Here is a 57,671-nt window from a genome sequence, read left to right as displayed (position 1 = left end):
TCCGCTTGGCCGTGCTGACGAACGCTTCGGCGTGGACGTACCGGTCGGCGTGGTCCAGGTAACCGCCGCGGCGGAAGTTCGCGCCGGTCCAGGCGTTGTCCGTGGTGACCACGTTCCAGGCCGCACGGCCACCGGAGAGCAGGTCCAGGCTGGACAGGCGGTGCGCCAGATCAGCGGGGTCGTTGTACGTGGTGTTCTGCGTGGCCACCAGGCCGATGCGGGTGGTGACGGAAGCCAATGCGGCCAGCATGGTCTGCGCGTCCGGCCGGCCGACGACGTCCAGTGCGTGCGGGCGGCCGAGGTGCTCGCGGAGGCGCAGCCCCTCACCGAGGAAGAACGCGGCGAACAGGCCCCGTTCCGCGGTCTGGGCTATGCGGCGGAAGGACTCGAAGTCCGTCTGCGAACCGGATTCCGGCGACTTCCAGACCGTGCCCGAGTTCACGCCCTGGAAGAAGATGCCCAGCTGCAGCTGGCCGGAGGGCACGAAGCCGTTGCCGATGTTTGTGTCTGTCATGGGTCTCTCCCTAGTGATCGGCCGCGGAAGGCGCGGGTACGGCGGCATACCGGCTGGACGGGCGCTGCAGGCCCAGCAGGTCCCGGAAGGTGCAACCCGGCTGCTGCGGTGCCAGCACGCCACGGCGCCGGAGGGCCGGAAGCACCAGCTGGGCCAGCTCCTCCAGGTCCACGTCCAGGACGGCGGGGTGGAGGCGTACGCCGTCGGCAGTCTCCAGAATGGAGGCCAGCAGTTCGGTGAGCTCCGCTGCGGTGCCGGCGAAACGGGCCCGGCCGCTCTGCCACGGCGTGTGTGCATCCAGTTCGGCGAGGCGCCCGGCGGCGCTTTGCCCACGGGCGTCAAGGACGACGTCGAGCTCGGCGATAACGGCAGCCGCGGGAGCGGCGGCGCGGGCCTCGGCGATCTCGCCGGCCAGCAGCTCAGGCGTGGGGGCAGAGACGAGTATGGCGTCCGCCGCCCCGGCGGACAGCTGGTCCGCGTCCAGCAGCCCGGCCGGTGCGAGGACCGGCAGCTGGCCCTGCAGCGGACGGGGAATGATGGAGGGCCCCTTGATGGAGTATCCGCTCCCGCCTTCAGAATCGGCGCTGCTTTCAAAATCGATGTAGTGCAGCTTGTCGACGTCGATGTACCGGCCGGTGGCGACGTCGCGGATCACGGCGTCGTCCTCCCAGGAGTCCCAGAGCCGGCGGCCGACCTCGATCGAATCGGCGGCTTCCCGGCCCAGATCGTCAGCCGGGACAACGGATCGTCCGACGGCGGCGGCATCCGCCACCCGGTTCGACGCCGCCACCAGCCACCCGGCGCGGCCGCCGGATACGTAGTCCAGGCTGGCCAGCTGCGTGGAGATGTGGAACGGCTCGGTGTAGACGGTGTCCACCTCGGGGACGAGCACGATGGAGCCCGTGACGGGCCCGGCAAAGGCTGCGCGCTGCAGGGCGTTCAGCCGGCCCGGGACATCGCGGCCGTCCGCCGAGTCGGCCGCAGGGGTGAGGGCGCCGTCCGCGAACGTGGCCACGTGGAACCCGGCCGATTCGGCGGCCAGCACCGTGGCGCGGACGCGGGTGCCGTCGAGCAGCTCGGCGGGAGTGTGCCGGGCCTTGCGCCACGCGGCGGGGTGCGCTCCGTCACCGTCCAGTTCGAGGGCGAGAAAACCTTTGGCTGCAGTGCTCACTGTCCGGCCTGCCTTTCGTGGGGGTTCTGTTCGCCCGCTTCGATGGCGACGGCCAGTCGGTTTTCGGCCGGGGGCAGCGGGCAGGTGGCGAGGTCGGTGTAGGCGCACGGCAGGTTCACGGCGCGGTTGAAGTCCAGCGTCACGCGGCCGTCCGCGTCCGGTGCGGCCACTGTCAGCGAGCGGTTCGCCGCGTAGGTGGTCTTGCCGGACGTAGCGTCGGTGAACAGCACGGACAGGGTGCCCGGCGCGTGGCCATTGAAGGCGGTGAGCGTGAGGTCCTGGCCGTCCAGCGCGAACCGGATCTCGCCGGGCGCTTCGTACACGTGCACGATGCCCTCCACCGCGGCCCCCACGGTAGTGGCCCGGGGCGAATCGAACGCCACGTACACGCCCTCGACGGCGAAGCGCGGGTCCGGCGCGTAGGCCGGCGTTCCGCGGTACCCGTTGAGCAGCGGGTTCTCCGGGTGCCGGGGGCGCACGATGTATTCCCCGCCGCGCTTGGCGAGTTCGACGACGGCGGGACCCGCTGTGAGGTTGATACCCTCACGCTCTGCGATGGGATCGAAGACGACGGCGGCGTCAGTACCAGAGTTCAGCTCCCGGCCGCCCTGCTGCAGGCTTTCGCCGGCCTCCAGAACGACAGTGACGGCGTCGTCCTGCACGCTCCAGGTCCCCGGAACGCCGTCGAGCCGGGAAGGTTCCGCACCCAGCCAGTGCAGGTGGGTGACGGCGAGGAAGCCGTGGGAATCGGCGCGGCGGCGCTCATGCGCGTCGTGCCACTGCTCCCATTCGGCGGCGAAGGCGGCGCTAGTCTCAGTGCGCGTAGACGTGGGCATGATCGCTCCTGTGGTTGTCGTGGTCGGTGCTGACGGCGGAGGCGGCGTCCGGTTCGGTGGCGCCGGCAAAACCGGGACGGCTGCCAAAGGGATCCGCGGACTCCCAGAGCGTGGTGGGGGCTGACGCGCGCACGGCCGGGATGACCTCGAGCGCGAACCTCTCCAGAATCTCCAGCTGCTGCTCGAAGGGGAGGGTGGTGGGCAGGGAGATGGACTGCAGATCGTGCCCGTACAGCCCGTGGTAGCTGAGGATCTTGTCGATCACCTGTTCCGGGCTGCCGACGAGCGCGGGACCCTCCGCCACCGCGTGGTCGATGTCCCGGAACGGCGAGTTGTTGCCCGGGACGTTGCGCGCAGCCGTGAGGCCCTCGTACACCGGGCCGTACTGGCGCTTGGCCTCCTGCGTGGTGTCCGCAATGAACACGCCGCCGGCGCCGCTGCCCGAGCCCAGGTAGCGGTGCCGCGGATCGTGGCCGTGCCGCTCGTACTCCGCCACGTAGTGGTCGATGAGCACCTTGTAGTTTTCCCGGGGCTGGATGGCGTTCGCGGTGAACAGCGGGTCGCCCCAGCGCGCAGCAAGCGCCGCCGACGTCAGGGTTGTAGCAGACCCGTGCCAAATCCGTGGCGGGCCTGCGTAGGGACGCGGAGTGGTGGTGGTCGGCTCAGTGAGCGCCGGGCGGAAGCGGCCGGACCACGTCAGCTCCTCCTCGCGCCAGAGCCGGCGCAGCAGGGCGTACTTCTCCCCGAGAAGGTCCCACTGGTCCGCCAGGTCCAGCCCGAAGAGCGGGTACTGCAGCACCTCGTTGCCCTTGCCGATCACGAGCTCCAGGCGCCCGCGGCTGAGCTGGTCGATCGTGGCGTAGTCCTCGGCCACGCGCACCGGGTCCAGCACGGACAGGACGGTGACACCGCTCTGCAGCCGGATCCGGGAGGTGACCGCCGTGATGGCGGCGAGCACGGTGGTGGGGGAGGAGGAGATGAACTCGCCGGCGTGCCGCTCACCCACGGAGAAGCTGTCGTAGCCGAGCTCCTCGGCGCGCCGGGCGGTCTGCACCACCTGGTTGAGCCGGTCGGCCGTGGAGACGATTTCCCCGGTGACCGGGTTTTTAAGGTGCGGAATGATGTCGAGGACCTGGAACTTCATTTTGAGGCCCCCGTCTGCTTCGAATCAGTCTGGGTGGATGCGAAGTTGGCCTCGGTCACGGTCTTGGACTCCGGCAGGGCTTCCTCGGACAGTCCCCAGCGGTCCAGGACCTTGGTGTACGAGCCGTCCTTGATGGCGGAGTTCAGCGCCTCCGTGATCACCGGAGCCAGGCCGTTGCCCTTGAGCGTGGTGGCGGCCACCAGGGTCTCCGACGGCCAGCCTGCGTTGACCTTGCCGACGATCTTGAGGTCGTCGCGGGTGTTTTCCCGGTAGACCGTTGAGGGGTAGGGAGCGATGTTCAGGTCGGTCCGGCCGGAGGACAGCGCCAGGATGGTGTCGGCGTCGGAGGAGTAGTACTGGAGGCTGGCGGGTTCCTTGCCCTTGGCCTCGAGCTCCTTGTTCCAGGCCAGCAGGATCTTCTCCTGGTTGGTGCCCGAGCCCACGGAGATCGTCAGGCCGGAGATGTCGTCCGCACCTTTGATGCTGTAGGACGAGGACTTTTTCGACTCGAAGCCCATGAAGGCGGCGCGGTAGCTGGCGAAGTCGAACAGCTTCACCCGGTCCTTGTTGATGCCCACGTTGGAGAACACGGCCTCGAAGTCGCCGGACTGGGTTTTCAGGGGCCAGTTCTCCCAGGAGGTGACCTGGATGTCGAGCTCCAGGCCCAGCTTGTCCGCCACCAGCTGGGCGATATCAAGCTCGGACCCGATGGGCGTCTTGTCGTCTGTGGCGTGGAAGGACAGCGGGATGGAGCCGGCCGTGGTGGCCACCGTCAGCTTGCCGTCCTTGCCGATCAGCGCCGGCACCTTGGCGGCCAGCGCGGCGTCCTTTTCGGCGCGGATCCGCTGCTGGTCCGGTGAGGTGTTGTAGACGACGCCGTTGCGGGCCGCCGTTGTCGCCGCACCTGATGCGGCGCCGGCTGAACCGCCGGAGGCGGCGGCGCCGGGATCGGAGCAGGCGGACAGGGCCGCGGAGCTGAGCAGCGTACCGAGAAGAACGACGGCGGGCAGCTGCCGCCGGGAGAAGCGAGACATGCGGTTTTCCTTAGATATTGAAGGCGGGCTCGATCACCTTGGAGAAGAAACTCCGGGTGCGTTCTTCCTGCGGGTTGGTGAAAATGTCCTGGGGTTTGCCTTGTTCGACGATCTGGCCCTGGTCCATGAACACCACGGTGTCCGCCACGTCGCGGGCGAAGCCCATCTCGTGGGTGACGATGATCAGGGTGGTGCCGGACTTGGCCAGTTCGCGGATGACGTCCAGTACCTCGTTGACCAGTTCGGGGTCAAGGGCCGAGGTGGGCTCGTCGAAGAGCAGGATCTTCGGGTCCAGTGCCAACGCCCGGGCGATGGCGACGCGCTGCTGCTGGCCGCCGGAGAGCTGGCGGGGGTAGGCGCCGGCGCGGTCGCGCAGGCCCACCCGGTCCAGTAGTTCCAGGGCGCGAGCGCGGGCCTCCGCCGGTGACTTTCCCTGCGCGACGACGGGCGCCTCGGTCACGTTCTCCAGCGCCGTGAGGTGCGGGAACAGGTTGAAGTTCTGGAACACCATGCCGATTTCGGTGCGCTGCTTCAGGATGTCCTTCTCCGGCAGTTCGTGCAGCTTGTTGCCCTTGACCCGGTAGCCCACCAGCTGGCCGTCGATGGCGATGAAACCGGCATCCACTTTTTCCAGGTGGTTGATGGTTCGCAGCAGGGTGGACTTCCCGGAACCCGACGGGCCGACGATGACGGCCACGCCGCCGGGCTCCACCGTCAGGGAAACGCCCTTCAGGACTTCAGTGGGTCCAAAGGACTTCCGGACCTTGGTGATTTCCACCAGCCCGCGGGTGGCGGCGGGCGCCTCAAGAGTTGTGTTCATCGGAATCATTTCCTTCCGGCGGTGTTGACCGGGGCGTGGGTGGCGAAGAACTTCCGCGCCTTCTGCAGCGGTGTGAGGGGCAGGGTGCGCACGGCTCCCTTGGAGTAGTGGCGTTCGATGTAGTACTGGAACACGCTGAGCACGGAGGTGATCACCACGTACCAGAGCGTGGCCACGAGCAGCAGCGGCAGGACCTGCTGGGTGCGGTTGTAGATGACCTGGACGGTGTAGAAGAGCTCCGAGTAGGCCAGGACGTAGACGATTGAGGTGCCCTTGACCAGGCCGATGATCTCGTTGAAGGCCGTGGGCAGGATGGCGCGCATGGCCTGGGGCAGCACGATCCGGGTGGACCTGCGCCAGGCGGGAATGCCCAGGGCGGCCGCTGCCTCGAGCTGGCCCTGGTCCACGGACAGGATGCCGCCGCGGATGATCTCGGCGGAGTAGGCGGCCTGGTTCAGCGTCAGGCCCAGCACGGCGGCCGCGAACTGGCTGATCAGGGTGGTGGTCTGCGCCTCGAAGAAGCGGATGTCCGTGAACGGGAGCCCTAAGCTGATCTTTTCGTAGAGGTAGCCCAGGTTGTACCAGAGGAGCATCTGCACCAGCAGCGGCGTGGACCGGAAGATCCACGAGAACGTCCAGGACACGGAGACCAGCAGCGGTGAGGCGGACAGGCGCATGAGGGCGAGGACGAAGCCCAGGATGAAGCCGAGCGCCCCGGAGATGGCGGTGAGCTTGAGAGTCTCCACCAGGCCGTTCACCACGGATTTGGCGGTGAACCACTGGGCCACCACGCCCCATTCCCAGCGCGGGTTCGTGGCCAGGGACCACACGATGGCGGCCACGCCGAGTGCCACCAGCACGGTGCCCACCCAGCGCCACGGGCGGCGGGCGGGAACCAGGCGGTAGTCGGCGTAGTCGACGGCGGCACGCAGCTCGGCCGGGCCGGCTGGCACTGCCGCGGTCTGAATGTCAGCGGCAGCCGGGTTCTCCGGGGCGGCCTGCGTTTCCGGGGCCGGGTTCTCGGCCGGTGCCTCAGTGGGGGACTGGGACGTCCTGGTAGCTGCTGAACTCATGCGCCATCTCGCTTCTTCCGGTTGGTATTTCGGGGTAGTTGGCTGCAAATCTAGGTGCGCCCGGAAGGTCCGGCAAAGCCGTCTGTTGCATTCGTTCACACGGCTTAGCGGGGCGTCACAAGACGATTTCTTGCTCTCATTTACGCTCCGTTACGCGGGGTGAACGGCCGTGACAGGGCCCTCGACCGGCGGTTTGTCCAGACCCTAGATTGAGGGCTCCAAGCCCTTTTCAACCCGCCCTTTCTAGCCAGGAGTATCCGATGCCAGCGCAGCACCCATCCGTGGTCTTCATCGGCGGTGGCCCGCGCACGGCCGGAATCCTCGAACGGCTCGCTGCCAACAGGCCCGGTCTCGCGGACGGCCCGGTGCACATCCACATCGTGGAGCCGTACGAACCCGGCTCCGGCAGGATCTGGCGCTTTGACCAGGAGCCGGGCCTCATGATGAATTCCACCGCGGCGGATGTCACGATGTTCACCGACGCCTCGGTGCTGTGCGAGGGGCCTCCCATCGACGGGCCGGGACTTGCCGCGTGGGCTGCCGGAGTCCGGGATGGTTCCATCACCGACGTGCCCGCCATCCCGCCGCACCTGCAGGAGCAGCTGCGCTCGCTGACGGGCAGTTCCTTTGCTACGCGGCAGCTCCAGAGCAAGTACCTCGAGTGGTTCTTTCGCCGCGCCGTCCGCGCCCTGGGCAGCGACGTCCGCGTCACCGTCCACCGCGACACCGCGGTCAGCGTCGAACCGCTCAGCGGCGAACCCCTAAGCGGCGAACAACAGGGCGACGACGGCGGGTACAGCGTGCGGCTGGCCGGCGGCGGCACGCTGCAGGCCGACGTCGTGATTACCGCCCTGGGGCACACTGACGCGGAGCCGGAGGCCCGCTCTGCCGCATGGACCGGGTTCGCGGCGCGGTACGGCGGGTTCCACGCGGCACCCAGCTATACCACCGACGTCGACTATTCCTCCCTTGCCCCGGGCCAGGACGTCATTGTCTCCGGCATGGGCCTGGCCTTCGTTGACCTGCTGGTGCTGCTCACCGAAGGCCGCGGCGGCCGTTTTGAAGAGACGGCCGACGGCGGGCTGCGCTACCTCCCGTCCGGGGCCGAGCCCAGGCTCTGGGCCGGGTCACGCCGCGGCGTGCCGTTCCACTCCAAGATCTCCGTGGCCCTGCGCGGTGAGCCGGCGGGGGCGCCCCGGTTCTTCACCGCGGATGCGGTGGGCGCCCTCCTGGCGGCGCACGCCGAACTCGATTTCCGCAGCCACCTCTGGCCCCTGATCGCCAAGGACGCCGGCTTCGGCTACTACCGGGAGCTGTTCACCGGCAGCCCGGAGCGGGTGGCGCTGGGCTGGGACGAGTTTGCAGGAAAGTTTGCCGCCCTGGACTGGTACAGCAGCGCCCGCCGCGAGCTCGTCGCCGCGGCCGTTCCGGATTCCGGGCTCCACCTGGACCTCGAACAGCTCGACAAGCCGTTCGGCGGCCAACTCTTTGAGGGTCATGCTGACGTCCAGGAAGCAGTGGCCGGCTACATCGAGCATGACCTCGAACTGCGGACGGGACCGGACCACCCGGAAACGCTGGCCCTGTTCATGGCCCTGCTGAAGGTGTACATGGAGCTGGGCAGGATCGTCCCGCCCGAACGCCTGAACGCGCGCTCGCAGGAGGAAGTGCACGGCTGGTGGCACGGGTTCTTCAGCTTCGTGGATTCCGGCCCGCCGCCGCGCCGGCTGCGCGAAATGCTGGCCGTCCACCGCGCCGGGCTGCTCAACTTCCTGGGACCGGGACTTGCGGTTGCGGCCGACGACGCCACCGGCGAGTTCGTGGCGACGTCCGCGCATTCACCGGTGAGCCTGCGGACGAAGGCCTTGATCGAGGCCCGGCTCCCCGGCCCCGCCGTGGCCCGTTCCGCCAACCCGCTGCTCCGCTCGCTGCACGGCACGGGCCTGGGCGCTGAGCAGCACCTGCTGACGTCCGACGGCGGCCACTCCACCGGCCGGCTCCTGATCACCTCGGGCCACCGGATCGTGGGCCGCAGTGGCGGCACCCGGAGTCGCCTGTTCGGCATCGGCCCCGGGACCTCGGGCTGGGGAGCGGGCGCGTTTGCCCGGCCCGGAACCAACGCGGCGCCGTTCCGGGAGAACGACGCCCTGGCCCGGAAAATACTTGAAGCTGTGTCCGGCGCCGGCCGGCCCCGCACCGCTGCCGCCGTCGGAAAGGCCTGAAAGATGCAACTCGAAGCAACCCCCTCCACCCTCACCGTCCTCGAACTGCCCATGCACGACCCCCGGGTCCGGCCGCTCCTGGACGAGCTCGCCGTCGAGTACGACACCCGCTACGGCGACCTGTTCGGCCGGGGCGCGGCCGCGGAGGAACTGAACAGGTACCCGGCCGAGGAATTCGAGGCGCCGGGCGGCGCCCTGCTGATCATCCAGGAGAACGGCGAGTCCGTGGCCGGCGGAGCCTACCGCCGCTACGACACGGAAACCGCCGAGTTCAAGCGGATTTGGACGCACTCGACGCACCGGCGGCGGGGGTTGGCCCGGCGGGTACTAGAGGAATTGGAGCGGCTGGCCGCGGAGCGCGGGTACCGCAGCGTCTACCTCACCACGGGCCCCCGCCAGCCGGAGGCCAAGTACCTGTACCTGAACACCGGCTACACGGCTCAGTTCGATCTCGCCGCCGACCCCGAGACCATCGGGCCTCTGGCGTTCACGAAGGACCTGGCCGTCCTGGCAGGGGACCCGGCCTAGGACCTGGGTGCGGCGCCCAGGTTTACGGGGTCCTCGTCGGTCAGGTACGCGAACTCGGAGTGCGCGGCGATGTCGATGCCGCGCAGTTCGTCCTCCTCGTGGATGCGCAGGCCCATGGCCATGTCCACCACCTTGGCGATCACCCAGGTCAGGCCGAAGGAATAGGCCAGCACGGCCACGGTCGCGATGGACTGGATACCCAGTTGACGCAGACCGCCGCCGTACAGCAGGCCGCTGACGCCGTTGGGCGCGCTGCTCGTGGCGAAGATGCCGATCAGGAGGGTGCCGATGATGCCGCCCACCAGGTGCACGCCCACCACGTCCAGGGAGTCGTCGAAGCCGAGGCGGAACTTCCATTCGATCGCCAGCGAGCAGACCGCACCGGCGATGGCGCCGATGGCCACGGCGCCCAGCGGGCTGACCGCACCGCAGGCGGGCGTGATGGCTACGAGCGCGGAGACCAGCCCCGAAGCCGCGCCCATGCTGGTGGTGGCCCCGTGCCGGATCCGTTCAACGACGGCCCACGCGAGCAGGCCGGCGGCTGCCGCCACGGCCGTGTTGAGGAACACCACCGACGCCGCGTGGCCGGCGGCCAGCGCGGATCCCGCGTTGAACCCGAACCAGCCCACCCACAAGAGGCCCGCGCCCACCAGCACCAGGGGGCGGCTGTGGGGCTTGGAGTGTTCCATCTTCGGCCAGCCGGAGCTGCGGCCCAGGACCAGCGCCAGGGCGAGGGCGGCGGCGCCGGCGTTCATGTGCACGGCTGTGCCGCCGGCGAAGTCGATGGCCTTGATGCCGTTGGCGATCCAGCCGCCCGTCACCGAGCCGTCCGCGGAGTTGAACGCGAAGACCCAGTGCGCGATGGGGAAGTAGACCAGCGTGGCCCACACGCCGGCGAACACCATCCAGGCGCCGAACTTCATCCGCCCGGCGGCCGCACCGGCAACCAGGGCGGTGGTGACGCAGGCGAAGAACAGCTGGAAGGACACGAACAGCGCCGCCGGGAGGGCGGCATCGGGATTATCCTTCAGCATCGGTTCGAGCCCTGCGTACTGTGTGACGTCCCCGATCAGGCCCAAGCCGTTCACGGAATTGCCAAAGGCCATCGAGTATCCAAACAGTGCCCACAGCACGGCCACGAGGCTGGCCCCGCCGAAGCACATCATCATCATGTTCAGGATCCGCCGCGATCCCACCATGCCCCCGTAGAAGAGGGCCAGGGCGGGAATCATCATGCACACCAGTGCGGAACTTGCGAGGATCCAGGCAACATCTCCAGCGTTCATTTCGAACTCCACTCAAGAAATCGGTGGTGGCATTTTGAGACCCGGAAGAATGCCGTTTGTCCCCACAACATAGGACTCCGGAAACCGCCGTAGGTTTCGGGAATGTAAATTGCTTGTTACCGCAATTTCTCGTCACAACGGCGACGGCGGACCCCGTCAGGGGCCCGCCGTCGCCGGGTTTGCAGTGAGCCGGAAAGCTCTCCTAATGCGTGGTGCCGTGGGTGGTGTTCCCTGAGGTATCCATGTCGCCGAGCAAGCCGGGCACGGCTCCGGCCACGCCGAGGGATCCGATGGCGATCGCCCCCACCACGGCCAGCGCACGGAGGTGGGCAGACGCCGTCGTCCGCCCTTCCGGTTCGCCGTCAGCCTTGCGCCGGGCGCGGAGCAGGACGACGGCGATTACCAGGGTGCCGAGCTCGAGGAGGGACGCGGCCACATCGGCCAGGCCAAAGGGCTCGGGCACGCCGGAGTTGGGGCCGAAGGGCAGCCCCGCCGTCCGGGACCACAGCCACAGGCCCAGCGGAACCACGGAGGCCGCGGCCACGGCAACCAGGACGCTCTGGCCGGGCCGTCCCAGCAGCAGGACGCCGCCGGCCACCTCCGCCATGGCCAGGGCGAGGAAGAACGCGCTGGCCACCACCCAATGGTTGAGGTGGTCCGGTATGACTGCGAGGTGGATGGCGGCGCAGCCAAACAGTGCCACCGCCGCCAGCGTCAGCCTGAGGTCCGTGGCGCCGGCCAGGGAACGGCCGGACCGCGCACGGCGGGCAATGCGCCCGGGCGGCGCCTCCTTCGGCCGGCGGCTGACGTCCAGCCGCCCGCCCCGGATCGCCACCGTCCAGCCGGTCACCACGAGGTTCGTGATCAGCAGCAGGCCGGTGCCATAGCCAAAAGCGGCCAGCTGGAGTCCCAGCGAGGACTGGTCGAGCTGTTCCGCCGACTGTGCGGAGTTCGCATGGTGCAGCGCGCCCATCAGGTTGTGCTGGAGGGCGTAGTCCCAGGCTTCACTGGCGGCCAGCGTGAGGGCTCCGGCCAGGGTGCCGGCCGCGGCAACCAGCAGGGCCGTGGTGAAGAATGCCTTCCTGCCGGCCAGCACGGGCCCGAACCACCGCATCGACAGCGTCACGGCCGCGATGACAGCCAGCATGAACAGCGGAAGCAGCACGGTTGACTCCCGGAGCCAGCTTACAAACGGCTCCTGCGTGCGTTCGATGGCTCCCACGGCGCCCCTGAGCGACACCACCCAGAAGCCGTCGGCGTAGGCCATCATCGCCGCAAACGGGATGACCGTCAGCCAGGGGACCGCGGGGCGGGCCGGCGCCTGGGCGCCGGTCCCGCTGACCATTCCGGCCGGCACCGCTGTCATGGCGTGATTTCCCAGCCGAACATCATGGCGTGGTCCTCATGCGCCAGGTTGTGGCAGTGGGCCACGTACGGTCCCACGAAGTCACGGAAGCCGCGGTAGATGATGGTCGACTCGCCGGGATCCAGGGCCACCAGGTCCTCGCGGGACACATCATCGGGATGGCCCTTGTCGCCGCCGCGGGTGACGTCCCTGCCGTTGCGCATGACCACCCGGTGTTCCTCCATGTGCAGGTGGAACGGATGGACCCAGCCGCCGCCGCCGTTGCGGATTTCCCACAGGTTGTAGCTGCCCTTCTTCTGCTGGGCGAGCGGCGAGCGGCCTGCGCGGTTCTTGAGGCTGGTGGCAACGGTGTTCGGGGTGAACGGCTTGCCGTTGATGAGCCACTCCGTTTCGCCGCCGCCTGAGCCACGCTCCACCTCGAAGATCAGCCGGTTGTCCAGCATGGTCTGCCAGTTGCTCGGCAGCGGCGGGAGCTCCCGCATCATCCCGGTCGGGATGACGCTGTCATCGGGAGCGTCATCGCCGATCACGAACTTGAGCAGGGGAACTTTGTAGGCGGGGTCGGGCGAGAACCGGGACGAATTGCTCCACATCCGGCCGTTGGGCATCTTCATCACGTCGGTGAGGTAGATGACGTCGCCCTTGGTGGTGGGGGTGCCGTCCTGGTACCTGGTGAAGTCGATCACCACTTCGCGTCGCTTGGCCGGCCACAGCTCGAAGGAATCGCGCTTGATCGGCATCGGCAGCAGGCCGCCGTCGGACGCGATCTGGGTGAACTGCATGCACTGCTGGCCATCCGGGATGCGGTACTGCCCCTCGAGTTCGTCGCCCTGGTAGCCGAGCGAGACCGAGGTTTTCGGCCCCTTCGTGGAGCTCATCAGCTTGAACTCGTAGATCCGGGCGATGGACGCATCCAGGAACCGGAAGCGGTACTTGCGGCGCTTTACCTCCATGACCGGGTAGGCGGTGCCGTTCACGGTGAAGATATCGCCTACGAAACCGTGGTTGGGGAAGTGCTTGTAGAAGGTCTTGCCCCACCACTCGGGGTGCTTGGCCGGGTTCTTGGCGGCCGGGAACTCCTTCTGGACGTCGTGGATGTCCTTGTGCATGGTCACGCCGTCGTCGAGCCGGGTGTCGTAGAAGGCCAGCGGGACGTCGTAGTCCACGTCGAAGGATCCGTCCGGGTTGTCCTTGCGGACACCGGGCAGCCGCAGTCCCTGGCGCTCGTCGCCCATGTCCATGCCGTTCTTCGGGTCATAGATCGGGTACAGGCCCACCATGCCCTTGTAGACGTTGGAGCCGGTGTGGTCCATCCGGTGGTCGTGGAACCAGAAGAAGCTCTGCTTCTCCCGGTCGTCGCCGCCGGCGGGCCAGTTCAGGTACAGGTTGTCGCAGAAGGTCTTTGGCAGGTACCCCTCGTACTTGGGCCCGCTGGTCATGGAGTAGTGCGGGTTGCCGTCGCTCTCCGGCGCCGTGTGGCCGTTGTGCAGGTGGGTCAGAAAGGACCAGTCCGGGGAGCCGAAGTCCTGGCGGTCCAGGTTCAGCGGGTTCTCATCCAGATGGTTCTCGAACCGCACCAGCGCCGGCTTGCCGTATTCGGCGTTGATCATCGGGCCGGGGAAGGTCCCGTTGAAACCGTAGATGGTGCTCATGGGGAGGGTCCGCTTGGTTCCGGCCGGGTAGGTCTTGCGGTTCGCATCGAAGGAAACCGTTGGGCGGCCCTTCGCGTCGATCGGCAGAACCTGCGAGGTGGTGAACGCGTGTTGCCGCAGCAGGATGTCGATCTTGTAGACGAGCGGGTCCGGATAGCCCAGCTTGGAGGGCCAGATCTGGTGCTGCTCATTCTTGAAGGAACTCTGCTGGCCCTGCCCGGGTCCGGGCGGGTCGCTCCACTCGGTGTAGCCCTTCGTGAACGCGTCCCCCACGGCAGGCGTGGGTGCCAGGGCCTTGGGAATGGTCAATTGGTCCGTGAACGGCGACAGGATCAGCGGGCTGGTGGGAAATGCCTCGATGTAAAACAACAGATCACCGAGGGCGGTGGACGAAGCGGCGAACGCGCCGTCGGGCGAAAGCAGCCCCTTCTGCGCGAGCAGCGGACCTGCCCAGCCCTGGGCGGCGACGACGGCGGCGCCTGCACCTCCGGCCGCGCTGAGCCGCAGGAGATTGCGGCGGGACACACCGTTCGTCGACACTGTGCTTGTCGACTCTGTGCCTGCCGACACTGTGCTCGTCGACTCTGTGCTTGTCGACACAGTGTTCGTCAACACTTCGTTTGTGGTTGCGGTTTCTTCTGACATGGTTATGCGCCTCCTTCGGGGCAAGAAAGAATGGCCTGTTGGCCCCGGTATTCGAGCTTTATCAGGGTCTTTCCCCGGCGGTTTCTGCACCGGGAAATCCTGGCCTTGCGGAAGCCGGCTGCGCTTGTCGTTGCCCCGCGCAACTACAGTGAAGGCAGGGGGTTGGGAAAACATTGGACGAACGCCGTGCATACCCCCTCAACGGGATGGGTATAGGGGGGTGGCCTTTCCAAGGCCGGTGCCAGGCGAAGAAGCCGTGCTGGTTAAACGATCGACCCAGAAGATCGTGCTAGAACAGCGGGCCCAGACCGTTCCAGCCGGCGCTGATGCGCACCCGGGAGCCGAATTGCCCCGTCCCGAGCCCGGGATAGAGCCACAGGACGCCGGCGGCGTCCCGTGCCAGCAGGTCAGGGTTGCGGTCGCCGGTGAAATCACCGGGACTTACGACGGCGGTCATGGCGTTCCAGCCGGCGCCCACCCGGACGCGGGGAAGCCAGCCGCCCGCGCCGCTGCCGCGGTACAGCCACAGGACGCCGGTGGCCGATTCCCGCGCCAGGACGTCGGCGGCGCCGTCACCGTTCATGTCGCCCGGACCCACCAGGGCGTTGAAGGCGTTCCAGCCCGAGCCCACGCGGATCCGGGGCAGGAACGCGCCGGTGCCGTTGCCGCGGTACAGCCAGAGGAAACCGGTGGCACTCTCACGGGCCAGGATGTCCACGCGCTGGTCGCCGCTGAAGTCCCCGGGGCCGATGATCGCGCTGAAGCTGTTCCAGCCGGTGCCGAGCCGGATCCGGGGGAGGAACCCGCCGGTGCCGTTGCCGCGGTACATCCACAGGTATCCCGTGGCGGCCTCCCTGGCAAAGACGTCCTGCGGGCCGTCGCCGTTGAAGTCGCCGGGCGTTTCAAGGGCGCTGAACCCGTTCCAGCCGGTGCCGACGCGCACGCCGGGCAGCCGGCCCCCGCGGCCGTTCCCCGGGTACAGCCGCAGCTCGGCCGTGGCCGTCACCCGGGCCAGGATGTCGGTGTTCCAGTCACCGTTGAAGTCGGCGGTCGAGCGGGACAGGGCGGACGCCGGGACAGGGAGGGGAGTGAAGGCGTAGGGGTCGCAGGTCAGGTCGTAGTCCCGGACGTCGTCGTACCACTGGGAAAGGTATACCCGGCCGCCGGAGAAGCTGGCGGTTCGGCAGAGGTTCTGGGCTTCGCCGGGGAAGTCCAGCCGGCCGGCGGTGGCCCACACCGGAACGCCGGACAGCCGCCAGGAACCGGTGATGCCGGCCCAGCCCGAGGCGAACGAGTACAGGCCATAGGAGTAGCCGGCGTCGCGCAGGCCGCGCATGAGGCCTTCGACGATGTACCGGTTTTCGCGCTGCTGCGCTGCGCTCGCCGTGGGCCACGGCTGGGCGGGGCGGGGTTCGACGTCGATCCACACCACGCGCGGGGCAAACCGGACCCGCGCCAGGCTGGCAACCGCGAAACGTGCTTCCGCGTAGCCGACGTTGGAGAGCTGCCCCGCCCGGGTAGCTGCGGACCACGGTCCCTGGGTGCGGTAGGTGGCGAGTTGGGCGGCCGTGGGGAAGGCGGACATCGTATAGGCCTGGGCCGGCTTGCGGTTGCCGGCTGCCCAGGTGACCTGGCTGGCCAGGCACGGGTTTTCCGTGAAGGGCAGTCCCTTCGTCAGGCCAATCACCACGAACTGGGACGACGCCGGCGGCAACGGGAGGCCAAAGCCGCCCACCGCCGTCGGGCATTGGGGCCAGGAGATGTCGTGGCCGTTGAGCGATACGGCGCGCGCGGGGGTGGCGCCGGGCAGGTAACTGAAGAGCAGGGCGAGCAGGATCAGGAGGCCCGTCAGCATGTGCCGTGCGGAAAATCCGCCCCCCGAATGATGAACTTTGCCGTCCATCGCCAGCGCTCCTTTGCTCCCATCATTTTACGTCCGGCCGCGTCTATCCGTGTTGCGCCCTATTCGTGTTCCGGGCTGTGCGTCGCGCACAATTACCCCATGGCAAAAAGCAATGCCCGGCTGCCCCGGCTTGAGGATGTGGCGGAGCGCGCGGGAGTCTCGCACCAGACTGTGTCCCGGGTGATCAACAACCATCCCAACGTCAGCAAGGCCACGCGCGAGCGGGTCGAGGCCGCCATTGCCGAGCTGGGCTACCGGCGCAACACGGCTGCCCGGAGCCTGGTCACGCGGAAGTCGCAGACCATTGGCGTGCTGGGCAGCGAGCTGTCGCAGTACGGTCCCGCCAACACGCTGCTGGGGGTTGAGCAGGCCGCGCGCGATGCCGGCTATTTCGTGAGCATTGCCGCCCTCCGCTCGGTGAGCCGGGAGGCGATCTTCGACGCCATCCGGCACTTCCTGGACCAGTCGGTGGACGGCATTGTGGTGATCGTGCCGCATTCCGAGACTCTCCTGGCCCTGGCCGAGTTGAACCCCGGCGTGCCGGTGGTGGCCGTCGGGTCCCTGGGCAGTGAGGCGGTGAGCGGCGCCATGGTGGACCAGAAGCGCGGGGCCGAGCTCGCCGTCGGGCATCTGATTGAGCAGGGCCACCGCCGGATCGGCCACATAGCCGGCCCGCAGGACTGGATCGACGCGGTGGCGCGTGCGGAGGGCTGGAGCGCCGCGCTGCGCGAGGCAGGGCTGGACGACAGCCTGGTGGTCGAGGGGGACTGGAGCGCCGGCAGCGGCTACGAGATCGGCCGGAAGCTGGCCGCCGAACGGACCGCCACCGCGCTGTTCGTGGGCAACGACCAGATGTCCCTGGGCCTGCTCCGTGCCTTCAACGAGGCCGGCGTCCGGGTCCCCGAGGACGTTTCCGTGGTGGGCTTCGACGACCAGCCGGAGTCCGGCTACTTCACGCCGCCGCTCACCACGGTCCGCCAGGACTTCGAGGAGCTGGGCCGGCGCTGCATGGATCTGATGTTGAGCGCCATTGAGAACGGCGACACGGTGAGCACCACGGTGGTGGAACCGGAGCTGGTGGTCCGCCGGAGCACGTCCGCCCCGGCCTAAGGCCACACAGCAGCTGGCCGCGGGCACCTTCCGGTGTCCGCGGCCAGCTGGTCCTTCATCGCCCGGCGATTACCGCCGGACCGTTGTTGGCGTGCCTGCGACAAACCTGGCCAGAACCACTGTGTCAATGTTCGGCGCGTAGGCGGTCGCGTTGCCCAGCACCAACGCACCGTCGCCGGTGGCAAGGCTCAGCGGGATGGTCTTGTCCCAGTAGCTGTTCCACGCATAGTTGTGCCGCATGGCACCGCGGACTGTCGATCCGCCGTCTTCGGTGACGTCAACGAAGCGGCTGATCACCTGCGGGTTGTAGTTGATCGCGGCCGACTTGTCCGCGTTCGCGGCTGCGAGCACCATTTGGTACTCGCCGGCCCCGAAGCCCGCCGGGCGGGGAACAGTCAGGGTGTTGCCTGCCCCGTTTCCGATATATCCGACGTCCCGGACCACGCCGGACCCGTCAGCGGAACCGTTGGAGCCGGCTCCCGCCGTCTGCACGGCTGCGGCACCGGCACGCGGCAGGGCCTCCGCCTCGGAGCGGAAGACGTTGGCTGCATCTGAATCGGCGTTCTTCTGATCGGCGCCGCGCAGGGTGCTGACGCTGCCGACGAGTGCCCCGGATGGCGCGCTGACGGTGAGTTCGTTGATCCCCTGCGGCAGGAAGGCCCTGACTGTCGAGTCCCAGGTGCCTGAGCGGGCGGCCGCAGGAAGCGCAACCGGGCGGCCGTTGACGGCCAGCTTCAGGGCAGAAGCACCGCTGGTTGTGAAGTGCGCAGTGACGTCGTAGTAGCCGGTCTCGGCCGTGGAGGCGAAGAACGTGGCGGAGGCCTGGCCTGAAAGGTCGGCAGAGCCGGAGGTTCCGGGCTTGGCGTACGAGAGCTGGGCCCCGCCGGCCAGCCGGGCGTCCGTGGCCGGGTAGGCGGCCTTCTCGCCGTCGGTGATGTCGCGGAGGTCGAAGCGGTCCAGGGTGATATCGGCACCGGGCAGGATCGTCCCGCCGTCCTTGCTCGCCCGCAGAGACAGCGTGTGCGTGCCGGCGGTCAGGGAAACCGTCGCATCAGTCGTGCCGCGGTAGGTCCAGGACAGGCCGGCCGAATACTTGATCAGCTGGTTGAAGGTCCCGTCGACCAGCAGGGCGTGCTGGCCGGGCCGCTGGTTGGCGCCCGCGAGGATGGAGAGCCGGTACGTCCCCGTGCGGGGAACGGTCACCTCCCAGGCGGCAGCAGAGCTGGCCTTGTTAAACGAGCCCACGTCCCGGCCCGCAGAGGCCATGAAGGACCATTCGCGGGAGGGGTCCTGGTTGTACACGGTAGCGTCGGTCAGGTTGGTGTTTTCCGCTTCGGTGCTGTTGACCAGGTCGCCGGCGACCGGCTGTGGGTCGGCGAGGGCAGGGGTGATTTCGAGCTGGTAGGCGGAATAGCGGTCGCTGTTGGGGACCGTGACGGAGACCTTGCCGTCTTTGACTTTCGCGTGGGCGGAGACAACCACCGGGGGCTGAAGCGAGGCGCCTTCCGCGCCGTTGAGCCGGTTGGCTCTGACCTGAACGTCCACGGAATTGCCAAAGACGGCCTTGTCGATGCCGCCTACGGACACATTGACGTCGCTGGAGCCGCCACCCAGGAGAACTGTGGCCTTCTTCTTTGCCGGGTCGACGGCGGCGATCCCCTGGAGCGTGTCCGGTACGTTCAGCTGGGGCGGGGTGACCTTTGCGGTCTTCGAGCCGGCGAGGTCGCCGTACCACTTGAACATCCACCAGCCGCCGTTGCCGCCGTTGTTGCGTGACGAATTATCAGAGAGGTTTCCCGCGTAGTTCCAGTAAGCGGTCTGTGCGTCCACCTTCTGGTCCTCGAACATGGACATCCACTGGACCAGCTGCCCGGGAACGCCCATGTCGCGGAGCATGCCGTATTCGGTGATGTTCACCGGGATGTCCGGGATGCCCTGATCGCGGAGGATCTGCTTGTACTCGGCAAAGTGGCCGCGGAAGGTGCCGAGGTTGTTGGTGCCCAGCTCGTGCCAGATGAAGACATCGGGCAGTTCGTTCCTGCCCTTTGCATAGGCCAGGAAATCGGCGCTGCGGTCCTGGTGCCACCAGGCGTCCCCAGGGCCGCCGATCTTCGGCTTCGGCAGGCCGTGGGCGGCGTAGACGTCCCCGATGGCTTGGTAGGCGGCGCTCCAGTCGCCGAGGAACTGATCCTTCTGCGCCTGCCAGTTGGGGTACCAGTTGCCGGCATCGGGTTCGTTGAATGGGATGAAAATGTAATTCCCGGGGTGTTCGGACTGCGTCGCGATCTTTTCTGCAACCGAGCGGACGATTGGCAGGTAATCCCATTCGCCGTCGTTGTTGGCGTCCCCGGGACGTTTCCCGCCGTTGTAGGCCCAGTCCGGGTATTCGTCCTGGATGTACACATAGAGGTCCTTTCCGCCTGCCGCGAAGAAGGAGCGTTCAACGTCCAGCGCATCCCCGTTGGGATGCTGCGCGCCCTGGGGCGGCTTCTGGGAGGTGTTGGTGATGCGGACGCCGTTCAGGACCGCCTGGCTTGGCACGCCGTCGTCGCCCAGTCCGTAAAGGGTGCCGGTGGCACCGCCGCGGAAGTCGCCCGTGGACTGCGCCAGGTCAACGGACAGCGTTTCGGCGGGCGCCGCTGCCACTGGCTGGGCGGCGAGGCCGCAGACTGTGAGGGAGAGGGCGGCCGCCGTCGCCGCTGCCGGGCCGGCCAACGGGAACCGCCGCCGTCTTGGATTGCTGCTCAATTCGTACTCCTTCGTACCGGGCTTCAGCCGGTCTCAGTTCATAGAACATTGCCTGGAAGGCGCGTGGCCAAAGCATCCCGCGGATAAGGAATCGCATCCCGCAGAGAGGGCTGTTAGCGCCAACAACTAGGAGCCTACTGTGGTTGACATCACTTTTGAAGACGTTATCATGAAAACGTCTTCAAAAATCTAGCTACCCTTTCTGCGGGTGAGGAGAACATTTTGTCCAGCCCTGTTCTGTCCTTCGGGCACGATGCCCTGACGGTTGAAATCTGTCAGGACCCAGCCGGCGCACCCTATCTTGCGGCGATGGCATTCGACGGCAACAAACTTCAGATGCAGCCCGGCCAGCCGCTGGTGGAGATTCTCACGGTTGAGGAGGGCCGCTACCATCCGTCGGAGCGCCTTGGCCTGACGACGGTGGGCCGGCGCCTGCGGCATGTGGCGCATGAGGTGCAGCAAACGGCAGGCGGCGTGGCTGCGCGCCTGGAGATGGCGGACGCCGAATCCGGTGTGGAAGTTGAGCTGCGGCTGTCATCCCCAGCCGGCTCCGCGGCCCTGAACGCCGTGGCAACGGTCACCAACGCCGGTGTCCGGCGGCAGACACTGCTGGCCGTCACCACTTTGAGCACCAGGATCGGCAACGCCGCGGCGGAGAGCTTCGATGTGGCGTCCGGTGCCAATGACTGGCTTGGTGAGAACAGGTGGCGCATCGAGCCGCTGCGTGCCGCCGCGCCTGATTTGGCATTGGCGGTTCACGGCGGACAGGAGTCCCGCAGCGGCCTTGTGGCCCGTTCCAAAGGAACCTGGTCCACCGGCCGCGACCTGCCCTTTGGTGTACTGGCCAATGATGAGGACGGCTTTGCGGTCGCCTGGCAGGTGGAACACAACGGCGGCTGGAGGTGGGAGGTGACCGAGGGGCCCGGGGGCGTGGCCCTCGGGCTGAGCGGACCCACCGACACGGACCACCAGTGGCAGCAGATTCTGAACCCCGGCGAAACGTTCACCACGGTTCCGGTCACCATCGCACTGGGGCCGGACCTTCAGGGCGCGGTGGCAAACATGACCCGCTACCGCCGCTCCGCCCGCCGTCCGCATCCTGACAACCTGAAACTCCACGTTGTCTATAACGACTACATGAACACGCTCATGGGGGATCCGACGACGGACCGGCTGCTGCCGCTGATCGACGGCGCTGCCGAGGCCGGTGCGGAGGTGTTCTGCATCGACGCCGGCTGGTACGACGACGGGGGCGACTGGTGGGACAGCGTGGGGGAGTGGTCGCCGTCCGCCCGGCGGTTCCCCGGCGGTCTCGGCGCGGTCATTGACCGCATCCGGGAACGCGGCATGATCCCCGGCCTGTGGCTGGAACCCGAGGTGATCGGCGTCCGCAGCCCCATGGCGGCCATGCTGCCGGATGCGGCGTATCTCAGCCGGGACGGCGTCCGGGTCCGGGAAGCGGGACGCTACCACCTCGACCTCAGCCACCCGGCCGCCATAAGGCACGTCAATGCCGTGGTGGACCGCCTGGTCGAGGAGTTCGGCATCGGATTCTTCAAGATCGACTACAACATCAACCCCGGCCCCGGCACGGACCGGGACGCCCACAGCGCAGGGGAAGGGCTGCTCCGCCACAACCGCGCCCACCTTGGCTGGCTCGAGTCCGTCCTGGACCGCCATCCGGACCTGATCATTGAGAACTGCGGCTCCGGTGCGATGAGGATGGACTTCGCGCTCCTCTCACGCCTGCAGCTGCAGTCCACATCCGACCAGCAGGACCCCCTCAAGTATCCGCCCATCGCTGCCGCGGCGCCGATGCTGGTTCTGCCGGAACAGGCCGGGAACTGGGCCTATCCCAACGAGGCCATGGACGAGGAATCGATCGCCTTCAACATGGCCACCGGAATCCTGGGCCGGCTCTATCTTTCCGGCCACCTGAACCGGCTGTCCGAGGCCCAGCGCTACGTTGTGCACGAAGCCATGGATGTCCACAAGGGACTGCGCGCCGTGATTGCCGGAAGCACGCCGTCCTGGCCCCTGGGGCTGCCCCACTGGGAAGACCCGGCCGTGGCGTTGGCGCTGGACTCCGGCAACGAAAGCTACGTCACCGTGTGGCGGCGCCCCGGGGCACCCGAACTGCTGGACCTGCGCTTTCCCGCCCTGGCAGGCAAGGCCGTCTCGGTCCAGACCGTCTTCCCGACGGGCCTGACCGAATGGAAGACGGAGTGGAATCCGGCAGCCGGGCTTCTGCACGTGCACTCCGCATCCCCTGCCCCCTCTGCCCGGACATTCAGGCTCACCGTGGAACGGTAGCGGTCCGGGCCGCGATTTCTTATCCATCCCCCAATAACCCACACTTTCAAGTAAGTAAGGAGCAGTTCAATGAAGAATTTCCTCAAGGCCACGGCGCTGCTGGCCGCCGGGCTCATCGCCCTGAGCGGCTGCAGTGATCCGGGCAGCGCCTCCACCAACACGGCACCGGCCGCGTGGCCCGACGTGAGCACCAAGCTCGACGGCGTCAACCTCACCATCTGGGCAGCACAGAATTCCAACAGTGTGCCCAAGAGCGTCGTCAGTGCCTTCGAAGCCAAGACCGGGGCCAAGGTCAACGTGGTCACCATCCCGGACCCCTACGAACAGGGCGTCCAGACCAAAATCGCCACCGGGGACAAACCCGACCTGGCTTTCTGGCAGCCCACAGCATCGATGCTGACCGCGATCAATGCCAAGACCAACCTGCAGTCCATCGACGGGGCCCCGTGGCTGGAGAAGCTCAAGCCCGCAGTCAAGGACATCACCGGAATCCTCGACAACACCAGGTACGCCTCGCTGATCACGAGCCCCGCCGTTGAGGGCGTCTATTACAACAAGGACGTCTTCGCCAAGGCCGGCATCACCACGGCACCCAAGAACTGGGACGACTTCCTCGCGGCCGCGCGGACCATCAAGAAAGCCGGCACCGTGCCGTTCTTTGAAATGGGCGGCGACAAGTGGGCCACCCAGTGGTGGGTCCAGGTCCAGCTCGCCGACGCGGCCAAGGCCGGCCTGTGGGACAAAGTGAACCAGAACCAGGAAAAGTTCACCGACCCGACCATCCTGACCGCGGTGCAGAATTACAAGGGCCTGATCGATGAGGGCCTGTTCAACCCGAACATCAAGACCGCCACCTTCGCCGACCAGGCCGATGCGCTCCTCTCCGGCAAGGCCGCCATGGCAGTGCAGGTCAACTCCTTCTTCGGCCAGCTTCAGGCCAAGGCGGACACGGCTGAACTGAACAAGAAGATCGGGTTCTTCCCCATCTCTCCCGCCGGCAACGTCGCAACGGTGATCCCGGACCAGTCCAACGCGCTGATCGCCTTCAAGACCGGCGACGCCACGCGGGAAGCCGCCGCGCGCCAGCTGCTGGGCTTCTGGATGGGGGAGGGCTACCAGGACTTCGTCTCCGCCCAGAAGACCGTTTCCCTTGAAACGGACGCCAAGGACTCCACCGACGTGCCGCAGGCGCTCCTTGACGCAGCCGCATCACTGTCCGACTCCGTCGGATCCATGCAGTCCCTGGCAGTGGCCAACCCTGACCTCTACCTGAACCTCGCCGACATGATCCAGGGCACCAAGACCCCCCAGCAGGTCACCCAGGAAACCCAGACCCAATTCGCCCAGCTCGCCAAGGCGCAGGGCGCCGCGGGCTTCTGACCGTCCAGACTCCTGGCGGGCGCCGGGCTAACCCGGCGCCCGCCTGAAAGGCTCCATGATGGCGCTCCATACCACCGCCCGGCCCGCCGGCAAGCGACAGGCACCGCCGGCAGTTCCGGCCCCGGCCGGCCGGGGACACCGCGAAAAATCCGCCCACCCGTTGTGGTTTCTCCTGCCCGCGTTCGCAGTGCTCTTCGTCTTCTTCTTTCTTCCGACGCTCTTCAACTTCATCTATGCCTTCACCGACTGGTCCAGTTTCAAATCAGCGATCAACTTCGCCGGCGTCAGCAACTTCGTCGATCTGCTGGGCAGCGGCACCCTGGTCAATTCGCTGTGGATCACGCTCTTGTATGCGGCCATGGTGGCCGTGTTCCAGAACGTGTTCGGGCTGGGGCTGGCCGTGCTGCTGGAGCGGGACACCAGGATCAACCGCTTCTCCCGGGTGATGTTCTTCATTCCCGTGATCATGTCCGCGCTGGCTGTCGGCTACATCTTCCGCGCCCTGCTCAAGCCCGAAGGTGCCCTCAACGGGATCCTTTCAGCCGTGTTCCAGCAGGACGTCAGCATCGCCTGGCTGGGCTCCACGAGCTGGACGATCGTGGTCGTCGCCCTGATCCACGCGTGGAAATGGATGGGGCTGTCCATGCTGATCTACCTCGCAGGGCTCAAGACCATCAGCGGCGACGTACTGGAAGCGGCGCGCCTGGACGGCTCCACCCCGTGGCAGACCTTCTGGCGAATCAGGTTCCCGCTCATTGCCCCTGCGGTCACCTTCAACGTAGCCACTGCCTTGCTGGGCTCGATGAACGGCTTTGACATCGTCCAGGCAACCACCGAGGGCGGCCCGGCCAAAAGTACCGAGCTGCTCAACATCTTCATCTTCCGGACCTTCGGGCAGGGCCTCTTCGCCCAGTCCACGGCGATGAGCCTGGTGCTCTTCGTGACCGTGGCCGTCCTTGCCTTTCCGGTGGTCCGGATGCTCCGCAAACGTGAGGAAGTCCTGTGAGCGCTCCTACTGTTCTTCGTCCGGCCAACCGCGGCGGCCGCATCAGGCAGCGCCGCCGTCCGGCGGAGTATATCCAGCCCGCCGCAGCGCTGCTCTCGGTCCTGGTCCTCCTCGGCATTCCGCTGTGGATGGTTGTTGTAACCGCTGGCAAGACCCAGGCCGAGGCGCTGAATCCAAACCTGCAGCTGCCCACGGAGTGGCACCTGATGGAGAACTTCGGGCAGGTCTTCAGCCAGGGGAAGATGCCGACGGCGCTCCTGGGCAGCGTTGCGATCATGGTGCCCACGGTCGCCGTCGTCCTTTTCCTCGGCTCCCTGGCCGCCTGGATCCTCGCCCGCCGGAAATCGCGGCTGAACTCGGTGCTGTATGCCCTGGCCATCAGCGGCATCATCCTTCCGCCGGCCGTCGTGACCATCGTCCTGCTCCTCCGGCAGCTCGGGCTCGCCGGATCCGGCGCCGGGATGATCGGCGTGTACGTCGGAATGTACCTGTCCACGGTCATCTTCTTCGTCACGGGTTTCGTCCGGACCATCCCCCTGGAACTGGAGGAAGCCGCCCGGATGGACGGTGCCGGCCCGGTCAAGGTCTTCCTCACCATCATCCTGCCGCTGCTGGTTCCGGTGCTGTCGACGGCGACCATCCTGATCTGCCTCTACGTCTGGAACGACGTCTTCTACGCGCTGTTCGTCATCGGCGGCCGCATCGATACGCTGCCGCTCAACCTCTACCAGGTGGCCAGCTCCGGGCTGTATCTGCAGAACTGGCACCTGATCTTTGCCTACATCGTCCTGATGAGCCTTCCGCTGCTCATCGTCTTCATCGTGGCGCAGCGCAAAATCATTGCGGGTGTGACCAGCGGGGCCGTGAAGTAAGGCCGGCCGGAAGGCCTTAACCCTAAGCTGGTGGTAGCGCCGGAGCCCTGACGGTGCAGCTGCCATTGGAACAACCACGAAACGGAACCTCAAGCTCATGTCGATCCCTTCCGAGGTGCGGCCGCCCTCCATTGGCGACGTGGCCCGCGTGGCCGGAGTTTCCGTGCCCACTGTGTCCCGTGTCCTGACCGGAAAGCAGCGGGTCAGCTCCGACAAGACTAAACGGGTCCACGATGCGATCGCCCAGCTGGGCTACCGTCCGAACAGCGCTGCCCGCGCCCTGGTATCCGGCCGGGGATCCATCATCGGGGTCATCGCAGGAAACACGTCCAGGTACGGTTACGCCTCAGCCATCCAGGGTGTTGAGGAGGCTGCCCGCGCCGCCGGCTACACCGTGGTCATCACCGTGGTGGAAAGCACCGAGGAAACCGAGGTGCAGCGGGCCGTTGACTTGCTGCTGGGCCAGCAGGTCGCAGGAATCGTGGTTCTCAAGTTCGACCCGCCCGGCATCGCCGCCCTGCGTGCGCTGCCGGCAGGAATTCCGGTAGCGGTCATGTCGGGAACCCGGGAAACGCGGCGCTCACAGGCCGTTTTCGAGGAAGCCAAGGCAGCCGCCGCTGCCACGCAGTATCTCCTGGACCTCGGCCACGAGACGGTGCACCACGTGGCCGTGCCGCCGTCACGGCGCGAAGACGGGCGAACGCAGGGCTGGCGAAAGGCGCTCAAGGACGCCGGGGCGCGGGTTCCGCCCGTGATGCAGGCGACCTGGGAGCCCGAAAGCGCCCACACCCTTGGCAAGGCGATTGCCAACAGGCAGGACATCACCGCGCTGTTCTGCGGCAATGACGACCTCGCCATTGGCCTCATCAGCGGGCTGGCCGCCCAAGGCAAGGCAGTTCCGCGGGACTTCAGCGTGGTCGGCTTCGACGACCATCCACTGGCGCGCTTTTGGCTGCCGCCCCTGACTACGGTCAGCCAGGACTTCGTCCGGCTTGGCCACGACGTGTTCAGGCTGCTGCAGGAGCAGATGGCGGGTGCCGCCGTCCACAGGCTGGAGCGGCGGATGCCCGAGCTGATTATCCGGCAGACGGCCGGCGCGCCCCGGGGCGGCAGGCAGGCCCGTGCTGCGGCAGATCCGGCAAGCGCCGCTTCGGGGACATAGCGGCAAGGATTTCCGGCAAGGCAAAAAGGCACTTGACGCATTGTATTGTTAGCGCTCACAATAGTTTCAGCCCGCGAAACAGACGGGCGGTTTATCTGGAGGATTCATGGACGTCACAGCAGACGGCAGCGAAAACTATGTCATCGGGGTGGATTACGGCACCCTGTCCGGCCGGGCCGTGGTTGTGCGGGTCCGCGACGGCAAGGAACTCGGCAGCGGCGTGTTCGACTACCCGCACGCGGTGGTCACGGAAGCGCTTCCGGCGGATGCCGGGGGCGACGGCGTAACCCGGCTTCCCGGGGAATGGGCGCTGCAGGTGCCGAATGACTACCGTGACGTGCTCCGGCACGCTGTTCCCGCCGCGATCGCTGACGCCGGGATCGACCCGGCAGCCGTCGTCGGAATTGCCACGGACTTCACCGCCTGCACCATGGTTCCCGTCAAGGCTGACGGGACCCCGCTGAACGAGGTGCCGGGCTTCGCGAACCGTCCGCACGCGTATGTGAAACTGTGGCGCCACCACGCCGCGCAGGGCCAGGCGGACCGGATTAACGCGCTGGCCGCGGAGCTGGGCGAGTCCTGGCTGCCGCGGTACGGCGGGCTGATCTCCTCGGAGTGGGAGTTCGCCAAGGGGCTGCAGCTGCTGGAGGAGGATCCCGAGGCCTACGCCGAAATGGACCACTGGGTGGAGGCCGCCGACTGGATCGTCTGGCAGCTCTGCGGGAACTATGTCCGCAACGCCTGCACCGCCGGGTACAAGGGTATCTACCAGGACGGGCACTACCCGTCCGATGACTTCCTCACCGCCCTGAACCCGCAGTTCAAGGACTTCGTCAGCACCAAGCTGGACCACACCATCGGCCGGCTGGGCGACGCCGCCGGCTACCTCACCGCCGAGGCCGCCGCCTGGACCGGGCTGCCGGAAGGCATCGCCGTCGCCGTCGGGAACGTGGACGCGCACGTCACCGCGCCGGCAGCCAAGGCCGTGGAGCCGGGGCAGCTCGTGGCCATCATGGGCACCTCCACCTGCCACGTCATGAACGGCGCCGAGCTCCGTGAGGTGCCGGGCATGTGCGGCGTGGTGGACGGCGGCATCGTGGACGGGCTCTGGGGCTACGAGGCCGGACAGTCCGGCGTGGGCGACATCTTCGGCTGGTTCACCAAGTACGGCGTCCCGCCGGAATACCACCAGGCCGCGGCTGAGGCCGGGCAGGGCATCCACGAGTACCTGACGGACCTGGCCTCGGGGCAGGCGATCGGAGCGCACGGCCTGATCGCGCTGGACTGGCACTCGGGCAACCGCTCCGTGCTGGTGGACCACGAGCTCTCCGGCGTGGTGGTGGGCCAGACCCTGGCCACCCGCCCGGAGGACATCTACCGGGCGCTGCTCGAGGCCACGGCCTTCGGCACCCGCACCATCGTGGAGGCCTTCCGGGATTCCGGCGTTCCGGTGAAGGAATTCATCGTGGCCGGCGGACTGCTCAAGAACAAACTCCTCATGCAGATCTACTCGGACATCACCGGCCTGCAGCTCTCCACCATCGGCTCCACCCAGGGCCCGGCTCTCGGCTCGGCCATCCACGCTGCCGTTGCCGCCGGCAAATACCCGGACATCAGGGCCGCCGCGGACGCCATGGGCTCCGCCCCCGGCGCCGTGTACACCCCCATCCCGGACAACGTCGCCGCGTACGACGAACTCTTCCGCGAGTACCGGACCCTGCACGACTACTTCGGCCGGGGAACCAACGAGGTCATGCACCGGCTCAAGGCCATCCAGCGGAACGCCGCCGGTTCCGTGAAACCCGAGACGCCCGGCTCCCCATCCCTGAACGACCCGTCCCTGCTTACCGAGGAGGTCTCCGCATGAGCGCCCTGCTGGAAACCATTGCCCGTGTCCGCCGCGAGGTCTGCGACCTGCACGCCGAGCTGACCCGGTACGGCCTCGTGGTCTGGACTGCGGGCAACGTGTCCGGACGGATCCCCGGCTACGACCTCATGGTCATCAAGCCCTCCGGCCTCTCCTACGATGCCCTGACGCCCGAAGCCATGGTGGTCACCGACCTGTACGGCACGCCGGTCAGCAGCCTGAGCGCCGACGCCGACGGCGTTCCGGCCAAGTGGGAGAACCCGGACCTCTCGCCGTCGTCGGACACGGCCGCGCACGCCTACGTCTACCGGAACATGCCCGACGTCGGCGGTGTGGTGCACACCCACTCCACCTACGCCACGGCCTGGGCCGCGCGCGGGGAGGAGATCCCGTGCGTGCTGACCATGATGGGCGATGAATTCGGCGGTCCGATCCCCGTTGGCCCGTTCGCGCTGATCGGCGACGATTCGATCGGCCGCGGCATCGTGGAGACCCTGCAGGGCTCCAACTCCCCGGCGGTGCTGATGCAGAACCACGGCCCGTTCACCATCGGCAAGGACGCCCGCTCCGCCGTCAAGGCCGCCGTGATGTGCGAGGAAGTGGCCCGCACGGTCCACATCTCGCGCCAGCTCGGCGAACCGTTGCCGATCGACCAGGGGCAGATCGAGTCGCTGTACGACCGCTACCAAAACGTCTACGGACGCTAAGCGCCCGCACCCCGCACCACACCCAAAACTTTCCAAGGAGACACCAATGACCAGCGCCAACAACACCTCCCTCGAGCACTATGAGGTCTGGTTCCTCACCGGCAGCCAGCACCTCTACGGCGAGGACGTCCTGAAGCAGGTGGCTGCCCAGTCGCAGGAGATCGCCGCCGCCCTGAACGAGTCCTCCGCGGTGCCGGTGAAGCTCGTCTGGAAGCCCGTGCTGACGGATTCGGACGCGATCCGCCGCACCGCGCTGGAAGCCAACTCGGACGACTCGGTGATCGGCGTGACGGCGTGGATGCACACGTTCTCCCCGGCCAAGATGTGGATCCAGGGCCTGGACCTGCTCCGCAAGCCGCTCCTGCACCTGCACACCCAGGCGAACGTGGAACTGCCCTGGGCGGACATCGACTTCGACTTCATGAACCTGAACCAGGCCGCCCATGGCGACCGCGAGTTCGGCTACATCCAGGCCCGGCTGGGCGTGCCGCGCAAGACGGTCGTTGGGCACGTGTCCAACCCCGAGGTGGCCCGCCAGGTGGGCGTCTGGCAGCGCGCCTCCGCCGGCTGGGCCGCCGTCCGCAACCTGAAGCTGACCCGCTTCGGGGACAACATGCGCAACGTCGCGGTCACCGAAGGCGACAAGACCGAGGCGGAGCTGCGCTTCGGCGTCTCGGTCAACACCTGGTCCGTCAACGAACTCGCCGACGCTGTCCACGGTGCCGCGGAGTCCGACGTCGACACCCTGGTCGCCGAGTACGAGCGCCTTTACGACGTGGCGCCGGAGCTCCGCGCCGGCGGAGCCCGCCACGAGTCCCTCCGCTACAGCGCCCGCATCGAGCTCGGGCTGCGCAGCTTCCTCGAAGCCAACGGCTCCGCCGCGTTCACCACCTCCTTCGAGGACCTCGGCGAACTGCGCCAGCTGCCGGGCATGGCCGTGCAGCGGCTCATGGCCGACGGCTACGGCTTCGGCGCCGAGGGCGACTGGAAGACCGCCATCCTGATCCGCGCGGCCAAAGTCATGGGCGCCGGGCTGCCCGGCGGTGCCTCCCTCATGGAGGACTACACCTACCACCTCACCCCCGGCCAGGAGAAGATCCTCGGCGCGCACATGCTCGAGGTCTGCCCCTCGCTGACCGCCGGCAAGCCGCGCGTCGAGATCCACCCGCTGGGCATCGGCGGCAAGGAGGACCCGGTCCGCATGGTCTTCGACACCGACGCCGGCCCCGGCGTCGTCGTCGCCCTGTCCGACATGCGCGACCGGTTCCGCCTCGTGGCGAACGCCGTCGACGTCGTCGACCTCGACCAGCCGCTGCCCAACCTGCCGGTGGCACGCGCCCTCTGGGAACCGAAGCCCGACTTCGCCACCTCCGCCGCCGCCTGGCTGACCGCCGGGGCTGCGCACCACACCGTCCTCTCCACCCAGGTGGGCGTGGACGTGTTCGAGGACTTCGCCGAGATCGCGCAGACCGAGCTGCTCACCATCGACGAAGGAACCACGCTCAAGCAGTTCAAGAAGGAACTGGCCTGGAACGCCGCCTACTACAGGCTGGCCGGCAGGCTGTGACCGAAAATAAGGCTGTGACCGAATACAGAATCCGTGCGGGGGAGTACACCGCCACCATCACCGCCCAGGCCGGGGCGCTGCGGGACCTGCGTTACCGGGGACGGGACCTCATTGTCCCGTTCCCGGAAGGCGGGCCCATCCCCGACTACCGGGGCATCATCGCGGCGCCGTGGCCCAACCGGATCGCCGACGGCCGGTACACGTTCGACGGCGTTGAGTACGAGGTGCCGGTCAACGAGCCCGAACGCGGCTGCGCCCTGCACGGACTGGCGTTCCCGCTGGACTGGACTTTGGAGTCCCAGGACGAGTCGTCGGTGACGCTTTCCTGCTCCCCGCAGCCGACGGCGGGATACCCGCATGCGCTGCGCGTCGCCGTCGAGTACCGGCTGGCGGACGACGGCCTGCACAGCACGGTCACAGCCGAGAATGTTGGCCGCACCGCCGCGCCCTACGGGGTCTGCCCGCACCCCTACCTCCTGGCAGGCCCGGCGCCCCTCGACGAATGGATCCTCGAAATCCCCGCCGGGGAATTCCTCGAGGTCACCCCGGACAGGCTGCTGCCAAAGGAAACGCGCACCGTGGAAGGCCACGGGTTCGATTTCCGCGCTCCGCGCCCCATCGGGGCCACGGAGATCGACCACGCCTTCACGGACATTGCGTTCGACGGCGGCGGGCAGGCCAGCGTGCTGGTCCGGGATCCCGGCGGGACCGGCGTCGGAATGACCTGGGACCGCACCTGCCAGTGGCTCCAGATCCACACCGCCGACAAACAGCCCCCGGCCCCCAACCGGCTGGGCCTCGCCGTGGAACCCATGACCTGCCCGCCGGATGCCTTCAACAGCGGCGTGGACCTGATCCGGCTGGAGCCGGGCGCCACGCACCAGGCATCCTGGAGCATCTTCGCCGTATGACCACCTCAACGCGGTGAGCACAAACACCGCGCCACGTCCTCCCGTGATGGAGGACGTGGCGCGCCTCGCCGGGGTGTCCCATCAGACAGTTTCCCGTGTCCTGAACACGCATCCGAACGTCAGTGCCCGGACCCGCAAACGGGTGGAACGCGCCATCGCCGAGCTGGGGTACCGCCGCAATACGGCGGCCCGCAGCCTCGTCACCCGGCGTTCCCAGGCGATCGGGGTCCTGGGCGCCGGCACTTCGCAGTACGGTCCGGCCAACACGCTGCTTGGCGTGCAGCAGGCAGCCCGGAACGAGGGCTACGCCGTCAGCATGGCCAGCCTCAGCGAGGTGACCACCGCCGGGATCCACGATGCGCTCGAACACTTCCTGCTGCAGTCCGTGGACGGGATCGTGGTGATCGTCCCGCACGAGACCATGCTGAAATCGCTGCACACCATCGCGGTGTCCGTCCCGCTGGTTGCCGTGGGCTTCGGGGCGGATGAACACCTCACTGTCGCGGCCGTGAACCAGCGTGTTGGCGCGGCCCTTGCCGTGCAGCACCTGGTCAACCTCGGCCACACCTCCATCGCCCACGTTTCCGGCCCGCAGGACTGGATCGACGCCGCGGCCCGGACCGAGGGCTGGCGTCGCACCCTCGAGCAGGCCGGCCTGCCGGAGGGCGTGCTGATCCGGGGCGACTGGAGTGCCGAAAGCGGCTACCGGGCCGGGCTGGAACTCGCCGCCGCAGGCAACGTCACGGCCCTGTTCGCGGCGAATGACCAGATGGCCTTGGGCGCGCTGCGGGCCTTCAGCGAAGCCGGGCTGCGCGTCCCGGGGGACATCAGCGTGGTGGGCTTCGACGACCAGCCGGAGGCCGGGTATTTCGTTCCGCCGCTGACCACCGTGAACCAGGGCTTCATGGAACTCGGCGCGCGTTGCATCCGGATGCTCCTGTCCGACATGGCCCACGGCCCCTCGGGCGCGGCCTCGGTCCTGAACCCCAAGCTGGTGGTGCGGAGCTCGACGGCCGCTCCTGGATAGGTGCGGCTGACCCGCGTGATTCAGGCTCCGTCGACTCAGCCTTCGTCGCAGAGCAGGTGGTACCAGCTGTCCGCCAGCACTTCGAGGGCGTGCTCGCGGTTCGGTTCCAGCTTGCGCCGTGTCCAGAGCGTGGCGACGTAATCGAGTTGGGTGAAGGCGAGCGTGCCGCGGATGTGGTGCGTCTCCTCCGGGAAGCGGCCGGCCAGCTTCATGCCACGGACCATGTCCGAGATGACTTCCTCGTGCCACCCCTCCACCATGGTCCGCACCTCGGGGTCGAGGACGGCGGCCTCATCCAGTACGTCGAGGTAGGGGCGGAAGGCCGGCCACAGTGCCGCCCGCGACTCCAGCCACGCGAGGACCCCGGACAGCTCGCCCGCACGGACCACCTCAACCAGTTCGACGGCGGTGGAGCCGCTGTTAGGGCCGTCAGCGCGCTCGAGTACGGCGTTGACCCGCGCCATGAAGTCCTTCATCAGGTCGGCCCGCGTGGGGTAGTACGCGTAGAAGGTGACCCGGGTGGTGCCGGCCGCCGCAGCGATCTCTTCGATTTTGGTTGCCGCGTAGCCCTTTTCGGTGAACAGCTCGAGCGCCCGTTCGACGATTGTGTCGCGGGTGAGCTGCTTTTGGGCTTCTCGCAGCGACGGCATGACGCAATCCTAACGTGGCGTGAGGCATCCGTGCGCGGGCGGGGCAAAGGCTGCGCGACGGCAAGGGGGCTGACGTGCTGTCAAGAAAGGCCGGCCCCGTCAGGAAGACCGGCGCCGGCCAGCCGCCGCAGCTTCGGGATGGGGATCCGGTAGTTGATCGCCGCGGCGGTCCCGTCCCTGCCGCCCGCCGAGTGCGTGCCGCCAGGGGAGTACCTGTCCGCCCAATGCAGGAGCATGGACCCTTCCCCCTCACCCCGTTCGCAGGAATCGGGGTCTCCGGCCGCGGGGGTGAAGCCGACCGCCTTGAGGGCCAGGCCGAAGCACTCGGTCCAGAAGTACGGCTGGAAATCGAGCCCGGGCGCTGCGTCCCCCCTAAGCAGGCCGACGGCGGCGCTCTTCGCCTGGTCGATGGCGCTGGTCCACAGCGGCACCCGGCCCACCCCGCGCCGGGTGGGAAAGAACGCCACGTCGCCGGCGGCCACGATGTCCGTCCGGACCCGCCCCCGGGAGTCAACGCGAAGCGACCCGTCGGCCAGGAGCCCCGAGCCGGCCAACCACTCGATATTGGGCTCGTCGCCGACCGCGCTGACCACGACCTCCGCCTCCAGTTCGGTGCCGTCGTCGAGGATTACGCGCGTCCCCGCACCGGACCTGACCAGGCGGGCTTTCCCGCCGCTGACGATCCGCAGTCCGCGCCTGAGTGCGGCGGAGGTGAAAATGCGGGACAGGTAGCCGCCGAGCTGGCGGGAGAGGGGCGCTCCGTCGGCGACGAGCGTGACCTCGCAGCCCGACTGCAGGCAGCCCGAGGCCACTTCCATCCCGAGCGGCCCGCCGCCGATCACCACGACGGACGGGCGCGACGCCACGCGCTGCCTCAGCGTAATGGCGTCCTCGATGGTGCGCAGGGTGAGCTCGGTGGCAGGGGCGCCGTCGCGGGACCCCGCACCGAGCCGCCGGGCCCTCGAGCCGGACGCGATGACCAGGCCGTCGTACGGCAGCTCCCCGCCGTCGGCGAGCCTCACCACCCGGGCGTCGACGTTGAGCCCTGCGGCGCTGACGCCGAGCAGCTCGGTCGCCTCGTGTGTCGGCGCGGGCAGCTCGTGGGCGCTCAGCCCGTTGCCGCCGTTCCGGTTGCCGCCATTCCCGTCAGCACCATTCCCGCCGACACCATGGAGCAGCGCCTTGGACAGCGCAGGGCGGCTGTAGGGGGAGTGGCGCTCGGCGCCGACAACCGTCAGCTCGCCGTCGAAACCGGCAGCGCGCAGCGAGTCGCAGGCCGTCAGGCCGGCGATGCCGTTGCCGACGACGACGATGCGCCGCATGGACACAGTGCCTGCCGTCACGGCGCCACCAGTTTCAGCGCGGCGACGGGGCAGACCCGAACCGCCGCGTTCGCGGCGCCCAGATCCGTCCCTGCAACCTCGGGGGAGTCGATCACGAGTTCACCGCCGTCGTCGAGGTGCATGAGCGCGGGCGCGGCTTCCTCGCAGAGGCCGTGGCCCTCGCAGCGGGGCCGGTCCAGTTCGATCCTCATGCCGCCACCACCTTGGTCACGCGGAGCAGTTCGAAACTGCGCGTGATGTTGCTCGGTTCCCTGACTTCGTTCCCAAGTTCCAGCACCTTCACCCGGCGGGCGAGTGCGTCGATGATCGCGTGGGCTTCGAGCTTCGCCAGGCCTTGGCCAGCGCAGCCGTGCGGCCCGTAGCCGAAGGAAAGGTGGTCCACGGGGTTGCGGCTCACGTCGAAGGCATCCGGGTTTTCGTAGTGGCGCGGGTCGCGGTTGCCGGCGCCAAACAGGATGCCCAGCTGCGCGCCCGCCGGAACGGTCACGCCGTCGATCTCAACCTCCCGGGTGGCTGTGCGGCCCCAGATGTGCACGGGAGCCCAGTAGCGCAGCACCTCGGCGAAGGCCGCGGGGACCAGCTCCGGGTTGTTCCGGACGAGCTCAAGCTGCTCCGGGTGTCGGCCGAACAGCGCAATGATATTCCCGATGGAAGCGATGGTCGTGTCCACGCCGGCGCCGAGGTACTGGTGGATGATGTGCCCGGCCGAGCCTGCGGGGATGTCGCCACGGTCCTCGGCCTCGAAGATCCCCCGGCCGATCGATCCCGGAGCCAGGTCTTCGGCGCTGACCGAAGAGCACCAGCCGTACAGCTCGCCGGCGATCGGGAAACTCTCCTGCGTGCGCTGGTTCAGGGGGCCGATGACCTGCATCGCGGCATGCCCCCAGCGCAGCATGTTGTCCTTCACGCGCCCGCTGAAGCCAATGAGGTCGGCGACGATCTCGAGCGGGAAGGCGCGCGCCAGGGAGTCGACGGCGTCGAAGCTGCCGCCGGCGACCAGTTCGGCGACCAGCTTGTCCGCCTTCTCGTCGATCGTGACCTTCAGGCCGCGGAGTGCGCGCGGGGTGAGATTCTGTGACAACGTCGTGCGGAGTTGCGTGTGCACTGGCGGGTCGGAGGCAAGCGAGGTGCCCTGCAGCGCCTCGTTGACCATGGGATTGAAGCCAAGGCCGGCGGACGAGAAGGTTGCCGGATCGCCGAGGACGTCGCGGATGACGTCGTAGCGCGTCAGCACGTACAGGCCGTTCTTGGGCAGGTGGACGACGCCGGCCTGCTCGCGGAGTGCGGCATACGTGGGGTAGGGGTCGACGAGGATGTCGTCATCCCAGATGTCGATGTCTGATTCGATGGGTGCAGTCACAATGTTCTCCTTGCGGGTGGTGGAGTGGCGGGCGGTAGATAGTTGGCCGGGCCGGGGCTGCGGGTCCTAGACGGCTGCCTCTGCGTTGGCCGCAGTGGTCTCCGAAGTCTCAGCGATGGCAGCGGGTGTGGGCGCCGAGGAACGTGCGGAGATGAAGAGGGTGAGAAGAGCGGAGAGGGTTGCCGCGATGCCCGCGGCGAGATATACGGTCTGGAAACCCTGGCCGAGGGAGGTTCCCGCTGCGCCCTGGATCTGCTGCTGCGCGGAGGTGAGTGCGCTGACCATGCCGTTGACGGCCTGGGCGGGTGCACCGGTGGCCGCTGCCTGGCCGGTGAACTGCGCGACGACGGCATCCCAGCCGGAGAGGTAACCGAGGGGCGGAACGTTCGACAGCCCGGCGACGGCTTCGGCGGGCAGCCCTGCCCCGCGGAGGATCCCGGCGAGGGGCTGGGCGAAGGCTGTGGCTCCGACGCCGAAGGCGATGGCTGAACCGATGACAGGGCCCAGGGCGAAACCGAGGTCCCGCAGGAGGTTGGTGGTGGCGGAGGCCATGCCGATGTGCTGTGGCGGCACGGTGTTGATGGCGACGGCCGTAATGGAGCCAACCGTGAGCGCGAACCCGATGCCCAACAGCAGGAGCGGCAGAATGAACGCCGTCCAGGGAGTTCCGCCGAACGCCTCCGGCGTGCCCAGGGAGAACGTCGAGAGCCAGTAGGCGGAGACGGCCATGGAGGCGAAGCCGGCGGTGAGCACCCAGCGGGGAGCCACGTGGTGGATGAGCCAGCCGACCACCGGGATGAAAGCGAAGGCCGGGCCCTGGATGAAGACGAACAGTACACCGACCTTCCAGGCCTCGGCGAGGGCGAGTCCCCCGACGGCGACGCTGGTGCTGTAGCAGACGGCGAGGAAGGCGAACATGCCGGTGACTGCCACGACGCCGGTGATCGAGTAGGCGCTGTTCCTGAACAGCGAAAGGTGGATCAGCGGCTGCCTGGTGCGTGTTTCGATGACCACGAAGGCTGCCAGGAGGATGGCGCCTGCAACGTAACTGGCGATCACTCCAGCGCTGCCGAAGCCGGCGTCGACGGCCTGGACGGTGGCGAAGAGGACGGCGATGAGGGCGAGGGCGAGGGTGGCCTGGCCAGGCAGGTCGAGTCTGCGCTTCTCGACGCCTGCGGAATCCTTCGCCCGCACCGCGACGATAATGACCGCGACGGCGATCGCGGCGGCAATGTAGTAGGCCACGCGCCAGCCGCTAAAGACGTTGGGTGAGCCGGCCGCGGGACCCGGCAAGGTGAAGGCCTGCGCCGTGACCCCGGCCAGGATGGGGGAGATCACCGCACCCAGCGACAGGAACCCTGCCCAGGTGGCGATAACCTTTGCCCGGGCACGGTGGTCCGGGGTGATGGCCGCGATCATGGACAGCGAAATGGGGAAGAGGATGCCCGCCCCGATCCCGCCGACCGCCTGCGCTGCGATCATCAGTTCGGTGCTCGACGCCAGCGCCGCGAGGACGGAGCCGGCGACGCTGATCACAGCGCCCGCGTAGAGCAGCTTCTTCTGGCCGAACAGGTCGCCCAGAAGGCCCCAGCTGAGCTCAAACACCACGATGCCCATCATGAACATGCCCGCGATCCAGGCCAGGCCTGCGCCCGAGGTGCGGAATTCCACGGCAAAGGTGCCGTTGAGCGCGCCGGGCAGTGCATTCGTGATCTGGGCCAGGGCGACCGCACTGTAAGCGGCAATGAAGGTGGCCCGCTCAGAGCCGCGGCTCGGCAACGGGATGGTCTGACTCATCGATGAAACTCCTTTGTTTCCGTTCAACCGTTGTGGTCTCTCGAAACAGTGTGGAGTTATCTCTTACGCAGTGTCAAGGAAAATAATTGATAGAAAATTTCTTGACGTGATGTAAAGAAATATGGGATGGTGAGTCCAGCGCATGGGAGTGACGGCACGGTCGAGCTCCGCGTCCCCCATCCAGAACCGACCTTCAAGGGAGAAGCCCCGTGAGTCACCCCGCACCCGTCGAAACCGGCGAGGCAGTCCAAGCCCCGGCCGGGCAAACCGTCAACACGGTCCTGGGGCCAATCCCTGCCTCCGAACTGGGCATCGTCGCGGTCCATGAGGTCTTGTTGTCCGTGCTCCCCGGCGCCCAGTACGCCCCCGAAATCTCCATGGACCGGGCGGAGATTTTCGAAGTCCTCGCCGCCAAGCTGGAGGACTTCCGGGCCCACGGCGGGCAGACGATCGTAGACAGCACCGGCATGTTCCACGGCCGCGACCTCAAGCTCTACGAGGCACTGTCCCGCTCCACCGGCGTCCACATCGTTGCCTCCACAGGCCTGGGTCCGGAGGAAGAACTCGGCGGATACTTCCTCACGCCGCAGACCAACCCGCCTACCCCGTGGCCGGCCGAAAAGTTTGCCGACCTCTTCGGCAAGGAGGCCAGTGAGGGGATGGTGGTTCCCAGGGTCGAGCGCCGCGCCGCCGCCGGCATGGTCGCCACCATCGCCGACCGCGCCGGCATGACCCCGACAGAGGAGAGCCTCTTCCGCGGCTCCGCCCGCGCCGCCAGGAGCACCGGCGTCCCGGTCTCCATCCGCTTCGGCGCCGATGCCCTTCATGATCTGGACATCGTCCTGGACGAGCAGATCGGGGCCGACAGGGTGCTCGTCGGCGACCTGGACCGCACGGACGCAGCGGGGGCCGCCCTCAAGGTGGCGGACCTCGGAGCCTTCGTGGGCATCGACCACGTGGGCCTGAACGACCACGCGGACTACCTCACTGACAACGACCGTGCCGGCCTCGTGCTCGAACTCGTCGGAGCCGGCCATGCCGGCAGGATCATCCTTTCGGGAAACTCGATCGGCGTGGCCAAGGGCCTGCCTGAGTACCACCTGCCCTACAGCCACGTCCTGTCCACATTCGTGCCGTTCCTTAAGGCCCGCGGCCTGAGCGAAGAAGACGCCCGGCGCATCCTCGTGGAGAACCCGCGCAACCTATTGGCCGTGCGCTAGGCGGGTCGCGGCCCACCCACAACAAACTTTTGAACCCCTGAGGTGAACCAATGAGCAGGATTCCTTAATGAGCAAGGTCAACACAGTGCTGGGAACCATCCCGGCCGAAGAACTGGAAATCGTGGCGGTCCACGAACACATCGGCTACGGCATGCCCGGGTCCGAACTGGACACCAGGTGGTGGAAGTCGCCGGAGCAGGCCTACGGGGAAACAGTGCCCAAGCTGCGGAAGTTTCGCGAATACGGCGGCGGCACCTTCGTGGACGCCACCGGCATCTGCAACGGCCGCGACGTGGACTACTACAAGTCCCTGTCCCGGAAAACGGGCGTGCACATCGTGGCCTGCACCGGCTTCGTCGGCGGTGACACCGCCCTGCCGCACTTCTCCCGCGCCTCCGTGGACTACCTCGCAAAGGTGTTCATCCACGAGATCACCGTCGGCATCGGCAACACGGGTGCCAAGGCCGGCGTCATCAAGGTGGGCGTTAGCCGGGGCGGACGGATGACGGAGCTGGACAAGCGCATCTACCGTGCCGCGGCCCGCGCCGCCGTCGTCACCGGTGCACCCATCCTGACCCACCTGGCCATCGACCCCGAACCGGCGGTGAACATCTTTAACGAAGAGGGCCTGCCGCTGGACCGAGTGCTCTTCGGCCACGCCGACGACGGCCTGAACGCTCCGGTCACCCCGCACGACTGGATCTACGAGCAGGGCGGCCGCATCGGCTTCGACACCTTCGGCTACGACCTGGAACTGCCGGATCCGCCGTTCTGGGGCCGCAAGCGCGCCGAACGCATGGGGCACTTCGTCAACCTCGTGAACAAGGGCTATGCGGACAAGCTCCTCGTCTCGGCCGACGCCAACTGCAGCCCGCTGGGCTGGCCGGGCGTGAAAGGCCACACCATCAACTACATCTTCGAGGACATGATCCCCGACATGCGTGCAGCCGGTATCGACGAAGCCACCCTCAAGCTCCTGCTCGAAGACAACCCCGCCGACTTCCTGTCCCTTGGCTGAATCCCGGACAGGCCGCCACAAGAAAGAGATGAATCCATGAAGGCTTCGGAAATCAAGAACCTCAAAATTGCCATCGTCGGTGCGGGCTACGGCGGCGCGGCAGCCGCAAAGGCACTGAGCCTGCTCGGCGCGGATGTCACCGTCTACGAACAGGCCACCCGGATGCGCGAGGTCGGCGCCGGCATCGGCCTGCGTCCGGCCACCATGGCCCGGTTCCGCCAGTGGGGAATCTTCGACGCGATCGCGCAGGTCAGCTCACCGAGCGACTACTTCGAAATCCTCACCGCCACCGGTGAACCCATAATGAAGGACACCTGGCCCGAGTCCGGCGACGACAAGCAGACCTACCTCATCCACCGCGGCGACTTCATCGAGGCACTGCTCGGCGTGCTCCCCGAAGGCATGGTGCACCTCGGCCACAAGCTGGAGACCATCGAGGACGGCGGGCCCCGCACCGTCCTCACCTTCACCAACGGCACGACGGTCGAAGCCGACCTGGTGGTGGGCGCCGACGGCATCAGGTCCGTGGTGCGTGAGCAGCTCTTCAGCGCCACAGGCCCCGTGTTCTCCGGCGAGCACGCCTACCGCGTGGTGATCCCGGCCGACGACGCCCACGGCATGGTGGTGGACAGCAACCTGCGGATGTATATCGGCAAGGGCACCAAGGTGTACCTGCTGCCGCTGCGCCACCGCAACCAGATGTCCTTCGACATCACCGCCCTGAATCCGGACGGCACCTGGGCGCCGACGGTCACGAAGGAAGAACTCCTGAAGACGGTGGAGGGCTTCGACGAGCGGATCGTTGAGATCGCCCGCGGCCTCGACATGGACGCGGTCAATATCCGCGCCGTCTACGACATCGACCCCGTTGACACGTGGCACACGGACTCCGCGGTCCTGATGGGCGACGCCGCCCACTCCATGCTGCACCACCAGGGCCAGGGGGCGAACTCCGCCATCGAGGATGCCGGCGCCCTCGCGGATGCATTGGCCCAGGCGGGCTCCGTCAAGGAAGCACTGGCCCTGTTCCAGGCAACCCGCAAGCCGGTGACGGACGAGCTGCAGCGCATCTCCCGCCAGGGCTGGTCCGAGGAAGAGGTCAACGACGTGTTCCCCGGCCAAAAACCCGCAGCTCAAAAGCCCGCCGCGGCAAAGGCCTGAACGCCATGACCATCCATCCCGAAATCGCCAAAATCCTGGCTACCCTGCCGGCGCCCGACGGTTCTCCACTGGACCCCGAGGCCATGCGTGCGGGCGAAGCAGCCCAGGTTCCCCCGGCCGAACAGCGGCAGCCGCTTCACGCCGTCGTCGACGTTACTGCGGTGACGCCCACCGGCGAGATTCCGGTGCGGATCTACACCCCGACCGGCGCGGAGACGCACGGCCTGCTGGTGTACTTCCACGGCGGCGCCTTCTTCCTGGGCAGCCTGGACACCCATGATCACGTGGCGCGGGCACTGGCCAGGGAGACCGGCCACAAAGTCATCTCCGTCGGCTACCGGCTGGCTCCCGAGGCCGCCTTCCCGGCGGGTCTCGACGACTGCTATGCCGTGGTCCGCTGGGCCGCCGAACAGGGCGAAAACCTGGGCTGGGACGGTGCCGACCTCGCGATCGCAGGCGACAGCTCGGGCGGCAACTTCGTGGCCGCCGTCGCCGCGAAAGCGCAGGACGACGGGTTCAGCCGGATCACCCACCAAGTCCTGTTTTACCCGTCACTGGACCTGGATTTCGATGCGGACCGCTACGCCTCGCTGCGGGAGAACGCTGAAGGCTACGGGCTGGAGACGGCGGGCCTGGCACCTTTTAATGCCTTCTACCTCGACGGCGGCGCGGACCCGGCAGACCCCCTCGTCTCGCCCATCAAGCGCAAGGACCTCGCCGGCCTGCCGCCTGCCCTCGTCATCACCGCCGAGCACGACCCCCTCCGCGACGAAGGCGAATTGTACGGCTGCCGCCTCAAAGAGGCCGGCGTAGACGCAACCGTCAGCCGGTACAAGGGGTCCAACCACGGCTTCGTCCAGAACTTCTCATGGATCCCGGAGTTCTACCGGGCATTCGAGGAGACAGGCGAATTCCTGAACGCCAAGGCCGGGCTCGACGGGGGCACAGCGCAATGACCAAGCCAGTCGCCGTCCAGCCCATCGTTTCGCCGTGGGGACGGTTCGGCCTCTACAGCTTCTACATCGACGCCCCCGAACCCGCGATCGTGGACACGGGAATCGCGTCCTCGCCCGCCGAAGGAATGGTGCCGGCGCTGGAGGCGATCGGCCGGCGGATCGAGGATGTTCGCTGGATCCTGCTGACCCACGGACATATTGATCACATCGGCGGCGCCCATGCACTCTGGGAGCTCACCGGCCGGCGCGCGCAGGTGGTGATCCATGAAGCCGACGCACCGCTGCTGCGCTCACGCCGCGCCCACGTGGACGAATACCTCACCGGCCGGGGGCAGTATCTGAAGGAGCCCGACGGCGGCGCGAAGCTGGCCGCCGCTGCGGACGCGGTCATCTCGGGCGAGATGGAACCGGCCCTGCTCGTGAAGGGCGGCGAAACCATTTCGCTGGGCGGCGGCGTCACCGTTTCCGTCCACTCCATCCCGGGCCACACCGCCGGGTCGGTCGCCTACGTCATCGACGGCCAGGACGATGTGTTCGTCGGCGACGCCGTGCAGGTGCACGGCGCGGCGAACGGTTTCCCGGGATTCGTGGATCCGCAGGGCTACCGCGCGAGTCTTGAGTACCTGCGGGACGAGGTCCGTCCGCGGCACCTGTATCTCGGGCATCCGTACCGTGGTGCGGATGGTGAGCCGTTCGGCGTCGAACTCGACGCCGCCCAGGCGGGACGGGCGCTTCAGGAGAGTATCGACGTCGAGACCCGGGTCAGCAGCGCCGCTTGCCGCTGCCTGGAAGCCGGCCTGCAGGAGACGGAGTCGGCGTATTCGCCCTTCGCCCCGGTTGCCGGGGAGCTTGGCTACGCAGGAGACCCCGGCCTGGAGCCGTCCCCCTTCTTCACCACGCTGCATGGCTACCGAACGCTTTTCAACGCTACGACCAAGGATGAGGAGACAGTCACTCATGGATGACTTCCAGTTGCTGACCGCCGGCGGGGAGAAAATCGCCGTCCGCAAGGACCTGCGCGTCCCCATGCGCGACGGGGTCGAGCTTGCCGCGGACGCCTACCAGGGCCCCGACGACAAGCCGCGCCCGGCACTCGTTGCGCTGAGCCCTTACGGCAAGGAACTGCAGGCGCTGGCGCTCACCACCCCGCCGCAGCGCCGCCCCAGCCCGATGTGGGACGGCTGCATCGAGGCCGGTGACATCGCCCGGATCGTCAAGGAGGACTACGTCCACGTCATCGGTGACCTGCGCGGCTCCGGCCACTCCGGCGGCGAGCACATCGGCAACTACAACGCCGGCGGCGTTTCGCTGGGCCAGGACGCGTACGACTTCATCGAATGGGTTGCCGAACAGCCGTGGTGCGACGGCAACGTGGGCATGGTGGGCATCTCCTACTTCGGCTCCATGCAGGTGCTGGCCGCGGCCGAGCGCCCGCCGCACCTGAAGGCGATCTTCGTCTCCGGCGGCCACTACGACTTCTACGAGACCACCTACCATGGCGGCATCATGTGGTTCATGCCGCGCGCCGCCCGCGAGGGCCGCGGCGGCGACTCGGGCTGGGCGTTCACCGACGGCGTCAAATCCCGGATGATCGAAAAGCACTCCCCGGAGGAGCTGAAGAAGCTCGTCGACGAGCGCCTGCAGGACCCGGACGTTGCCGCCTGGCCCAACCTGGTCCACGTCCTGAACTACCCGAAGAACCACGAGGCCTGGTTCGACATCGTGATGAACGAGCTCGACGGCGACTGGTACGAGGAGCGCAACCCCATCACGCTCGCCCCGAACATCGACATCCCGGTGTGGCTGCAGATCGACCAGGGCCGCGGCTGGACCATGGACGGCACCATCGAGCTGTTCAATGAGCTGAAGGGCCCCAAGAAACTGGACATCGGCCCCTACCCGCCCATGCAGTCCCGGCCCTTCATCGAGGAACACGACAAGATGTTCCGCTGGTACGACTACTGGATCAAGGGCATCGACAACGGCGTCATGGACGAGCCCGCCGTGAGCGTCTTCGTGGAGAGTTCCCGCGAGCTGGTGACCGCGGACCGGTGGCCGCCGAAGGAGTTCGAGTACCGGAACCTGTACCTGCGCCCGCGCCACAAGCTGTCGGCTGAGCCCGAGCTGATGGGCGCGGAGCACGCCGCCCCGGACGGCTTTTACCAGGCGCCGCTGACGGTGACGGACAAGGTGGAGATCATCAGCTGGTCCACGCCTCCCTTCGAGCAGGACACGGAGATGATCGGCACCGGGGCCGCGCACATCTTCGCCGAGATCGACCAGCCGGACACCAACTTCATCCTGCGCCTGTGGGACTACGCCCCCAACGGCAGGCGGCAGCTGATCACCAGTGGCTACCTGAAGGCCTCGCACCGCGAGCTCGACGGGCGGACCACCGAAGGCAACCCGTTCCACCCCCATACGCGTTCCGTGCAGGTGGAACCGGGGCAGATCGAGGAGTACGTGCTGCGGCTCTACCCGTTTGCGAACACGTTCAGGCCGGGCCACGTGCTGACGGTGGAGCTGTCCAACGCCGAGCCGCTGGCCGACGAACACAACTCGCTGCTCCCGCCGGATGCCTTCCACCTGCCGGTGGGCCGGCCCGTCACGCACAAGATCTACCGCGATGCCGCGCACCCGTCCCGGCTCGTCCTGCCGTTCACCACGCCCAGGGTTCCGTAACCAGGGGGCCTTAAACGCTGAGCCCCTCCCCCGGGTGTGAAACCCGGGGGAGGGGCTCAGCTGCATTGCGCTCAGTAGCAGGCAGCGTCAGCGAATCACTTCACGCGTCATGCCGAACGGGACCTGGTCCGAAAGCGCGGCCGTGTAGTTTCCGGGCCGGTGGCGCGTGACCAGGATGCCGTGCGTGCCCGTGAGCATTGCCAGTTCCTGGAGGTCCTTCACGGCGGCCTCGAGATGCTCGTCGAGGGCGTGCCGGTTCGTTACGTGGATGTCGATGGAATCGAGGAGCTCGGTCATGGCGTGTCCTTTCTGCTGGCTGGGTTGCTGGCTGGGGCCGGGTGGCCAGGCCGTTGGCCAGGCAGTTTTTCAGGCGGTGCCTGAGTCGCGGCTGCCGGCTGCCACGGGTGTGGCAGATTCGGCCGGTGTTTTGGCTGATTCCGGTGCGGCGGTCTGTGCCGGTGTGTTGGTTTCGGTGGCGGGCGGGGTGGTCTTGAGCCTGAAGCGCTTGGCGATGGAGGATCCGCCGCCGGCGCGGTTTTTGTTGAAGATGTCGAACCCGACGGCGAGCAGGAGTACCAGGCCCTTGATGAGCTGCTGGTAGTCGGTGCCGAGGCCGAGGATGGACATGCCGTTGTTGAGCACGCCCATGATGAGGCCGCCGATCATGGCTCCGGCCACGGTGCCGATGCCGCCCTGGACCGCTGCTCCGCCGATGAAGGCGGCGGCGATGGAGTCGAGCTCGAAGCCGGTGCCGCCGGCGGGCTGGGCGGAGTTCAGGCGGGCCGTGAAGATCAGGCCGGCCAGGGCGGCGAGGACGCCCATGTTCACGAAGAGCCGGAACGTGACCGCCTTGGTCTTGATGCCGGAGAGTTCGGCGGCGTGCAGGTTCCCGCCGATGGCGTAGGTGTGGCGGCCAAAGATGCTGTTGTTCATCAGCGCGGAGTAGGCGATGACCAGGCCCGCCAGGACGATCAGCACGATCGGGGTGCCGCGGTAGCTGGCGAGGAGGAACGTGATGACGAGCATCAGCAGGGCGATGAACGCGGTTTTAGTGGCGAACCAGGCCATGGGTTCGTTCTCGAGGTTGAACTTCCGGCGGATGCGGCGTTCCTTGATGGACTGGAACAGGAGGGCTGCGGTGCCGCCGACGCCGAGGATGACGGTGAGCCATTCGAGCACGGAGGTGCCGCCGGAGATGTCCGGCAGGAACCCGCCGCCGAGGGCGCGGAGCTCGTCCGGGAACGGGGTGATCTGCTGGTTTTTGAGGGTGATCAGGGTCAGGCCGCGGAAGATGAGCATGCCGGCCAGGGTGACGATGAACGCGGGGATGCCGATGTAGGCGATCCAGTACCCCTGCCATGCGCCGACGAGAGCGCCGACGAGGAGGCAGGCCGGGATGGCCGCCCACCAGGCCCAGCCCCAGTGGACAATCATGACGCCGGCGACGGCGCCGATGAAGCCGGCGATGGAACCGACGGAGAGGTCGATGTGCCCGGCGATGATGACCATGACCATGCCGATGGCCAGGATCAGGATGTAGCTGTTTTGGACGACGAGGTTGGTGACGTTCTGCGGCTCCAGCAGGATTCCGTCGGTGAGGACCTGGAACAGCAGGACGATCAGGATCAGGGCGACGAAGATGCCGACCTGGCGGAGGCGGCTTGCCAGGAAGCCGAGGGATTCTCGTAGGGCGGACATGTTCGTTATTCCTTCTCTTTGGTCATGTAGTGCATAAGGGTCTCCTGGGAGGCCTCGGCGATGGGGACTTCACCGGTGACGTGGCCTGCGGACAGGGTGTAGATCCGGTCGCAGATGCCCAGGAGCTCGGGGAGTTCGGAGGAGATGACGATGACGGCTTTGCCCTGGGCGGCGAGCTCGGCGATGATCGTGTAGATCTCGAACTTGGCGCCGACGTCGATGCCGCGCGTGGGCTCGTCCAGGATCAGCACGTCGGGGTCGGAGAACATCCATTTGCTCAGGACCACTTTTTGCTGGTTGCCGCCGGAGAGTTTCCCGGTGATGGCCGCAACGGACGGGGCCTTGATGTTCATGCTTTTCCGGTAGCTGTTGGCCACCGTGGTTTCCTGGTTCGCATCCACCCAGCCGCGTTTGGCGAGCTTGGGCAGGGCTGCCATGGAGATGTTGCGCTTGATGTCCTCGATGAGGTTGAGCCCGTAGTGCTTGCGGTCCTCGGTGGCGTAGGCGATGCCGTGCCGGATGGCCTCGGGGACGGTGGAGGTGTTGATTTCCTTGCCGTGCTTGAACACCTTCCCGGAGATGGCGCGGCCGTAGGTGCGGCCGAAGACGCTCATGGCCAGTTCGGTGCGGCCGGCGCCCATAAGTCCGGCGAGTCCCACCACTTCGCCCTTGCGGACGTTGAGGCTGGCGTTGTGGACCACGGTGCGGGTGTGGTCCTGCGGGTGCTGGACCGTCCAGTCCTCGATGCGCAGGACTTCCTCGCCGATCTGCGGTTCTCGCTCGGGGTAGAGGCTGTCCAGGTCGCGGCCCACCATGCCGCGGATGATGCGCTCCTGCGTGATTTCGCCCTGGTCCACGCGCAGGGTTTCGATGGACTTGCCGTCGCGGATGATGGTGACGGCGTCGGCGACCTTGCGGATTTCGTTGAGTTTGTGGCTGATGATGATGCTGGTGACGCCCTGGCCCTTCAGGTGCAGGATCAGGTCCAGCAGATGGTCGGAGTCCTCGTCGTTCAGGGCTGCGGTGGGCTCGTCCAGGATCAGCAGCTTCACTTCCTTGGACAGTGCCTTGGCGATTTCAACGAGCTGCTGCTTGCCGACGCTGATGTGCTGGATGGGGGTGACCGGGTTTTCGCTCAGGCCAACGCGGGCGAGCAGTTTGGCCGCCTCGAGGTTGGTTTTGCGCCAGTCAACCCAGCCGCGGGAGGCCAGTTCGTTGCCCAGGAAGATGTTTTCCGCGATGGACAGGTACGGGCTCAGTGCCAGTTCCTGGTGGATGATCACGATGCCGCGCTTTTCGCTGTCGCTGATGGACGCGAAGTCGCACGGTTCGTTCTCGAAGAGGATGTCCCCCTCGAAGGTGTTGTGGGCGTACACGCCGGAGAGCACCTTCATCAGGGTGGACTTGCCTGCACCGTTTTCGCCGCAGATGGCGTGGACCTCGCCGCGGTTCACATCCAGGGTTACGTCCTGGAGGGCCTTGACGCCGGGGAAGGTCTTGGTGATCCCGCGCATCTGAAGAATGGGTACGTTCATTGGTTTTTTCCCGCTGATCTGTTCGATGAGCTGATCTGTTCGGTGGATAGTTCGGGTGGATGGGGCGGGGGTGCCTGCGGCTGCAGGCGCCCCCGCAATACTGCTACTTGATGTCGGCGTCGGTGTAGTAACCGGAGTCGATCAGTTCCTGCTTGTAGTTGTCCTTGGTGACGATCACGGACTTCAGCAGGTAGGCCGGGACCACCTTGACCTTGTTGTTGTAGGTCTTGGTGTCGTTGGTCTCGGGCTCCTGGCCCTTCAGGACCGCGTCCACCATCTTCACGGCCTGCTCGCCGAGCTTGCGGGTGTCCTTGAAGATCGTGGAGTACTGCTCGCCGGCGACGATGGACTTCACTGAGCCCTTTTCCGCGTCCTGGCCGGTCACCACCGGCAGGGCGCCCTTGGAGTAGCCGCCGGTGCTGGTCAGGGCGGAGATGATGCCGATGGACAGGCCGTCGTAAGGCGACAGCACGCCGTCGAGCTTCTTGCCCGAACCGTAGGCGGCGGTGAGGATGTCTTCCATCCGCTTCTGGGCGGTTGCGGCCTGCCAGCGGAGGATGGCGGCCTGCTCAAACTTGGTCTGGCCGCTGGGCACCTTGAGGGTGCCGGCGTCCAGGTACGGCTTCAGGGTGTCCATGGCGCCGGTCCAGAAGAAATTGGCGTTGTTGTCGTCCGGGCTGCCCGCGAAGAGCTCCACGTTGAACGGGCCCTTGCCGTCGACCTTCTTGCCGGACGCGTCCACCAGGCCCAGGCCGGTCAGCAGGGACGTGGCCTGCTGGACACCCACCTCATAGTTGTCAAAGGTGGTGTAGAAATCCACGTTCGGGGTGCCGTTGATCAGCCGGTCATAGGCGATGACCTTGACGTTCTGCTCCTTGGCCTTGGCCAGGACATCGGTCAGCGTGGTGCCGTCGATCGCCGCGATGATCAGGGACTTCGCGCCCTTGGTCAGCATGTTCTCGATCTGCGACACCTGCGTGGGGATATCGTCGTTGGCGTACTGCAGGTCCGTCTTGTAGCCAAGCTTGGCCAGGGACTCTGAGACGTTCTTCCCGTCGGCGATCCAGCGTTCCGACGTCTGAGTCGGCATGGAGATCCCCACCAGGGCCCCGGCAGCATCGGCGCTGCTGGAGCTGGACGCGGTGCCGGGACGGCTTCCGCAGCCCGTGGCCCCCACCGTAACAGCCAGGACGACGGCGACGGCGCCCAGGAGTTTCTTGATTCTCACGTTATTCTCCTTCCGTGGCCCGGTAGGACCACGAATCGGTGCTTGAGCGGACAGCGTATGTACTTTCCGCCGGCGCCGGCCACTTGTGTCCGGCGTACCGAGGCCGTCCCGCAGGGCCGGCGCCGGAGGCTGCTATCACCGGAGTGGAGACTCCGGCTTGCTCCAACATTTCTGTTAGCGCTAACAATTACGGACCATATTATCGCTGACGGTGCTGTGAAGCAAGACACAGATTGGGAACGGCGGCAGATATCTGACGGGAGCGTTTTGTGCTCATCTGAGGATTTGCACCCGGCCCCTAAGTAGGTAGACTGGTCTACCTACTTAGCTGAACCGGAGGAACCGTCGTGGCTCTACCTGAAGGCCCGTCAACAACCAGGCGGCCCGCGCGCGCATCGCTCCTCGAGGCTGCGGCCCGGCTCTTCTATTCCGACGGCGTGGCGGCCACGGGGATCGACTCCATCACCGCGGCGGCAGGGGTTGCCAAGAAGAGCCTGTACAACAACTTCGCGTCCAAGGCGGACCTGGTGGCGGCCTATCTGGCCGCCCGCCATGAGGAATGGCTCGCGCTGTACCGGGAGCGGGTTGCGGCGGCGGCTCCTCCGCAGGACCGTGTCCTGGCTGTGTTCGACGCCTACATCGACCATGCGAATTTCGCCTATGAGCACGGTTTCAGGGGGTGCGGCCTGCTCAATGCTGCCGCGGAGCTGCCGGCGGGCGCTCCCGGAAGGCAGGCCGTGCGGGAACACAAGGAAGAAGTGGAGGGTCTCCTGCTCGCGCACGTGGCGGAACTGCTGCCAGGGCGCGACGGGATGGCGGCCGGGGTGGCCCGGCATCTGGCGTTCCTGCTCGAGGGTTCCATGGCCAGGGCCGGCCTTGAAGGCGAAGACCGTTGCCTGCACGAAGCCCGGGCGATCGCTGCCCGGATGCTCGAGGCGCTGTGAAAGCGGTGTTCGGCCGGTTGAACGGACCGCTCCTGGGCGCTGTTTTTGTCGTGGCCGCCTCCACGCTGTGGGGCACCACCGGAACTGTGGCCACATTCGCGCCGTCCGTGAGCCCACTGGCAATCGGCGCGGTGGCCATGGGGGTGGGCGGACTGCTGCAGGCGCTGTACGCGTTGCAGCCGATCGCGAGCCACTGGGTCAGCCTTCGGTGCCGGTGGCTGCTGGTCTCGCTCGGGGCGGCCGCGGTGGCGGTGTACCCTCTTGCGTTCTACAGCTCCATGCACCTATCCGGCGTTGCGCTTGGAACGGTGGTCTCGATCGGCTCGGCCCCCCTGGCGTCGGCGGTCATCGAGCGGCTGGCTGACAGTAAAGAGCTGACCCGGCGCTGGATGCTCGGCGCGCTGATCGGGGTGGCGGGCGCCGGACTCCTGTGTTTTGCCGGTAACAGTGCGCAGCGGCCGGGCGCCCTTGCCGAATCCTGGGCGGTCCCGGTGGGAATCGCGCTGGGCCTCGTGGCCGGCCTGACCTACGCGCTGTACTCGTGGGCGGCCCATCGCCTGATCAGCGTAGGCGTATCGTCCCGAGCCTCCATGGGCGCGGTGTTCGGCCTGGGCGGGGTGCTCCTGATGCCGGTGCTCGCGGTGACCGGACGGCCGCTGCTTGAGTCCTGGAGCAATTTCACGGTGGGGGCCTATATGGCGCTTGTCCCGATGTTCGCGGGCTACGTCCTGTTCGGTTGGGGATTGGCGCGCGTCCGGGCGAGTACCGCAACGGGCCTGTCCCTCATGGAAACCGTTGTGGCCGCCGTGTTGGCAGTTGTTGTCGTGGGGGAGCGGCTGCCTGTGCTGGGCTGGCTCGGCGTCGCGATGGTGCTGGCGAGCCTGTTCGTCCTGGCTCCCCGCCGGGTGAGAACTGAGGCCCGTTCAACCGCAGCCCGGTAAAACCCCGGTCCCGGAGGGATGCACGCCACCACAGTGGGCGAATAGCTGGCGCGCGGAACGGCGTGCCAGCATGTTACGAGCATGTTTCCAACACATTTCCAACATGTTAACTGCAATGGCAAAATGCGCCCGCTAATTTCTCAAGGGGATTTCCGCAAATGGCTGGCCTGCACGAATCAGCCGACGTATTTTTGTTATGAGAAGGAATGCAGGTGACTGGCATCGCGGAGGCGAAGCTCGAAGCGGAACAGCCCTTACAGTTCAACGGCCAGGCTTTGTGAAAGGAACGGAAATGACACGCGAGGAAGCCTTCGCAAGATGCACCTCGGACTCGTATGTCGAGTTCTACGGCGGTCGATGGCTCGTCGTGCCGTTCGCCCAGGTGGAGCAGCCGGCGTTCTTCGTTTGCTCGCCGGAGACGCTCCGCAGGAGCTAGCCAGGAATTTCATGAGGTTATTTTCAGAGGGGTATTTATTAGGGACAATAAGGCGCCCTGCCCCTGCATTTCCGTTGATCCGGTGTATTTCCGGAAATTAGCCGGCCCCGGCCAGCCACGTCGGGAACTGCTGCAATATATTGATCCGCAGGCGCCCGATGGGACGTTCAGGCTGCCCGCTGACCTTCGAAACCTGCAATTTCGAACCCGTGTGTGGCGCTAAAGACGCCGATGCTCTCCGGTGAGCAAACGAAGAACTCCGGTTGCTCAACCGGTGCGAACGGAACGACGAGCCACCGGCCGCCGTAAAACTCGACATAGGAGTCCGGGGGGCACCGTGCGTAAGCTTCTTCCCGAGTCATGGTCTTTCCTTTCAATGAGAACGTGAACCAGATGTTGCTGGTGCTTTCTGCGTGATATCCATGATTCCGAAACCAACGGGCAGGGGTAACGCCGTTTTCTGACGGTTCTAACTACCCTTTCGAATAGGGCCCGATCGGACGCCCCGCCACCAACGTGGGCGCCCAGCCTGCCAAGCCTCAAAACAAACAGGGCCGGCGGAGAAACCGCCGGCCCTGTCCAAATGCCATGAAGGACTAGGAACGCAGGAAGAACGTGGCGGCCGGCCGCTCGTCCTTGCCCACCTTGGCCACCGCCAGGGCGCCCTGCCGAAGCACGAGGTAGGAACCCGGGATATCGACTGATTCGAAGGACGTTCCAGCGGTGTCCGAAAGGCCGCCCCGACTGAGGAAGGCCGACGACGACCCCTCCGTGGCCGCTATTGTCACCGCTGACCCCTGCAACCGGAGATAGCGGCCCTTGGCCAGGACGGGCTCGATGATCACTGAGTTCTTCTTGGCGTAGCCGGGCGCGATGCGGAACTGGGATGACCCCAGTGCGGGGGAGGCGGCGGCGGTGACGGTGACGCCGTCGTGCGCAAGGAAGCTGCCCGGGCCCGAGGCGGGCTCCAGGCGGACCGGCAGTTCGCCGTCGCCCACCGGTACGCCGAAGTTCGGCGTACCGTCCGCGTTCCAGTACAGCCGCTGGACCCGGGCGTGCCGGTTGGGGTCGTAGAGCGGGTCGCCGGTGATGCTGCGGTAGGAGCGTGCGTGGTAGACGAGCACGTCGTTGCCGGCCTCGTCAACGGTGAACGAATTGTGGCCGGGCCCGTACTGCTTCGAGCCCTCGTTGGTGGTGAAGACAGGGGTCGGCGTTTTGGTCCACGAGGCCGCATTGAGCAGGTCGGCAGCTGCGTCTGCGGTGAGCAGACCCATGCAGTAGTTGGCGTCGGTGGCACTGGCGGAGAAGGTCACAAAGATGCGGCCGTTCCGCTTGATCACTGCGGCGCCTTCGTTCACCTTGTAGCCCCTGGTCTCCCAGTCCAGGGTCGGAACGGCAATGCGGACCGGCGTGCTGGAGAGCGTGGACGGTGACGACATGGAAGCGATGTACAGGCTGGAGTTCACGCCCGTGTCGCTCTGCGCCCACAGCAAGTAGCGCGTGCCCTGGTGCTCGAACGTGGTCGCATCAAGGGAAAAAGTGTCGGCATGCGTGTAGACCCGGGCTGGCGGTCCCCAGACGGCGGTGGCGGGATCGGCGTCGTCGGTGGAAATCACGTAGATCCGCACCCGGAAGACGTCGCTGCTGTCGCCCGCGGCGAAGTAGATGTGCCACTGGCCGTCGAAGTGGTGCAGTTCCGGTGCCCAGATGTGGCCACCCATGGTTCCGGAGGCGGGCCGCGTCCAGACCACAGCTTCCGAGGCAGTACCCAACCCGGAGATGGTGGGGGAGGAGCGCACGATGATGCGGTTGTACTCGGGCACGGAACCGGTGAAGTAGTACTTGCCGTCCGTGTGCTTCATCAGCCACGGGTCCGCCCGCTGCGGCACCACCGGGTTGATCAGCGGAGCAGGACCGACGGCGGCGGCAGCGGCGGGCGCCGCCACCAGGGCCCCGCCTCCGGCGCCCGCGACGGCGAAGGCTGCGGCTGCGGCGGTTCCGGTGCCAAGGAAGGACCGGCGGGAGAACCGGCGGTTGAGGGAATCATTCATGCTGAAAAGTCCTTTCGACGTGCGGGAGACGTGCGGGAGACGTGCGTGAGGTGACGTGCGGGAAGTGCGGGACGGGTAAAAGTCAGCTTGTTTTCCGGGCGAAGAGCCGCTGGAGCAGGATGAAGACGAGCAGCAGGCCGCCGATGACGATCTTGGTCCACCAGGAGCTGAGGGTGCCGTCGTAGGCGATGAAGGTCTGGACGATACCGAGCACCAGCACGCCGACGACGGATCCCAGGACGTAGCCGGTGCCGCCGGTCAGCAGGGTGCCGCCGATGACCACCGCCGCGATGGCGTCCAGTTCCATGCCCTGGGCTGCGAGGCTGTAGCCGGAGAGGCTGTAGAAGGAGAACAGGATGCCGGCGACGGCGGAGCAGAGGCCGCTGAGGGAGTAGACCAGGATCTTGGTGCGCTTAACGGGCAGGCCCATCAGCATGGCGGAGTGTTCGTTGCCGCCGATGGCGTAGACGGTCCGGCCGAAGCGGGTGTGGTGCAGGATGAAGAAGGCGATGGCCACGATGGCGAGGGCCAGGATGACGCCGGGGGAGACGAAGAGGTCGCCGGGGAGCGGGATCTGCGCCTGTGCCATGCCGGTGAAGAACCCCTCGGTGACGGGGATCGAGTCGAGGCTGATGACGTAGCAGAGGCCGCGGGCCAGGAACATGCCGGCCAGGGTCACGATGAACGGCTGAATGTCGAAGTACTGGATGATCAGGCCCATCAGCAGCCCGAGCCCGCCGCCGATGATGAGCACCAGGACGATGACGGCCCCTGCGTTCCAGCCCTGTTGCAGGAGCGTGGCGCTCACCATCATGGACAGTGCGACGACGGCCCCGACGGACAGGTCGATCCCGCCGGTGAGGATCACGAACGTCATCCCGACGGCGAGGACGATGAGGAAGGTGTTGTCGATGAAGAGGTTCAGGAAGACCTGGCCGGAGAGGAAGCTCGGGTACATCCCGGCGCCCACGGCGAACATGGCGATGAACAGGCCCACCGTGGCCAGGGTCGGCGCGTAGCGGGCACCGCCGCGCAGGCGGCCGCGCGCCGGCGACGGCTTCTTGAGGGGCAGGGGCGTGAGCGTGGACAGCGGGGACATTAGACGGCCACCTTTTCCTTTGCGGCTTCTTTTGCGGCGGGCTTGGGTGCTGCCTTGAGGCTGCTGAGCAGGTTCCGTGCCTTGGGCGCCTGCAGGAGGCAAACGGTGATGACCACGAGCGCCTTGAACACCAGGGTCACCTCCGGCGGGATCCCCAGGGTGTAGACGGTGGTGGTCAGTGTCTGGATGATGAAGGCCCCGACGACGGTTCCCACCAGGGTGTACCGGCCCCCTGCCAGTGAGGTGCCGCCGATGACCACGGCCAGGATGGCGTCCATTTCGATGTACAGCCCGGCGTTGTTGGCGTCGGCCGCCGTGACGTTCGAGCTGATCATCAGGCCGGCAATCGCGGCGCAAACGGCGCTGAAGACGTAGACGATCCAGATTATGTTCCGCGACCGGAGTCCGGCCAGGCGGCTGGCGACGGGGTTGATGCCCACCGCCTCGATCAGCGTTCCCAGCGCGGTGCGGCGGGTGAGGACGGCGGCCAGGACGAAGACGGCGGCGGTGATCAGGATGGAGATCGGCAGGGTGAACAGGTAGCCGGCGCCGATGGATTTGTAGTGGTCATTGGACACCGAGATGATCTGGCCGCCGGTGATGAGCTGGGCGATGCCGCGGCCGGCCGTCATGAGCACCAGGGTGGCGATGATCGGCTGCACGCCGATGGTGGAGACCAGGAAGCCGTTCCAGACGCCCAGGGCAAGGCCGGCGACGACGGCGATAAGTACCGCCATGGCCGCCGTCACCGGGGACCCGGGGTCGGGGGACGCGGCGATGTAGGCGCACGAGGCGGCGCCGGCGATCGCCACCACTGCGCCGACCGAGAGGTCGATGCCGCGGGTGGCGATGACGAGGGTCATGCCGAGTGCGATGAGGATGGTGGGGGCGCCGTTGCGCATGATGTCGATGAGGCTGCCGTAGAGGTGGCCGTCCTGCATCCGCAGGCCCAGGAAGTCTGGCCGGAAGATCTGGTTGAGCAGCAGCAGCGCTGCCAGGGCGATCACCGGCCACGCAAGGCGGTGTTTCAGAAGGGATTTCACTGGTTACCTCCGGCGATGACCGTCATGACGTCTTCCACGGAGACGCCGTCGTTGTTGAGTTCGGCGACCATCGCCCTGTCCTTGATGACGGCGATGCGGTCGCTCACGCGCAGGACTTCCTCGAGCTCGGAGGAAATGAAGAGGATGGACATGCCGTCTGCCGCGAGCTGGCTGACGAGTTTCTGGATCTGGGTCTTGGCTCCGATGTCGATCCCGCGGGTGGGCTCGTCAAGAATCAGGAGTTCGGGACGGGTGACCAGCCAGCGGGCCAGGAGCACCTTTTGCTGGTTGCCGCCGCTGAGGTTCCGGATGAGCGCGTCGGGGTTGGCCGGGCGGATGTCGAGGGCCTTGATGTACTCGGCCACGAGCTCGTCCTGGACCTTGCGGGGGATGCGGCGTGCCCAGCCCTTGCTGGCCTGCATGGCCAGGACCAAGTTGTCGCGGACGGTGAGGTCGCCAATGAGGCCCTCCTCCTTACGGTCCTCCGAGCAGAATCCGATCCGCTTGTCGATGGCGGTGCGCGGGGAGCGGATTTTCTGGCCCGCGCCCTTGATTTTGATGGAGCCTTCGTCGGCCTTGTCGGCGCCGAAGAAGAGCCGGGCAATTTCGGTCCGGCCGGCGCCGAGGAGGCCCGCCAGGCCGACGACCTCGCCGGGATGGATGGCCAGGTCCACGTTGGACACCGACCCCTTCCTGCCGAGCCCTTTGGCTTCGATGAACGGGGTCACGCCGGCGCCGGTCCTGGCGGGCGTACGGGCGTGGGCCTGGTCCAGTTCGGCGAGGGCTTCCATGTCCTTGCCGATCATCTTGGAGATGAGGCTCATCCGGGAGAGGTCCCGGGTCAGGTACTCGCCCACGAGCTTGCCGTTGCGCAGGACCGTCATGCGGTCGGAGATCTCGTAGACCTGTTCCAGGAAGTGGGACACGAACAGGATGGCAACGCCCCGGTCGCGGAGGTCCCTGATGACGCGGAAGAGCTGGCTGACCTCGTCAGCGTCCAGGCTTGAGGTCGGTTCGTCCAGGATCAGGACCTTGGCGTTGATCTCCACCGAGCGGGCGATGGCGATCAGCTGCTGGACCGCGATGGAGTGCGTGGACAGCAGCGAGCCAGGATCGATGTGGTCCAGCTGCAGCTCGGCCAGCACCTCGCGCGTCCTGGTCCGCACGCCCTTCCAGTCGATGGATCCGCGTCGGCGCGGCTCGCGGCCCAGCAGGACGTTTTCCTCAACGGTGAGGTTGGGGCAGAGGTTGACTTCCTGGTAGACCGTGCTGATGCCTGCCGCCTGGGACTCCCCGGGGGATGAGAACCGCTTCGGCTCGCCCAGCACCGTGATGGCGCCGGCGTCGATGGTGTACACGCCGGTCAGGGCCTTGATCAGCGTTGACTTGCCGGCACCGTTCTCGCCCATCAGGGCGTGGACCTCACCCTGGAAGAGCCGGAAGTCGACGCCGTCGAGCGCCTTAACCCCTGGGAATCCAATAGCTATGCCGGTCATCTCGACGACCGGAACGATTTCGTTCATCCTCGTGTCTTTCCTGTGATTGGTGTGCCGTGGGGCGGCGGGGAACCCCCCCCCCCCGGGCGGTCAGGGGGGCCCCCGCCCCGTAAGGGCGGCGGGGAACCAACAGCGAGGGCGGCGGAAAC

General features: G+C 67.1%; 48 protein-coding genes (1 of these 48 only partly in view). 22 read left to right on the top strand and 26 right to left on the bottom strand.

Annotated elements, in window-relative coordinates:
- The 7 genes in view from ACFRAU_RS01895 to ACFRAU_RS01865 are tightly spaced (at most 10 nt apart) and all read right to left on the bottom strand, a layout consistent with a single transcriptional unit that may run on beyond the window.
- On the bottom strand, positions 1 to 514 hold the 5' portion of the coding sequence (locus ACFRAU_RS01895) for an NtaA/DmoA family FMN-dependent monooxygenase (RefSeq protein WP_377998557.1). Its footprint begins 929 nt before the window's first position; 514 of the gene's 1,443 nt are visible here — the first part of the coding sequence; the start codon lies at positions 512 to 514; its stop codon lies beyond the left edge, outside the window.
- A 10-nt stretch (positions 515 to 524) separates the two neighbouring features.
- Positions 525 to 1,685, bottom strand: coding sequence for an LLM class flavin-dependent oxidoreductase (locus ACFRAU_RS01890; protein WP_377998556.1), 1,161 nt, complete (start codon positions 1,683 to 1,685; stop codon positions 525 to 527).
- Positions 1,682 to 2,521, bottom strand: coding sequence for a DUF1684 domain-containing protein (locus ACFRAU_RS01885; protein WP_377998555.1), 840 nt, complete (start codon positions 2,519 to 2,521; stop codon positions 1,682 to 1,684). The genes ACFRAU_RS01890 and ACFRAU_RS01885 overlap by 4 nt, the downstream gene beginning before the upstream one ends.
- The gene (locus tag ACFRAU_RS01880) at positions 2,499 to 3,665 is read right to left on the bottom strand and encodes an LLM class flavin-dependent oxidoreductase (RefSeq protein ID WP_377998554.1); all 1,167 of its coding nucleotides are present in this window, start codon (positions 3,663 to 3,665) and stop codon (positions 2,499 to 2,501) included. Before ACFRAU_RS01880 ends, ACFRAU_RS01885 begins: the two co-directional genes overlap by 23 nt.
- Positions 3,662 to 4,699: an ABC transporter substrate-binding protein gene (locus tag ACFRAU_RS01875; RefSeq protein WP_377998553.1), complete on the bottom strand. Its 1,038-nt coding sequence runs from the start codon at positions 4,697 to 4,699 to the stop codon at positions 3,662 to 3,664. The genes ACFRAU_RS01880 and ACFRAU_RS01875 overlap by 4 nt, the downstream gene beginning before the upstream one ends.
- 10 nt (positions 4,700 to 4,709) lie before the next feature.
- Positions 4,710 to 5,519: an amino acid ABC transporter ATP-binding protein gene (locus ACFRAU_RS01870; protein ID WP_377998552.1), complete on the bottom strand. Its 810-nt coding sequence runs from the start codon at positions 5,517 to 5,519 to the stop codon at positions 4,710 to 4,712.
- 5 nt (positions 5,520 to 5,524) lie between these two features.
- Complete coding sequence (locus ACFRAU_RS01865) at positions 5,525 to 6,592, bottom strand: ABC transporter permease subunit (protein ID WP_377998551.1); 1,068 nt, start codon at positions 6,590 to 6,592, stop codon at positions 5,525 to 5,527.
- A gap of 260 nt (positions 6,593 to 6,852) precedes the next feature.
- Here ACFRAU_RS01865 and ACFRAU_RS01860 point away from each other — a divergent pair, with 260 nt between their 5' ends.
- Together ACFRAU_RS01860 and ACFRAU_RS01855 are read left to right on the top strand one after the other, a co-directional pair.
- Positions 6,853 to 8,814 (top strand): FAD/NAD(P)-binding protein, encoded by a 1,962-nt coding sequence (locus ACFRAU_RS01860; protein WP_377998550.1) that lies wholly within the window; start codon positions 6,853 to 6,855, stop codon positions 8,812 to 8,814.
- A gap of 3 nt (positions 8,815 to 8,817) precedes the next feature.
- Entirely contained in the window at positions 8,818 to 9,342 is a 525-nt protein-coding gene (locus ACFRAU_RS01855) for a GNAT family N-acetyltransferase (RefSeq protein ID WP_377998549.1), read from the top strand.
- On the opposite strand, the gene ACFRAU_RS01850 is transcribed toward ACFRAU_RS01855, so the two are convergent.
- From ACFRAU_RS01850 to ACFRAU_RS01835, 4 genes are all read right to left on the bottom strand, one after another.
- Entirely contained in the window at positions 9,339 to 10,628 is a 1,290-nt protein-coding gene (locus tag ACFRAU_RS01850) for an ammonium transporter (RefSeq protein WP_377998548.1), read from the bottom strand. The genes ACFRAU_RS01855 and ACFRAU_RS01850 overlap by 4 nt on opposite strands.
- Positions 10,629 to 10,830: 202 nt before the next feature.
- The gene (locus ACFRAU_RS01845; RefSeq protein WP_377998547.1) at positions 10,831 to 11,994 is read right to left on the bottom strand and encodes a hypothetical protein; all 1,164 of its coding nucleotides are present in this window, start codon (positions 11,992 to 11,994) and stop codon (positions 10,831 to 10,833) included.
- Entirely contained in the window at positions 11,991 to 14,186 is a 2,196-nt protein-coding gene (locus ACFRAU_RS01840) for a multicopper oxidase family protein (RefSeq protein WP_377998546.1), read from the bottom strand. The genes ACFRAU_RS01845 and ACFRAU_RS01840 overlap by 4 nt, the downstream gene beginning before the upstream one ends.
- A 394-nt stretch (positions 14,187 to 14,580) precedes the next feature.
- Positions 14,581 to 16,194: an FG-GAP-like repeat-containing protein gene (locus ACFRAU_RS01835; protein WP_377998545.1), complete on the bottom strand. Its 1,614-nt coding sequence runs from the start codon at positions 16,192 to 16,194 to the stop codon at positions 14,581 to 14,583.
- Positions 16,195 to 16,293: 99 nt separating this feature from the next.
- Here ACFRAU_RS01835 and ACFRAU_RS01830 point away from each other — a divergent pair, with 99 nt between their 5' ends.
- Positions 16,294 to 17,304, top strand: coding sequence for a LacI family DNA-binding transcriptional regulator (locus ACFRAU_RS01830; protein WP_377995938.1), 1,011 nt, complete (start codon positions 16,294 to 16,296; stop codon positions 17,302 to 17,304).
- Between the two features lie 69 nt (positions 17,305 to 17,373).
- Here the strand turns inward: ACFRAU_RS01830 and ACFRAU_RS01825 are convergent, their stop codons facing one another.
- A complete protein-coding gene (locus ACFRAU_RS01825; RefSeq protein ID WP_377998544.1) occupies positions 17,374 to 20,052 on the bottom strand; it encodes a CBM35 domain-containing protein in 2,679 nt (892 codons plus the stop codon).
- A 222-nt stretch (positions 20,053 to 20,274) separates the two neighbouring features.
- On the opposite strand from ACFRAU_RS01825, the gene ACFRAU_RS01820 reads away from it, so the two are divergent.
- From ACFRAU_RS01820 to ACFRAU_RS01775, 10 genes are all read left to right on the top strand, one after another.
- Positions 20,275 to 22,365 (top strand): glycoside hydrolase family 36 protein, encoded by a 2,091-nt coding sequence (locus tag ACFRAU_RS01820; protein ID WP_377998543.1) that lies wholly within the window; start codon positions 20,275 to 20,277, stop codon positions 22,363 to 22,365.
- A gap of 69 nt (positions 22,366 to 22,434) precedes the next feature.
- Positions 22,435 to 23,745 (top strand): ABC transporter substrate-binding protein, encoded by a 1,311-nt coding sequence (locus ACFRAU_RS01815; protein WP_377998542.1) that lies wholly within the window; start codon positions 22,435 to 22,437, stop codon positions 23,743 to 23,745.
- A gap of 55 nt (positions 23,746 to 23,800) precedes the next feature.
- Entirely contained in the window at positions 23,801 to 24,751 is a 951-nt protein-coding gene (locus ACFRAU_RS01810; protein ID WP_377998541.1) for a carbohydrate ABC transporter permease, read from the top strand.
- Positions 24,748 to 25,623: a carbohydrate ABC transporter permease gene (locus tag ACFRAU_RS01805; RefSeq protein WP_377995933.1), complete on the top strand. Its 876-nt coding sequence runs from the start codon at positions 24,748 to 24,750 to the stop codon at positions 25,621 to 25,623. Before ACFRAU_RS01810 ends, ACFRAU_RS01805 begins: the two co-directional genes overlap by 4 nt.
- Before the next feature lie 97 nt (positions 25,624 to 25,720).
- On the top strand, positions 25,721 to 26,785 hold the full coding sequence (locus tag ACFRAU_RS01800) for a LacI family DNA-binding transcriptional regulator (RefSeq protein ID WP_377998540.1): 1,065 nt from the start codon (positions 25,721 to 25,723) through the stop codon (positions 26,783 to 26,785).
- Positions 26,786 to 26,891: 106 nt separating this feature from the next.
- A complete protein-coding gene (araB, locus tag ACFRAU_RS01795) occupies positions 26,892 to 28,652 on the top strand; it encodes a ribulokinase (RefSeq protein ID WP_377998539.1) in 1,761 nt (586 codons plus the stop codon).
- Positions 28,649 to 29,359: an L-ribulose-5-phosphate 4-epimerase gene (locus ACFRAU_RS01790; RefSeq protein WP_377998538.1), complete on the top strand. Its 711-nt coding sequence runs from the start codon at positions 28,649 to 28,651 to the stop codon at positions 29,357 to 29,359. Before araB ends, ACFRAU_RS01790 begins: the two co-directional genes overlap by 4 nt.
- Before the next feature lie 46 nt (positions 29,360 to 29,405).
- Positions 29,406 to 30,926 (top strand): L-arabinose isomerase, encoded by a 1,521-nt coding sequence (gene araA / locus ACFRAU_RS01785; RefSeq protein ID WP_377998537.1) that lies wholly within the window; start codon positions 29,406 to 29,408, stop codon positions 30,924 to 30,926.
- A gap of 14 nt (positions 30,927 to 30,940) precedes the next feature.
- A complete protein-coding gene (locus tag ACFRAU_RS01780) occupies positions 30,941 to 31,837 on the top strand; it encodes an aldose 1-epimerase family protein (RefSeq protein ID WP_377998536.1) in 897 nt (298 codons plus the stop codon).
- 13 nt (positions 31,838 to 31,850) lie between these two features.
- A complete protein-coding gene (locus ACFRAU_RS01775) occupies positions 31,851 to 32,864 on the top strand; it encodes a LacI family DNA-binding transcriptional regulator (RefSeq protein ID WP_377998535.1) in 1,014 nt (337 codons plus the stop codon).
- 35 nt (positions 32,865 to 32,899) lie between these two features.
- Here ACFRAU_RS01775 and ACFRAU_RS01770 read toward each other — a convergent pair whose 3' ends face one another.
- From ACFRAU_RS01770 to ACFRAU_RS01750, 5 genes are all read right to left on the bottom strand, one after another.
- The gene (locus ACFRAU_RS01770; protein ID WP_377998534.1) at positions 32,900 to 33,514 is read right to left on the bottom strand and encodes a TetR/AcrR family transcriptional regulator; all 615 of its coding nucleotides are present in this window, start codon (positions 33,512 to 33,514) and stop codon (positions 32,900 to 32,902) included.
- A gap of 80 nt (positions 33,515 to 33,594) precedes the next feature.
- A complete protein-coding gene (locus ACFRAU_RS01765) occupies positions 33,595 to 34,857 on the bottom strand; it encodes an NAD(P)/FAD-dependent oxidoreductase (protein WP_377998533.1) in 1,263 nt (420 codons plus the stop codon).
- Positions 34,854 to 35,048 carry a ferredoxin gene (locus ACFRAU_RS01760; protein ID WP_377995924.1) on the bottom strand — a complete coding sequence of 65 codons (195 nt, stop codon included), beginning with the start codon at positions 35,046 to 35,048 and terminating at the stop codon, positions 34,854 to 34,856. The genes ACFRAU_RS01765 and ACFRAU_RS01760 overlap by 4 nt, the downstream gene beginning before the upstream one ends.
- The gene (locus ACFRAU_RS01755; protein WP_377998532.1) at positions 35,045 to 36,217 is read right to left on the bottom strand and encodes a cytochrome P450; all 1,173 of its coding nucleotides are present in this window, start codon (positions 36,215 to 36,217) and stop codon (positions 35,045 to 35,047) included. Before ACFRAU_RS01755 ends, ACFRAU_RS01760 begins: the two co-directional genes overlap by 4 nt.
- A 66-nt stretch (positions 36,218 to 36,283) precedes the next feature.
- Complete coding sequence (locus tag ACFRAU_RS01750) at positions 36,284 to 38,014, bottom strand: MFS transporter (protein ID WP_377998531.1); 1,731 nt, start codon at positions 38,012 to 38,014, stop codon at positions 36,284 to 36,286.
- A gap of 209 nt (positions 38,015 to 38,223) precedes the next feature.
- Here ACFRAU_RS01750 and ACFRAU_RS01745 point away from each other — a divergent pair, with 209 nt between their 5' ends.
- From ACFRAU_RS01745 to ACFRAU_RS01720, 6 genes are all read left to right on the top strand, one after another.
- On the top strand, positions 38,224 to 39,234 hold the full coding sequence (locus tag ACFRAU_RS01745; RefSeq protein ID WP_377998530.1) for a phosphotriesterase: 1,011 nt from the start codon (positions 38,224 to 38,226) through the stop codon (positions 39,232 to 39,234).
- A 67-nt stretch (positions 39,235 to 39,301) separates the two neighbouring features.
- Positions 39,302 to 40,252 carry a phosphotriesterase gene (locus ACFRAU_RS01740; RefSeq protein ID WP_377998529.1) on the top strand — a complete coding sequence of 317 codons (951 nt, stop codon included), beginning with the start codon at positions 39,302 to 39,304 and terminating at the stop codon, positions 40,250 to 40,252.
- A gap of 36 nt (positions 40,253 to 40,288) precedes the next feature.
- Entirely contained in the window at positions 40,289 to 41,413 is a 1,125-nt protein-coding gene (locus tag ACFRAU_RS01735) for an FAD-dependent oxidoreductase (protein ID WP_377998528.1), read from the top strand.
- 5 nt (positions 41,414 to 41,418) lie between these two features.
- Positions 41,419 to 42,369: an alpha/beta hydrolase gene (locus ACFRAU_RS01730; protein WP_377998527.1), complete on the top strand. Its 951-nt coding sequence runs from the start codon at positions 41,419 to 41,421 to the stop codon at positions 42,367 to 42,369.
- Complete coding sequence (locus ACFRAU_RS01725; RefSeq protein WP_377998526.1) at positions 42,366 to 43,334, top strand: MBL fold metallo-hydrolase; 969 nt, start codon at positions 42,366 to 42,368, stop codon at positions 43,332 to 43,334. Before ACFRAU_RS01730 ends, ACFRAU_RS01725 begins: the two co-directional genes overlap by 4 nt.
- Positions 43,327 to 45,051, top strand: coding sequence for a CocE/NonD family hydrolase (locus tag ACFRAU_RS01720; protein WP_377998525.1), 1,725 nt, complete (start codon positions 43,327 to 43,329; stop codon positions 45,049 to 45,051). The genes ACFRAU_RS01725 and ACFRAU_RS01720 overlap by 8 nt, the downstream gene beginning before the upstream one ends.
- Positions 45,052 to 45,138: 87 nt before the next feature.
- On the opposite strand, the gene ACFRAU_RS01715 is transcribed toward ACFRAU_RS01720, so the two are convergent.
- The 4 genes from ACFRAU_RS01715 to chvE form a co-directional block, all read right to left on the bottom strand.
- Positions 45,139 to 45,348 (bottom strand): hypothetical protein, encoded by a 210-nt coding sequence (locus ACFRAU_RS01715; RefSeq protein WP_377995915.1) that lies wholly within the window; start codon positions 45,346 to 45,348, stop codon positions 45,139 to 45,141.
- Positions 45,349 to 45,417: 69 nt separating this feature from the next.
- Positions 45,418 to 46,749 carry a multiple monosaccharide ABC transporter permease gene (gene mmsB / locus ACFRAU_RS01710; RefSeq protein ID WP_377995914.1) on the bottom strand — a complete coding sequence of 444 codons (1,332 nt, stop codon included), beginning with the start codon at positions 46,747 to 46,749 and terminating at the stop codon, positions 45,418 to 45,420.
- A 5-nt stretch (positions 46,750 to 46,754) separates the two neighbouring features.
- Entirely contained in the window at positions 46,755 to 48,284 is a 1,530-nt protein-coding gene (mmsA, locus tag ACFRAU_RS01705) for a multiple monosaccharide ABC transporter ATP-binding protein (RefSeq protein ID WP_377998524.1), read from the bottom strand.
- A gap of 103 nt (positions 48,285 to 48,387) precedes the next feature.
- Positions 48,388 to 49,512, bottom strand: coding sequence for a multiple monosaccharide ABC transporter substrate-binding protein (chvE, locus tag ACFRAU_RS01700; RefSeq protein ID WP_377995912.1), 1,125 nt, complete (start codon positions 49,510 to 49,512; stop codon positions 48,388 to 48,390).
- Between the two features lie 347 nt (positions 49,513 to 49,859).
- Here chvE and ACFRAU_RS01695 point away from each other — a divergent pair, with 347 nt between their 5' ends.
- The 3 genes from ACFRAU_RS01695 (at position 49,860) to ACFRAU_RS01685 (ending at position 51,833) form a co-directional block, all read left to right on the top strand.
- On the top strand, positions 49,860 to 50,456 hold the full coding sequence (locus ACFRAU_RS01695) for a TetR/AcrR family transcriptional regulator (RefSeq protein ID WP_377998523.1): 597 nt from the start codon (positions 49,860 to 49,862) through the stop codon (positions 50,454 to 50,456).
- A 17-nt stretch (positions 50,457 to 50,473) separates the two neighbouring features.
- Complete coding sequence (locus tag ACFRAU_RS01690; RefSeq protein ID WP_377998522.1) at positions 50,474 to 51,397, top strand: DMT family transporter; 924 nt, start codon at positions 50,474 to 50,476, stop codon at positions 51,395 to 51,397.
- Positions 51,398 to 51,689: 292 nt separating this feature from the next.
- Positions 51,690 to 51,833, top strand: coding sequence for a hypothetical protein (locus tag ACFRAU_RS01685; protein ID WP_377995909.1), 144 nt, complete (start codon positions 51,690 to 51,692; stop codon positions 51,831 to 51,833).
- 167 nt (positions 51,834 to 52,000) lie between these two features.
- On the opposite strand, the gene ACFRAU_RS01680 is transcribed toward ACFRAU_RS01685, so the two are convergent.
- The 5 genes from ACFRAU_RS01680 to ACFRAU_RS01660 form a co-directional block, all read right to left on the bottom strand.
- Positions 52,001 to 52,195: a hypothetical protein gene (locus tag ACFRAU_RS01680; RefSeq protein WP_377998521.1), complete on the bottom strand. Its 195-nt coding sequence runs from the start codon at positions 52,193 to 52,195 to the stop codon at positions 52,001 to 52,003.
- Between the two features lie 234 nt (positions 52,196 to 52,429).
- The gene (locus tag ACFRAU_RS01675) at positions 52,430 to 53,884 is read right to left on the bottom strand and encodes a family 43 glycosylhydrolase (protein ID WP_377998520.1); all 1,455 of its coding nucleotides are present in this window, start codon (positions 53,882 to 53,884) and stop codon (positions 52,430 to 52,432) included.
- An 82-nt stretch (positions 53,885 to 53,966) separates the two neighbouring features.
- Positions 53,967 to 54,983: a galactofuranose ABC transporter, permease protein YjfF gene (gene yjfF / locus ACFRAU_RS01670; protein WP_377998519.1), complete on the bottom strand. Its 1,017-nt coding sequence runs from the start codon at positions 54,981 to 54,983 to the stop codon at positions 53,967 to 53,969.
- Positions 54,983 to 56,026, bottom strand: a complete 1,044-nt coding sequence (locus ACFRAU_RS01665) for an ABC transporter permease (protein ID WP_377998518.1) — start codon at positions 56,024 to 56,026, stop codon at positions 54,983 to 54,985. Before ACFRAU_RS01665 ends, yjfF begins: the two co-directional genes overlap by 1 nt.
- Entirely contained in the window at positions 56,023 to 57,549 is a 1,527-nt protein-coding gene (locus ACFRAU_RS01660; protein WP_377998517.1) for a sugar ABC transporter ATP-binding protein, read from the bottom strand. Before ACFRAU_RS01660 ends, ACFRAU_RS01665 begins: the two co-directional genes overlap by 4 nt.
- Positions 57,550 to 57,671 lie beyond the last annotated feature (122 nt).

The sequence above is a fragment of the Arthrobacter sp. NPDC056691 genome, assembly GCF_042791415.1.
Classification (GTDB): Bacteria; Actinomycetota; Actinomycetes; order Actinomycetales; family Micrococcaceae; genus Arthrobacter.
This window is presented reverse-complemented; position numbering and strand designations above follow the sequence as displayed.

Bases quoted from the DNA above. Each gene is read 5' to 3' on its own strand.
- ACFRAU_RS01735 (WP_377998528.1), top strand. From the start codon at position 40,289: ATGAAGGCTTCGGAAATCAAGAACCTCAAAATTGCCATCGTCGGTGCG.
- ACFRAU_RS01830 (WP_377995938.1), top strand. From the start codon at position 16,294: ATGGCAAAAAGCAATGCCCGGCTGCCCCGGCTTGAGGATGTGGCGGAG.
- ACFRAU_RS01870 (WP_377998552.1), bottom strand. From the start codon at position 5,519: ATGAACACAACTCTTGAGGCGCCCGCCGCCACCCGCGGGCTGGTGGAA.
- ACFRAU_RS01685 (WP_377995909.1), top strand. From the start codon at position 51,690: ATGACACGCGAGGAAGCCTTCGCAAGATGCACCTCGGACTCGTATGTC.
- ACFRAU_RS01810 (WP_377998541.1), top strand. From the start codon at position 23,801: ATGATGGCGCTCCATACCACCGCCCGGCCCGCCGGCAAGCGACAGGCA.
- ACFRAU_RS01860 (WP_377998550.1), top strand. From the start codon at position 6,853: ATGCCAGCGCAGCACCCATCCGTGGTCTTCATCGGCGGTGGCCCGCGC.
- ACFRAU_RS01850 (WP_377998548.1), bottom strand. From the start codon at position 10,628: ATGAACGCTGGAGATGTTGCCTGGATCCTCGCAAGTTCCGCACTGGTG.
- ACFRAU_RS01815 (WP_377998542.1), top strand. From the start codon at position 22,435: ATGAAGAATTTCCTCAAGGCCACGGCGCTGCTGGCCGCCGGGCTCATC.
- ACFRAU_RS01770 (WP_377998534.1), bottom strand. From the start codon at position 33,514: ATGCCGTCGCTGCGAGAAGCCCAAAAGCAGCTCACCCGCGACACAATC.
- ACFRAU_RS01845 (WP_377998547.1), bottom strand. From the start codon at position 11,994: ATGACAGCGGTGCCGGCCGGAATGGTCAGCGGGACCGGCGCCCAGGCG.
- ACFRAU_RS01855 (WP_377998549.1), top strand. From the start codon at position 8,818: ATGCAACTCGAAGCAACCCCCTCCACCCTCACCGTCCTCGAACTGCCC.
- ACFRAU_RS01725 (WP_377998526.1), top strand. From the start codon at position 42,366: ATGACCAAGCCAGTCGCCGTCCAGCCCATCGTTTCGCCGTGGGGACGG.
- ACFRAU_RS01790 (WP_377998538.1), top strand. From the start codon at position 28,649: ATGAGCGCCCTGCTGGAAACCATTGCCCGTGTCCGCCGCGAGGTCTGC.
- yjfF (WP_377998519.1), bottom strand. From the start codon at position 54,983: ATGTCCCCGCTGTCCACGCTCACGCCCCTGCCCCTCAAGAAGCCGTCG.
- ACFRAU_RS01800 (WP_377998540.1), top strand. From the start codon at position 25,721: ATGTCGATCCCTTCCGAGGTGCGGCCGCCCTCCATTGGCGACGTGGCC.
- ACFRAU_RS01715 (WP_377995915.1), bottom strand. From the start codon at position 45,348: ATGACCGAGCTCCTCGATTCCATCGACATCCACGTAACGAACCGGCAC.
- ACFRAU_RS01660 (WP_377998517.1), bottom strand. From the start codon at position 57,549: ATGAACGAAATCGTTCCGGTCGTCGAGATGACCGGCATAGCTATTGGA.
- ACFRAU_RS01680 (WP_377998521.1), bottom strand. From the start codon at position 52,195: ATGACTCGGGAAGAAGCTTACGCACGGTGCCCCCCGGACTCCTATGTC.
- ACFRAU_RS01835 (WP_377998545.1), bottom strand. From the start codon at position 16,194: ATGGACGGCAAAGTTCATCATTCGGGGGGCGGATTTTCCGCACGGCAC.
- ACFRAU_RS01885 (WP_377998555.1), bottom strand. From the start codon at position 2,521: ATGCCCACGTCTACGCGCACTGAGACTAGCGCCGCCTTCGCCGCCGAA.
- mmsB (WP_377995914.1), bottom strand. From the start codon at position 46,749: ATGTCCGCCCTACGAGAATCCCTCGGCTTCCTGGCAAGCCGCCTCCGC.
- araA (WP_377998537.1), top strand. From the start codon at position 29,406: ATGACCAGCGCCAACAACACCTCCCTCGAGCACTATGAGGTCTGGTTC.
- ACFRAU_RS01730 (WP_377998527.1), top strand. From the start codon at position 41,419: ATGACCATCCATCCCGAAATCGCCAAAATCCTGGCTACCCTGCCGGCG.
- mmsA (WP_377998524.1), bottom strand. From the start codon at position 48,284: ATGAACGTACCCATTCTTCAGATGCGCGGGATCACCAAGACCTTCCCC.
- ACFRAU_RS01740 (WP_377998529.1), top strand. From the start codon at position 39,302: ATGAGCAAGGTCAACACAGTGCTGGGAACCATCCCGGCCGAAGAACTG.
- ACFRAU_RS01865 (WP_377998551.1), bottom strand. From the start codon at position 6,592: ATGAGTTCAGCAGCTACCAGGACGTCCCAGTCCCCCACTGAGGCACCG.
- ACFRAU_RS01760 (WP_377995924.1), bottom strand. From the start codon at position 35,048: ATGAGGATCGAACTGGACCGGCCCCGCTGCGAGGGCCACGGCCTCTGC.
- ACFRAU_RS01880 (WP_377998554.1), bottom strand. From the start codon at position 3,665: ATGAAGTTCCAGGTCCTCGACATCATTCCGCACCTTAAAAACCCGGTC.
- ACFRAU_RS01750 (WP_377998531.1), bottom strand. From the start codon at position 38,014: ATGAGTCAGACCATCCCGTTGCCGAGCCGCGGCTCTGAGCGGGCCACC.
- ACFRAU_RS01875 (WP_377998553.1), bottom strand. From the start codon at position 4,699: ATGTCTCGCTTCTCCCGGCGGCAGCTGCCCGCCGTCGTTCTTCTCGGT.
- ACFRAU_RS01720 (WP_377998525.1), top strand. From the start codon at position 43,327: ATGGATGACTTCCAGTTGCTGACCGCCGGCGGGGAGAAAATCGCCGTC.
- araB (WP_377998539.1), top strand. From the start codon at position 26,892: ATGGACGTCACAGCAGACGGCAGCGAAAACTATGTCATCGGGGTGGAT.
- ACFRAU_RS01675 (WP_377998520.1), bottom strand. From the start codon at position 53,884: ATGAATGATTCCCTCAACCGCCGGTTCTCCCGCCGGTCCTTCCTTGGC.